Annotated in this window: 42 protein-coding genes; 5 read left to right on the forward strand and 37 right to left on the reverse strand. The window is 48.9% G+C overall.

Annotation, left to right across the window (positions count from 1 at the left end):
- From HP401_RS34030 to HP401_RS34110, 17 genes are all read right to left on the reverse strand, one after another.
- Positions 1-630, reverse strand: a 630-nt coding sequence (locus tag HP401_RS34030; protein WP_254457174.1) for a contractile injection system protein, VgrG/Pvc8 family, incomplete at its 3' end; no start/stop codon positions are given.
- A 13-nt stretch (positions 631-643) separates the two neighbouring features.
- On the reverse strand, positions 644-1,066 hold the full coding sequence (locus HP401_RS34035) for a DUF4280 domain-containing protein (protein WP_015892706.1): 423 nt from the start codon (positions 1,064-1,066) through the stop codon (positions 644-646).
- Entirely contained in the window at positions 1,053-1,604 is a 552-nt protein-coding gene (locus tag HP401_RS34040; protein ID WP_173606924.1) for an imm11 family protein, read from the reverse strand. Before HP401_RS34040 ends, HP401_RS34035 begins: the two co-directional genes overlap by 14 nt.
- A complete protein-coding gene (locus tag HP401_RS34045) occupies positions 1,601-2,746 on the reverse strand; it encodes a pentapeptide repeat-containing protein (RefSeq protein ID WP_173606925.1) in 1,146 nt (381 codons plus the stop codon). The genes HP401_RS34040 and HP401_RS34045 overlap by 4 nt, the downstream gene beginning before the upstream one ends.
- Positions 2,747-2,818: 72 nt before the next feature.
- Complete coding sequence (locus HP401_RS34050) at positions 2,819-4,243, reverse strand: contractile injection system protein, VgrG/Pvc8 family (protein ID WP_173606926.1); 1,425 nt, start codon at positions 4,241-4,243, stop codon at positions 2,819-2,821.
- The gene (locus HP401_RS34055; RefSeq protein ID WP_254457175.1) at positions 4,240-4,902 is read right to left on the reverse strand and encodes a hypothetical protein; all 663 of its coding nucleotides are present in this window, start codon (positions 4,900-4,902) and stop codon (positions 4,240-4,242) included. The genes HP401_RS34050 and HP401_RS34055 overlap by 4 nt, the downstream gene beginning before the upstream one ends.
- Positions 4,903-4,922: 20 nt before the next feature.
- Positions 4,923-5,702 (reverse strand): DNA and RNA helicase, encoded by a 780-nt coding sequence (locus tag HP401_RS34060; RefSeq protein WP_173606928.1) that lies wholly within the window; start codon positions 5,700-5,702, stop codon positions 4,923-4,925.
- Between the two features lie 44 nt (positions 5,703-5,746).
- Positions 5,747-8,422: an acetate and sugar kinases/Hsc70/actin family protein gene (locus HP401_RS34065; RefSeq protein ID WP_173606929.1), complete on the reverse strand. Its 2,676-nt coding sequence runs from the start codon at positions 8,420-8,422 to the stop codon at positions 5,747-5,749.
- Positions 8,423-8,474: 52 nt separating this feature from the next.
- Positions 8,475-9,170: an iron-dependent peroxidase gene (locus HP401_RS34070; protein ID WP_173606930.1), complete on the reverse strand. Its 696-nt coding sequence runs from the start codon at positions 9,168-9,170 to the stop codon at positions 8,475-8,477.
- Positions 9,161-10,438: a hypothetical protein gene (locus HP401_RS34075; RefSeq protein WP_016743186.1), complete on the reverse strand. Its 1,278-nt coding sequence runs from the start codon at positions 10,436-10,438 to the stop codon at positions 9,161-9,163. Before HP401_RS34075 ends, HP401_RS34070 begins: the two co-directional genes overlap by 10 nt.
- Positions 10,435-12,357: a PP2C family protein-serine/threonine phosphatase gene (locus HP401_RS34080; RefSeq protein ID WP_173606931.1), complete on the reverse strand. Its 1,923-nt coding sequence runs from the start codon at positions 12,355-12,357 to the stop codon at positions 10,435-10,437. Before HP401_RS34080 ends, HP401_RS34075 begins: the two co-directional genes overlap by 4 nt.
- 20 nt (positions 12,358-12,377) lie before the next feature.
- The gene (locus tag HP401_RS34085) at positions 12,378-13,217 is read right to left on the reverse strand and encodes a PP2C family protein-serine/threonine phosphatase (protein ID WP_015892716.1); all 840 of its coding nucleotides are present in this window, start codon (positions 13,215-13,217) and stop codon (positions 12,378-12,380) included.
- 5 nt (positions 13,218-13,222) lie between these two features.
- Positions 13,223-13,753: an FHA domain-containing protein gene (locus tag HP401_RS34090; RefSeq protein ID WP_015892717.1), complete on the reverse strand. Its 531-nt coding sequence runs from the start codon at positions 13,751-13,753 to the stop codon at positions 13,223-13,225.
- A 70-nt stretch (positions 13,754-13,823) separates the two neighbouring features.
- Complete coding sequence (locus tag HP401_RS34095; protein ID WP_064202727.1) at positions 13,824-14,378, reverse strand: FHA domain-containing protein; 555 nt, start codon at positions 14,376-14,378, stop codon at positions 13,824-13,826.
- Between the two features lie 331 nt (positions 14,379-14,709).
- Complete coding sequence (locus HP401_RS34100; protein WP_015892719.1) at positions 14,710-15,162, reverse strand: J domain-containing protein; 453 nt, start codon at positions 15,160-15,162, stop codon at positions 14,710-14,712.
- 102 nt (positions 15,163-15,264) lie between these two features.
- A complete protein-coding gene (locus HP401_RS34105; protein WP_015892720.1) occupies positions 15,265-15,690 on the reverse strand; it encodes a hypothetical protein in 426 nt (141 codons plus the stop codon).
- Between the two features lie 150 nt (positions 15,691-15,840).
- Positions 15,841-18,009, reverse strand: a complete 2,169-nt coding sequence (locus HP401_RS34110; protein WP_173606932.1) for a transcriptional regulator — start codon at positions 18,007-18,009, stop codon at positions 15,841-15,843.
- A gap of 550 nt (positions 18,010-18,559) precedes the next feature.
- On the opposite strand from HP401_RS34110, the gene HP401_RS34115 reads away from it, so the two are divergent.
- Positions 18,560-20,593: a VWA domain-containing protein gene (locus HP401_RS34115; RefSeq protein ID WP_173606933.1), complete on the forward strand. Its 2,034-nt coding sequence runs from the start codon at positions 18,560-18,562 to the stop codon at positions 20,591-20,593.
- On the opposite strand, the gene HP401_RS34120 is transcribed toward HP401_RS34115, so the two are convergent.
- Entirely contained in the window at positions 20,574-21,500 is a 927-nt protein-coding gene (locus HP401_RS34120) for a serine/threonine protein kinase (RefSeq protein ID WP_173606934.1), read from the reverse strand. The genes HP401_RS34115 and HP401_RS34120 overlap by 20 nt on opposite strands.
- A 97-nt stretch (positions 21,501-21,597) precedes the next feature.
- Here HP401_RS34120 and HP401_RS34125 point away from each other — a divergent pair, with 97 nt between their 5' ends.
- Positions 21,598-21,969, forward strand: a complete 372-nt coding sequence (locus tag HP401_RS34125) for a VOC family protein (RefSeq protein WP_173606935.1) — start codon at positions 21,598-21,600, stop codon at positions 21,967-21,969.
- 73 nt (positions 21,970-22,042) lie between these two features.
- Here the strand turns inward: HP401_RS34125 and HP401_RS34130 are convergent, their stop codons facing one another.
- Complete coding sequence (locus HP401_RS34130; RefSeq protein ID WP_173606936.1) at positions 22,043-23,263, reverse strand: MDR family MFS transporter; 1,221 nt, start codon at positions 23,261-23,263, stop codon at positions 22,043-22,045.
- A 155-nt stretch (positions 23,264-23,418) separates the two neighbouring features.
- Between HP401_RS34130 and HP401_RS34135 the strand changes: the two genes are divergently transcribed.
- On the forward strand, positions 23,419-25,278 hold the full coding sequence (locus HP401_RS34135; RefSeq protein ID WP_173606937.1) for an SgrR family transcriptional regulator: 1,860 nt from the start codon (positions 23,419-23,421) through the stop codon (positions 25,276-25,278).
- 512 nt (positions 25,279-25,790) lie between these two features.
- Here HP401_RS34135 and nagA read toward each other — a convergent pair.
- From nagA to HP401_RS34170, 7 genes are all read right to left on the reverse strand, one after another.
- Positions 25,791-26,960, reverse strand: a complete 1,170-nt coding sequence (nagA, locus tag HP401_RS34140; RefSeq protein ID WP_173606938.1) for an N-acetylglucosamine-6-phosphate deacetylase — start codon at positions 26,958-26,960, stop codon at positions 25,791-25,793.
- 33 nt (positions 26,961-26,993) lie between these two features.
- Positions 26,994-28,067, reverse strand: coding sequence for an NAD(P)H-dependent flavin oxidoreductase (locus HP401_RS34145; RefSeq protein ID WP_173606939.1), 1,074 nt, complete (start codon positions 28,065-28,067; stop codon positions 26,994-26,996).
- 35 nt (positions 28,068-28,102) lie between these two features.
- Positions 28,103-29,137 carry a VOC family protein gene (locus HP401_RS34150; RefSeq protein WP_173606940.1) on the reverse strand — a complete coding sequence of 345 codons (1,035 nt, stop codon included), beginning with the start codon at positions 29,135-29,137 and terminating at the stop codon, positions 28,103-28,105.
- A gap of 205 nt (positions 29,138-29,342) precedes the next feature.
- Positions 29,343-30,374: a FecCD family ABC transporter permease gene (locus tag HP401_RS34155; protein WP_173606955.1), complete on the reverse strand. Its 1,032-nt coding sequence runs from the start codon at positions 30,372-30,374 to the stop codon at positions 29,343-29,345.
- Positions 30,375-30,377: 3 nt separating this feature from the next.
- Positions 30,378-31,433, reverse strand: a complete 1,056-nt coding sequence (locus HP401_RS34160) for a FecCD family ABC transporter permease (RefSeq protein ID WP_087345904.1) — start codon at positions 31,431-31,433, stop codon at positions 30,378-30,380.
- 128 nt (positions 31,434-31,561) lie between these two features.
- A complete protein-coding gene (locus tag HP401_RS34165; RefSeq protein WP_173606941.1) occupies positions 31,562-33,154 on the reverse strand; it encodes an AraC family transcriptional regulator in 1,593 nt (530 codons plus the stop codon).
- A gap of 129 nt (positions 33,155-33,283) precedes the next feature.
- Positions 33,284-34,258: an ABC transporter substrate-binding protein gene (locus HP401_RS34170; protein WP_173606942.1), complete on the reverse strand. Its 975-nt coding sequence runs from the start codon at positions 34,256-34,258 to the stop codon at positions 33,284-33,286.
- Positions 34,259-34,532: 274 nt separating this feature from the next.
- On the opposite strand from HP401_RS34170, the gene HP401_RS34175 reads away from it, so the two are divergent.
- Both HP401_RS34175 and HP401_RS34180 read left to right on the forward strand, forming a co-directional pair.
- Positions 34,533-35,489, forward strand: coding sequence for an ABC transporter substrate-binding protein (locus tag HP401_RS34175; protein WP_173606943.1), 957 nt, complete (start codon positions 34,533-34,535; stop codon positions 35,487-35,489).
- A gap of 120 nt (positions 35,490-35,609) precedes the next feature.
- Entirely contained in the window at positions 35,610-37,256 is a 1,647-nt protein-coding gene (locus HP401_RS34180; RefSeq protein ID WP_173606944.1) for an AraC family transcriptional regulator, read from the forward strand.
- A gap of 49 nt (positions 37,257-37,305) precedes the next feature.
- Here the strand turns inward: HP401_RS34180 and HP401_RS34185 are convergent, their stop codons facing one another.
- The 11 genes from HP401_RS34185 to HP401_RS34235 form a co-directional block, all read right to left on the reverse strand.
- The gene (locus tag HP401_RS34185) at positions 37,306-38,094 is read right to left on the reverse strand and encodes a DeoR/GlpR family DNA-binding transcription regulator (protein WP_015892734.1); all 789 of its coding nucleotides are present in this window, start codon (positions 38,092-38,094) and stop codon (positions 37,306-37,308) included.
- Positions 38,095-38,117: 23 nt separating this feature from the next.
- Positions 38,118-39,281, reverse strand: a complete 1,164-nt coding sequence (locus tag HP401_RS34190) for a saccharopine dehydrogenase family protein (protein WP_173606945.1) — start codon at positions 39,279-39,281, stop codon at positions 38,118-38,120.
- A gap of 20 nt (positions 39,282-39,301) precedes the next feature.
- Positions 39,302-40,420, reverse strand: a complete 1,119-nt coding sequence (gene phnW / locus HP401_RS34195) for a 2-aminoethylphosphonate--pyruvate transaminase (protein ID WP_173606946.1) — start codon at positions 40,418-40,420, stop codon at positions 39,302-39,304.
- Positions 40,417-41,211, reverse strand: a complete 795-nt coding sequence (gene phnX / locus HP401_RS34200; protein WP_173606947.1) for a phosphonoacetaldehyde hydrolase — start codon at positions 41,209-41,211, stop codon at positions 40,417-40,419. Before phnX ends, phnW begins: the two co-directional genes overlap by 4 nt.
- Positions 41,212-41,214: 3 nt before the next feature.
- Positions 41,215-42,924 (reverse strand): putative 2-aminoethylphosphonate ABC transporter permease subunit, encoded by a 1,710-nt coding sequence (locus tag HP401_RS34205; protein ID WP_173606948.1) that lies wholly within the window; start codon positions 42,922-42,924, stop codon positions 41,215-41,217.
- 5 nt (positions 42,925-42,929) lie between these two features.
- Complete coding sequence (locus HP401_RS34210; RefSeq protein WP_173606949.1) at positions 42,930-43,979, reverse strand: putative 2-aminoethylphosphonate ABC transporter ATP-binding protein; 1,050 nt, start codon at positions 43,977-43,979, stop codon at positions 42,930-42,932.
- A 17-nt stretch (positions 43,980-43,996) separates the two neighbouring features.
- On the reverse strand, positions 43,997-45,073 hold the full coding sequence (locus tag HP401_RS34215) for a putative 2-aminoethylphosphonate ABC transporter substrate-binding protein (protein WP_173606950.1): 1,077 nt from the start codon (positions 45,071-45,073) through the stop codon (positions 43,997-43,999).
- A gap of 222 nt (positions 45,074-45,295) precedes the next feature.
- Positions 45,296-45,988: an aspartate/glutamate racemase family protein gene (locus HP401_RS34220; RefSeq protein WP_173606951.1), complete on the reverse strand. Its 693-nt coding sequence runs from the start codon at positions 45,986-45,988 to the stop codon at positions 45,296-45,298.
- Positions 45,989-45,994: 6 nt separating this feature from the next.
- On the reverse strand, positions 45,995-46,882 hold the full coding sequence (locus HP401_RS34225; protein ID WP_173606952.1) for a sugar nucleotide-binding protein: 888 nt from the start codon (positions 46,880-46,882) through the stop codon (positions 45,995-45,997).
- Positions 46,883-46,935: 53 nt separating this feature from the next.
- Positions 46,936-47,967: a Cfr family 23S rRNA (adenine(2503)-C(8))-methyltransferase gene (locus HP401_RS34230; protein WP_173606953.1), complete on the reverse strand. Its 1,032-nt coding sequence runs from the start codon at positions 47,965-47,967 to the stop codon at positions 46,936-46,938.
- Between the two features lie 545 nt (positions 47,968-48,512).
- Complete coding sequence (locus tag HP401_RS34235; protein WP_173606954.1) at positions 48,513-49,991, reverse strand: PepSY domain-containing protein; 1,479 nt, start codon at positions 49,989-49,991, stop codon at positions 48,513-48,515.
- Positions 49,992-50,169: the final 178 nt, after the last annotated feature.

Consider the following 50,169-nt stretch of genomic DNA (forward strand, 5'->3'; position numbering starts at 1 on the left):
CGACAGCCTTTTGCTGATGGTGTAGCTCGCGTCTGTCAGTTGAGCAGTACGTCCCTCGGGTAAGCCAAACCAGAACTTTGGCTTATCCGCGACAGCCTCGGCGACGAGAATAGAGCCGAAGCGGGAGGCCAGTCGCTTTAAAAACTCCCAATCTGTCTCCTGATACTGGATGGCAATGGTCCCAAGCGGTGCTCCGTTCGAAGCATGATCCAAATAATCCGAGCCAGGATAGTCCTTTGTGATTTCATCCAGCAGACTGGCATACGTCATTTGTTTATGCTGAAAAGAGCGCATCTTGCGCTGTCCGTCCATTCGCTGTGTGTGCGAGACCGCTTCCAGCTCCAAATGATACACGCCGTGAACAAAATTGACACTGACGGAATCCACGAGTCCTTTAAACAGCGTCTTTGTAAGCGAACCGTTTTCCACCAAATTCAGCGCGACTGTATCCTCACTCGTCGCCATCTCAATGTAGCGGTCGCTTTTTTCCTCCGGGATGATACCGGTGACGAACAGTCTGGCGTGCTCATTGACTTTCTTCACGATTCTGACATCTTGTAGGCTTTGGATTTCAAAGGGTGAGACCAACTGAATATTCTCGTATCCAGCCAGCTTCTCTGTCGTATTCATACAATCCCCCTCACTATTGCTCCTGTCCGTCGTCTTCGATGCGAATGCAGCCTCCATATATGCACATGTTCGTGCTGGTGTTTAACAGGGCGGGATGATTTTCGACGAGTACATCTGCCTTGCCATCGATCCAGGGCATGGTGACTACTGGAATGCATGGCATCGGCTTGAGTACGCCGTTGTTGGCAGCAGTTGCAGCTGCAACAGTTGGATTTTTCTCGCATTTGCATTTGCCGAACGGCATGATGTTCACTTGCGGCATATAGTCATTCACGTTCATCTGTGCCTGATTGCGAATGTACACGCCATGACTGAACGGCGTTTTCAGCTTGTTCTTCTGGCTCCCGTAGTCGCACGTGAGAATTGCTCCTGCCACGACGTAGCTTTTCTTCGGAGCCGACGACGGTACAACATCGACATCTTCAATCATGGGCATGACTCATTCTCCTCCCTGCTTGCTCTGCTTTTTTCAAGCGGATACCGAAAAAGTCCCTCCGCAGCAAAGCTTCCGCCAGCCGCAAATCGATGAGGATATACGGTTCGCGAATCCCTTCGATTTGAAAGATCGTATGGCGTCCAATCTTGTCTGGATCGAGAACCAGCCTTTTGAGTGAGCCGTCCCTGTGAAACTCGCTTTGCTCGGACAGGCAGTTCACGCGCGGCAGGATCATCAGCCAGTACAAATCCTGCTTGATCCGCTCCCTGTCTACCAGCACGACGGATTTGACAAACAGCTTCGGTGCGAACTTGTGGATGATTGTCTTTAAGCGGTTGGAATAGAGCGGGATCGGTCTGTCGAGAAAATCCAGATAGTCATTTTCTTTCTTTTGCTTGATGTCGAACTGGATGACGGCCTCGTCCAACTCGTCCTGATATTCTGTGGTGAGCCACTCCTGCCGGATGACGTCAAAAACGCCCGTTGGCTCTACTGCACTCGCGATTCGCTCGTCTTGTGACAAGATGAAATAATTCATACTTTACTCCCCTCTCGCCAAATGACATGTCGCTCCTGAAGCTCATCCAACAGAATAGAATCCCTTGCCTCCTCCGAGAATACGGCTCTCTCCAGAAGCGCGCCGCTAAAATTCGCTCCGGTCAAAATCGCATCTGTAAAGTCTGCTCCGCGCAGATCGGCTCCAGTAAAATCAGTCCCGGTCATGTCCGCCCCGACGAACAAGACACCATCAAAGCCGGGCGTCTCCCACGCATCTGGTTCCAACAAACCCCTTGGCCCGGATGCTTCACGAAAGCTAGCGCCTAGCAGATTCGCTCCGGTAAAATCCGCTCCATGAATGAGACTGTCTCCGAAATCAACCGCTTTTAGCTGGGCACGATGCCATCTCGTCCCGACCAAAACACTTTCGCGAAGGCTTGCTTTCGTTAGCTGACTGTCAGAGAGGTCCGAATAACGAAGATCAAGACCATCGAATTGCCCTTGCCCCAGATCGAGGCCAGCCAAAACCTTGTAGCCGTATTCCAGCTCTTGCTTTTCTTCCAGCCAAGCACGGATCATCCCTGAATCTTTGTGGCGAGTGTCCAGACAATACACGATCTCGCTTTGATCCAGATATTCTCCGACACGCACCTCCAGCTCCGGCTCCTTGTCCACCTGTTGAAAAACTTCCAGCTGAACAGCCTGCACCATGGCATAACGGATCAGGTGAACGACATATTGATGAAACTTCTCTGCCTCCACGAGCTTGATCCGTTCGATATCGGGAAGTCTTACGTGTCCGGCATACGCTCTGGCAGCCTCGTTCCATTCGTCTGCGAGCCGATCCAAAAAGCGGAAAGCCCAGCTCGCATCATAGCTGGTTTGACACTCTACCGGATCGAAAAACCAACTGCTGTCCGTAGCTTCCAGCAAATAATGACTGCTTCCAAGAAGAAGCTCCGTCCGCAGCATGGAATAGGTCAAGTGCGCCAGTTTGCCCTTTGTCCCTTGCTCCTGCTTATCAACCACGCGTCGGCATATGGCTTCAAATGAATGAAGAAATTCTTTTGCGAGCCTCTCTTTATTCGCCTGATAGTAAGCATCCAAGGCATGCAGGCTGGCAATGGTTCTCTTCGGCACCTCGTGCTCCTTGAAATGCTGCAAGGCTTCCTCTCTCTCCATGCCAATCCCCCCTTCTTCTCACCGTTTTTGCATACACCAAACACACGGTTACCCGCGTGGCAACCATGTGTGTCAATTGGTTTTGAGCTCCTGCCCGACGATGCTTGTATTTCCGTCCATCTTGATGTTGCTCTCTTTGCAGGTGAGACTAATCTCCTCTTTCGCCGAGATAATCACCTTCGTGGCAGAGTCCATCAAAATATCCTTTTCGGAGACAACCTTGATATTTTTTTTGCTAAAAATCTGGATGCCGTCCGCGTCGGTCATTCGAATGAGGATTTCCCCGTCCTTTGCGCTAAGCAATACCTCCGACGGGCTGAACATCAGTTCTTTTCCGTTGGCTGTGCGGAAGTATTTGATATCGGGATTCCCGAGCTTGTTCGTTTCGCCCTCGTCTGAATTTTTCCGGACAGAGCTGATCGCAATCCCGTCACTTTCCTTGTTGCTCGGAAAATAGACGCGGACGTAGTCATCGAGCTCCGGCATGCAATACCAACCGCTGTTTCCTTCGGCCGTATAAACGGAAGAGTACGGGAACCAGTGCGCCTCGCTCTTGCTCTGGCTCTCATCGATATCGAGGTGGATTTTGACGTTGTCTTTTGAGACCTCAATGACTTTCCCCTGCACCGATGCCCCTACGATGAGCGAATTGTGGAGCGGCTTTTGGCTCATTCCTTTTTTGGACGCGAGCAAATACTTGTGCTTGAGCAAGCCTTTCTTCATCTCGGTATGGGCTTCATACACATACAGACTCTTCCCTTTGAAATCCACACCGTTGCCCAAATCGAGCACGCGATCCGTCTCTACCTCGTAAAAGATGTAGTCATTTTCATCCACGCCCTTTACCCCGTTTTCCGAGGAATGGCGGAATTCATTCAAATTTTTGCGCACCCGGTAGTGAAAATCGTCGAGCTTACCCTTAGAAGCACCCTCTGGCACACCGAAGCTGAACTTCGGCTTTTCAAAAACGGATGCTGGCATTAGTCCAGTCTGAAAACGCGAAGCAAGCCGCTTGAGAAATTGCCAATCCGTCTCCTGATACTGCATGGTAAAGGAGCCCAGCTTCCCACCATTAGAGGCCATGTCCATAATGTCCATGCCTGGGTATTCTCCTGCGATTGTCTTCAAAAGGGCACCGTAGGTCATGGCTTTGTTTTGAAACGAACGGCTCTTGCGTTTCACGTCGAGATTGTACGTAGGCGAGACAGCTTCGACGTACAAATAATACACGTCTCGTACGGCCTTGATGCCTATCTCCAGAACGATCCCCGCAAAAAGCGGCGTGGTGTTGCCGTCGTTATCTACCTGACTGATTTCGATCGGGGTCTGTGCTTCTGTCATTTCTACATAGCTGTCCTTCAATTCTTCTGGTACGATCCCCGTAAATGTCAGGCGAGCGTGCTCATTAATCTTTTTCGTAATCGTCAGTTCTACCAGATGCGTCAATTGATAAGGAGAGATTTGCAAATTGTTGTAGGCAATGACAGGAAGACTCATATTTTCCCTTCTCCCTTCCCATTTTCATCCGAATTGGTGGATACGAGCGACAAGGAATCCATGATTCCCCAGCCTACTGGCTTCCAATCTGACAGCTCCTGCTCCGTGCAATTGAACGTGCAGAGAAGAGCGCGTCCCTGTAGCGAGACAAAGCTGATCAGGTTGTAAATGTCTGTATCCAATGCTGGTGCAACAAATTCGAAAAATCCGACGCTGGTCCCGGCAATCTCACGTATTCCTTCCTCCTGCCAACGAGCGAGCGGCTGTGTTCTCCGCAAAACCTGCTTCATGACATCCATGAAGGCTTTTAGCTGCGCAGGAGAATCCGTCAGCTTGCTCTCGGTATAGGTAAAAGCCAGGTTAATTGAAGCTGTTTCGTTCGTAAAAATCAGGGAAGGCCTACGTTCCGATGGATACTTCAGAGCTGCTACTTCTGGACTCATGATGGAAAATGTCTTCGGGATTCGAATCTGTACGAGATCGTCGAGGACGCGCTTGTCCTCCATGGGAATTTTCTCTTCACCGACTGTAATAAATGATTTGTTCACCACATCCAGTCGATTTTTTCCCTTGGGACCAAAACGTATTGCTGCTGGCTGTGCATCCTCATCGGAAAGCTCATTTAACATGCCGATAATGCTTTCATCCATGCGCGCCATTTCCATTCACCATCCTTTCGTTAATCAACAATAACTCGCTGACGCCCGCCTGTTTTCCACTCTGTTTTTGAGGACCTTCCGCCGCTCTTGGCGTCATCCAAGATGCGTGCGAGGTATTTGAGGATCTGCAGGTTCGTATACTCGCGGTAACCCGTTCCCATTCTGTTGCCTATATAATGAAGAACGAGCCCCCGCTCTACTCTGTCCGCATTCAAGCACTGCATGGCAAAGGCGAGATCATACGGGTGATTGGTGACCGTTTTTAGCATTTCATTCGCAAAATACCGCAGGATGTAGGGAGCAAGCGTTGGCTCGTTTCTCCCGGCATGTTCGACATGAACGATATTCCACGTGTTGAATTCGGTCGCCATATCGGCTAAGTCCTGATAATCCCCGCGAAGCCTTGCTCCTTGCTTGAGCTTGAAGCGCCCCAACTCCCTTTCATCAGGGCGTGACTCTAGCTCCGTATCGAGAGCATACGACGTCTCGTAAACGTAATAGTCGGTCAGCGAAGTCTCTTCCTGAAAGCGAATCTTGAGCACGGTCTCCATACCTGTGGCCTCATAAGGGATGCGCTCTTCGCGTTCAAACAAGTAAATCCGTCCTTGATGCTTGACGATCCCTCTACCGACAGTGAGGTGCCCTTCGCCAATCGTTACATCCATCCCGGAAATAATGCCGTCTGTATAATCTTGAAAGTATAAATCGACAAAATGTCGCGGGTAATCACGCAGATTCTCAAGCATCTCCCGCTTGAGAATTCGACCTTTATGAAAATTGGGATAGAGATGGGAAAACACCGCTGTTCCCCCTTCCTGTTCATTTAAGCTGCCTGGTTATTTGCTCATTTCATCCCGTCAAAGAAATCAAGCTCGGACAAGTCACTCTCAAAAGCAAAGAAAACCTTTTTCCCCAAAGCGAGCTGTTCATTCAGACGAGCTACTGGCACGACATGGAATCCCCACTCACTGCCGCTCGCAAAAACGAAGTATTTCGACTCCCCATTTTGAATCGAGTCAGTCTCATCCTGCGGGATATGAGTACCGTACTTGCTCGCAATGTCCTCATACAATACGGTTTTGTATTGAGCGGGTTCATCCATGTACAAGTACCGCTGGCGCAGCTGGCCGTCATTTTCCTTGAGATAAAATTCAACCTCGCTCACGCCGTAGGGACGCGAGATAGAGCCATGCACGAGACTCAGCTTTTCCTGACTGTGAATGAGCACTCTCTCTTGCTTGTTATGCGTGAAGGCGGTCACGGAATACGGGACGATCGGTGCATGATTCGTAATCTGCGCTTCGATGAAACCTGCCTTTTTAGCACTTTGATAGCGCAGTGCTCCACGCAAGCAAGACAGCTTCAGGTCTGGCACCTTGCCCGCATCCTCCGACTTTTGCCGGAACTCGATGCTGCGTCCAGGGACAAACTCTTTGAGCGCTTCACGGAAAACATCAATCCGGCACGACTGCCCAGTCAGCTTGATGATCGAGAAGTCAGCCAGCCTTCCCTGTTGGTAAAAATCGTCCAAGAAGACGCGCAAAATCTCGTAAATATCGGCCTTAATCAGGTGATTGATCTCTTTGGCGTTGAAAACGACATCAGGAAAATCAAACACGTCCCGGAAGCGACCATCCTCCCGTATCGACAACACCCATCGCTCGACTGCCGTCAGCTTTAGATCGGGCTCTTGGCGATTTTCTGTATCGGATGTGAAGCGATTGCGCAGAATGCCGGTCTGACGGAAAAACTCTTTTTTCATATGGTCAGCGAGGTCCCACAAAAAGTGAAAATTGTTGCGGACACGCTGATACTCGTCCCTGCTCTTGTTCTCGTACTCCTTGTAGCGAGTCGGTAAAATCGCCTCAGCTTCCCGATATCTCGCCTCGAAGCGTTCATAGATGGAGTCGACGCCGTATTCATCCACGTACCGGAATATTTCCGATCCAGGGATGTCGATGATTTGGTCGATGTCGGTCACTTGCCGCCCTTTTCCGTAATAGTCGGCGAAGACGATTTTCATAAATTGCATGATGCGATACGTAATGTTGTTGCCGCCAAAATTGGTGTCGCCGTTTTCATAGGTCGTATCGATATCGATGCGATAGGAGATATGTCCGTCCTCAATCCGGAAATGGCAGGATGACAGATCCGTCGTGCCTCCGCCGCAATCGATGACGAGCGCTTGATAGGTCTCCCCGTCCATAAAGCTGTTTTTGTCAATTTGATCGGCAATCGTGTTAAACAGGACGGCCATTCCTTCATCGAGAGCGTGCTCTGATTCAATCCGATACTCCGGCAAAATCTCGGTGAACATCTCAAGAAACTGCGTTTTCAGTTTGACCGGACTTGTGATATGCAGATGACGAAAGCGGCATTTGAATTGGTGCTCGGCCATTTGTATGACGTGAAGAAGGTACTGGCGCAGGATGTCGCTTCGTTTCACAGTCGCGGTATTTCCTTGGCTGTCCATGACCTCTTCGATCTTGTGATAGCTGTTCACCCAGCGCTTAATGCCTTGAAACACGGTCGCGTTCGTGCTGTATCCATTCTTTTTCATGTGCCGAAGTGCTTCATAGCCGATGTGAAAGCGAACGTCATGCGGGGAGGAGCAATCCGCCACGCTGACAGCCGTCGGCAGCACCTCGATCCATTCCTCGTTTTTTTGCGTCGTATCAGGGAAGGAGACGTAATTGATCGCATTCAAGCGTATACGTCCATTCAACAAGTCGTTGCTGGAAGGGGAGCTGACATATTGATGGTCGAGAAAAGCACCCGCTGTCGTCGAGGAGGTACCAAAATCAATCGCGAGAATGGCATCTGTTTCTTCCAATTCCCTGATCTCGAGGTCAGTCACAGGTACTTTGTAGTAGTGGAGATTGACAGGCGGTAACGGATGGTCCTGATGATACGCCTTGTACAAATACTCCGAATCCTGCTTGCGGAAAAAGAGCAGGCTGTAGTTTTGATTGACCGTTTTTCTCAGTTGAGCATCTTGGCAAGCGTGCAGCGTAAAATGCCCGGCTCTCCTATCATCTTTTTCCTTACGCAGATGCAGAATACCGCATAGCTCCATATGGTCATTCACCAAAAGCACATTGGATTCGGACAAGCCTTTGGAGGACTCGACGTGATAGTTGTCCAGCCTGCCAATGGCAAGACCCATGTACAAGCACATCTTCGCTGGAATTTTGATCACATCTACACCTGGCATCGGTGTGTTTAAATATTTGTGGAGTACGGCTTCGAGGCGTTCAACACCACCTGGTACAGTACTTTCAATCAGGAGGTTTTCTTCTGCACCGCGGAAACGCAGAATCGTATGCAGCAGTCCCTCCCGATCGAGATTGTTCACGACAGAGCCGACCAGCTTCTCCTTGTAACAAATATTGCGGAGCTGAAAGGTCGTCATCTCCATCAGCTCGTCCCGTGTATAGGTCGCTTCGCCTGGATGATTGCGTTGATTTCCATCCCCGCTGCTGCCCTTTTGGAGATGAAGCTTATATGAATAGGTAGACATCCCAACTCTCCTCTCTCCCGACCTTTTGTTGGGGTCAATCGTTCAAAAACCTCTAGTAAAGTGCAACATTGTCGATTTGCATCGTTTCCTCGACATCCAAAATGCCAAAATGGTTTCGCCAATAAATCTCTGTATGGAACCGAACCGGTAGAAAAATATCCTTGATTAAAGCGAGCTTGGCTTGTGCGGTTTCACTCTCCGACTGCCCGACGTAAATCAGCAGCTCATCTTTTTCTTCGCAATTCGCGTAAATGGTAGAGTGAGAGAATATTTTTCGCATCGTATCCTTGAGCAGGTACACCGCTTCGCCGGTCTCATACAAGCGCAAAATATTGCCCGCGATAATCTCTCGCTCCTCTTTGGTAAAAAGTCGAATATTTTCCTGTACCCGACTACCGAATAGCCCCGCTTCCAAGTCGCGCAAAACAAAACGAATGTGGTATTCACGCTTGTTCATCCCTTGCGACAGATCGATCTCGGCCAGCAGATGGATGATGATATCAAACAAGGTATGCCGAAGCTCTGCATCGTCGGAGTAATTGGCGTCAAAAAGGTCACGGAAAATATCGTCGAAGCGATAGTACGGATTCACCTCTACCGTTTTTTCCACCGCTTTGGCGTTGATGGCCTCATGACTCAGCTCCATGTAGGGCGAATACACTTTGGCCGCTTTGAACTGGATGTCTTTATTGGCGATCCCGGCGCGTTTTGCACGAATAACCAAATCCCAGATGTAATTCAAGCCCATTCTCCTTCACACTTGTATTCCGGAAAATACATCTGCACCTCGGAAACGAGGAAGCTCATCATGTCTTGGAGAATAAAGCTGTTCGCCCCGCGTCTCCGAAAGCCGAGAGCCATGATCTTCTTGTCATTTTCTACGCGGACATTATCGCTAATGAACGGATTCAAACCGTATGTGGCGGGAGGCCGATTGTTTTTATCCCGAATCTCGACATTCACTAGCTCCAGCTGTTCCGCGGCCTCAAAGGAATGGACGATCCGGATAATTTCTCCTTTGGCCCGTACGGTCATCGCCTGCTTCCGCGCATAGCTCCCAATGAAGCTGTTTTTGCGACGATTGGATACCAATTCGTAATCCAGTCTTCCGATGCGGGTCGTGACAGGCTGCGTAATTTTGCATACATTCCAAACACCCGATTTCTCTTGAGGCGAGACGATCGTCAGCTCCTCCGGTGACCGCTTGATATAGCGAATCAGCTCTTCATCTCCATCCACCAAATACCCGTGCTCGCTACCCGTCTTACGTAACGACAGGACATGCTCGAAGTTCACCCGGTCAATGGCAGGTACGGGAAAGCCGATGTTTTTTAAAGCCAAGCGCTCGATGTTCCACAACGGGATGACATCAAGCTTTTTGTAAGGCTCCCACTCATCGAGGGTAATCGACATTTCCAGTATCTCTTCGTCTTCTGTAAACGTGCCCTCACAGGCAACCAGAATGACATCGAAAAACTTGCTAGCGTAAGGATGATTCACCGTTTTCCACGGCATCCCGTTCTTTTGAAACATGTTGTACAGCTTTTCCAGCTCATCCATATACACGCGACTTTGTTGGAGGCGCACCTCGATTGGATAGTGATTGCCTGCCGTGTTCAGACGACCCTTGAAGGTTCGCTTGCTCATCATCAGCTCCTGAACCTTGTCGTACTCACACTCTAAAAAGATCGTCATCATGACCGCTTCTTCCTGGTTGCTGAGCTTGACCGCCAACTCTTTGCGATCACATACCTTCTTTTCCTCATCGCCAGGAATCATCGGGTATAAATACTCGTGGATTGGGTCAAAGTCATCGCGGTGGCAGAGGGTCACATAGATGTCATGCTTATCTTCCTTGTCCTCGATCTCGGAAAAAACACGCTCCTCCAGCTTCTTCTGCATCTCCTCCTGATACTCGACCAGATTGAGGAAGACACCGTTCATGATCTGCTTGAGCAATCTGCGCTGCTCCAGCTCCTCCATTTTGTTTAAACGATCCAGTACGATCTCTTTCATGGCGTTTTCGCTGCCTCCTCCTGTGTCGGGTTGGCTGTAGCTGGTGGATTAGCTTGCGGTGGCTGAACTGGTTGAGTCGCCGGAGCTGTCGCGGCTGGCGGAGCTGCTTGATTGTTCGGCACTACTGGGGGCACCGGAACTAGCTGGTACGTTGGAGCCACCGGATTGACTGGGACTACCTGATTGATCGGAGCTGTTTGGTTCGTCGGTGCCGTCTGATTCACCGGAGCTGTTTGATTTACCGGTGCGGTCTGATTTGCAGGAGCTGTCTGATTAACTGGTGCCCCTTGATTCAACTGAACTGCCGGAGGTTGACTCCCAGCACCCGTCCCTTGCACAGGAGGCTGACCTGCTGGCGCACCTGCCGAAGGCGGAGCAGCAGGAGGATTCAGCTTCTCCTCTGCTTTTGTCACCTTGCGCTCCATCGCCAAAACCTTCTCCAGCACACCAATCTCCTGATAAATTTCCTGCGCCATCGTATATGATTGGATCGCTCCCTCGAAGTCTTGCGCTGCATAGCTCTCGTCGCCTTGCTTCTCCAGCTTGTCGCCGTCGAGCGTCTTCTTTTCCTTATCGATACCCGTCTTTTTGGAAGCTACCTCGTCCAGCTTGGTACGCAGCTCCTTTTCTCCTGTTACAAAGGAAGTTTCCAACGCCAGCTTGCGCGCCTTTTGGTAATAGGCTTCCGCACCAGCGTAATCCTGCCCCTCAAACAAGAGATCGCCTTCCTTTTTCCACTGCATGACGAGCACATACGATTGCGTCTTTTCTTTTTTCTCCAAAATCTCCGATTCGTTAAAATCATCGCGCCCTTTCATTTCCTTGAGCGCCTTGTCGTACTTATCCAATGCTTTGGTATACTGCTCATCCTTTACAGCCGTATCTCCATCCACGATCAACTGTGTGATGCGGATCTTTTTGGCCAAGAGAGTAGCCTGAATTTTGTTTTTCACGATATTTGCAGCATTTCGGGCATCGCTGTATGCCTTGAGTGCCTTCGGATAATCGCCCTCCGCAATGAAAGCGTCTCCGGCTGTTTCATGCTCGAACATCCCTGTCGCAGCATCAGCGATGCGCTCCGCTTCCTTCATCTTGAACAGCAGAGCTCCGCCTCCAGCCAAGGCAAGTACGAGAAGGATGAGTGCCACCCTTTTGATGATCCGCCACTTTTTTTGCGGGTCTGTCTTGAAAATTTTGTTCGCAAAAATAGCAGCCACCGTGTAGTTTTGAACGACATGCTCCTGCTTGCTCAAAAGCACGTCCTCCAGCGTATCGATCCAGGCTTCAGGATCTTTCGCCTCTTGTAGCCCGTCCTGCATTTCGGCCGGATTCACCTTTTCCCACAGACCAGGGGTAGCAAGCAGAAAGACATCACCGTCATAGAGCGGGAGCTTCTTGGAGACAAACGGTCGAAATTCATTGGGTGTCCCCAAATAACTCAAGAGATTATGGCGCTCCTCGTGCTGATCAAGCGCGTCCTCTGCAATCTCCTCCCCATCCACCATCTGTTGGGCAAGACTCTGATCCTTGCTCTGCCATTGCAGTCTGCCATTGCGAAACTGATACATCCGGGTGTTACCAGCGATCCCGTACCTCACTCTGGCATAGTCCGTTACGATTACGGTCAGGCTCGCTTTTAGTCTGACGCGATGGCTCTCAGCTTGCAGGACACGATGCGCCTCCTGCAAATAGCGGCGAATGCGATAACGCGAAATGGACGGCTTCTGCAAAAAGTAGCCCAGAACGCTTTTGGCCGCCAACTCTGCACTCTCTACTTCCTGATCGTTATCCAATCCACGGGCGATTACCCAGCACGCGATATCATCCAGCTGTGCGTAGGCAAAGTAATCCTTGTTGCGAACGAAGCTGCCTGATTCGGATAGAAACCCGGTAATGAATTCACTGTTGTCCTTTCTCATTCGTACTACCCGCTCCCCCGTTACCAGCCTTTTTCCAGGATGAGAATGGTTGCGTTGTCCTGATTGGCTTTTTGCTTGCTTTCCACCGCTTCAATAATTTGGTCAGCCGCGTCATGGGCAGCGATATTTTGGAACAAAATCTGCTCCAGCTCCATCTCGGTTAACGTATCGTAAACACCGTCACTACAGAGAATGACCTTGTCTCCCTTTTCAAGCGGAAACGGCTCACGACCAATTTCGATATTTTGAAAGTTATCATAGCCCAAGTAGTTGATTAGCTGTTTTTTCTGCGGATGCTCTAACGCCTCGTCCTTCGTAATCTCACCGGACAGAAAACGCGCCTCCAGCACCGACTCATAAATGTCTTTTTGATTGATCGGAATGAATTCTCCATTCCGGAAAACGGTAATGATACTGTCTCCAACCGCTCCCCAATACAGCTTGTCCTCAACGATTACGCCAGCAACCAGTGTTGTCCCACCCCGACTTCCTCTTAAGGCCTGCAAAATCTCCGAATTGGCAAGAAAAGCAGCCCGGGAGAAGAAGAGGGAGATATGCTTCGGGTTATCCAGCTTAGTAAATTCACGGATAAACGTAGTCACGGCAAGGGTTGAAGCAAGTCTGCCGTTAGCTAGTCCACTGATTCCATCAGCTAAGACCGCAATCGTCCCATGAGACGATGTTGCTGTCGAAAAGTAATCATCCTGTTCTTCTCGTCTGCCGATCGTCTGTCCATTTCCGATCTGGATGACGGGATTCATTTCTTCCCGGATCAAAGCTGCACGCAGACGAAACAAAAGAGTAATGGCAATGATCACGCCAAGGACGACCAGATACGGGATTGCGCCCTGTTGAAACATGCTCATCATTCCTTGCCTTTGTTGGAGTTGTCCCACTCGAAGTGAACACCGCACAGCGGGATGAAAATAAAGGTACTCTTTCCGAGCTGGAGCACATCGTACGCAGTAAGCTCGACTGGTGTATACACCGCTTCATTGTTATGATAGGCAAGCCCCGACGCATCACCTGGGAGCAAGTAAAAGTTGCGTTTTTTCGGATCGTAAACAATCACCGCATGATTGCGGCGAGAGATCGCGTTGTCTCCGACGATTCGGATATGCATATCCTCTGCGCGACCGATGAAGTTCTTTTCCGCCATAATGCGGTAATCTTGACCTTGTTGTGGCCCCTCAATACATACCAGCCATCCGGTAACAGGTTCGATCCCTTCTGTTTCCCCCAGATATGGCATCGTCTTATCGTCGTCCGCCACTCTCGCCAGTGCTTTGTTGTCCGGTTTCGCCCCAGGCTCGACGACCATACTGCAATAAGGGCAGGTGCTTCCGTGTTTTCTGGTGCTAAACATGTGACCATTCGCGCATCTTGTCAAACTCATTCTTCTGCTCCCCCGTTTCGTTCCGTGCAAGGACGATATGTATGTGTAAAAGCGATGTTTCCCCCCGTTGTTATTTCAGCAACAAGCGGGTATTGGCTATGTAAATGATGTCGCCAGCCTTCACTTTATGCGGCTGTTCAATCTCTAGCTTGCTCTTGTCGCGTTTGTTCGGCTGCTTGATGCCCGTGCCGTTTTTGGAATGAATATCCTCGATGAACCAGTCCCCGGACGCTTGATTCAGAACCGCATGCTGCTTGCTGATCAAGGCTGCGTATTCCGCGTCCGCCAAGTCGATGTCAACCTCGTTTTGCGCGGAGCTTTTGCCGATCAAAAGGGAGGTCTCCCCTTGGATCAACCACTCCTTCACGCTCTCTCCCTCTTCATCTAATAGAACCAGTTTGGTGACGCCATCCTCTTTCTTTGGCTCCGGTTCGTCGGGGCTTCCGAATCTGACGATAATGACCCCGAACAAAAAGAGTCCGAAGGCGATTCCTGTAAAAATTTTCAGAGCGTTGCTGTCCGTATAACCAAAGACATAAATGAGTGCACTAATCACAAGAATGGAAATCAACAGCTCTATGAGCTTCACTCTGATGGACTTTTGGTACCCTTTTTTCTTCGCCACGTCTTAACCCCCAATCAACTACCTCAAAATGCTCTTGTTCAAAAATTTGTCTTTTCAGCACCGAGAAAGTTACGTGAACCTGAAGAAGGAGGAGCGCAGTGTAGGGGACCTACATGAGCACCGGACTTCAAAGGTGAACGTAAATTTCGATGCCGAATGAACTTCGAGAATGACTTCGTGATCAAAAGACGAATTTTTGACTTCCTCTTAAGAAAAATGCTCCGAGCTTTGGGAGAATGGTGTATGTATGGACATCCATCCAAAGACAGGAGCAGGTTGCTACTACCTCTATGTCATGAAAGAGCTGTCATCCAAGCCCGATTTTTCCCTCTTATTTTTTCTTCATGCGAAAAAACTGTTCAAACATATCTGTCGTATCCAGTGGATTTTTCTTTTCGGATTTCATGGTGTTTGGGTTAACCTCACCTGTCTTCGGATGAAAACCAAAAAATCGTTCAAAGGTGCTCCCCAAATCTTCGAAGTTCACACCCGGTGCAGACTGCGCTTGCTGTTTGCTTTGTCCTTGTTTTGTGCTGCTGGTATGACTGGTCTGCTGTTGCTTCTTCTGCTGAAAAGCTTCGTAACGCGCGTCGTACGCCTCGCGCAAGGCCGGGTCCTGCAATGTCTGATAGGCCTCGGTAATTTCTTTAAAGATTCGCTCTGACTCCATGCTCCCGGCATTGACATCCGGATGATGCTGCTTTGCCAGTTGACGGTATGCTTTTTTGATGTCATTCGTGGAAGCCTGTTTGGTTAGCCCCAGAATCTCGTAATAATTTTTCATGTGCGCACCCTCTGTCTGGCAATGATTTTCGTTATTTTGTAGAGCCGTACCTCGAACACGGCTTTCGAGGTACGGCTCTTCCTACCTTACTTCTCTCAAAACCTAAACAGCGTAGCCGCCTTCGATTTTGGTGAATTCGGTTTTGTCTTTCTTTTGCTTGATGAAGATGCTGAATGTTCCTACACCCTCGGTATCGCCGAAGCTCTCGTTGTAATCTACTACGAATGCGTTCGGGAAGTAGATTTTGCGGATCACTTGATCAGCAGCGATTACTTCCAGTGTTACTTTGCGGTAGCAATCCGCTTTTTCTGCTGGTACCAAAGACCAGAGAGCCAGCTTCATGGTGTCATCCGCACTGTCACCATCTGTTGCAGTGATGATTTTGCCAGTCAGTCTCAGTGTTGCACCCACATCTGTGGAGCGCGCGTTGGAATCGTCTGGCGTGTCAGTGTCGTACTTTACTGTCTGAATGTTGTCCATGCCCAGCTCAATTGTTTCAGAACCTTCTACTTTAAGTCGAAAACCCATGGATAAAACCTCCTTGAAATGAGATCTTGCTCTCGAAATACCTGATTGGCTTCGAGGCTTATGTGTAAGGGTGCGTTTTGGGAAACACACCTCTAACCACCTGCGTAATGTGTCAAAAAGTTTCATAAACAGCTCTCCAGGGGATCAATGCTATGCTTTGACCGGAGTCGTTCCTTTGGTGATGGTGACCTCCAGGTTTTTCACATTGCCGTTGAACACCAGATCGATATGGCACAGATTGCTCTTGTCATCGATGATGTAGCTCATGTCATCGCCGTCGTGAATAATGGAGTTCACGAAGCCTCGTGTGCCCAGCCATTTGCTTTTTTGGCTGCTCGGATTGTTACTGAAGAACTTCACGATGTTATCGTGTTTGAAATCACCTGTCTGGAAGCGGAGAATCCGCTCGATATAGGTGCTGACAAGTGTCTTGTAGATGGAATCAAAGCCGTCCTCTGCCATAGCGAGGCTGCGTGCCTTGTACACCGTAATGCGCTTGATATCTTTGCCTTGAATTTGTGCATTTTCCGAAGAGAAGACGAATCCAAAGTTTTTGCGGTTGATGGAATCTTTGATGTTGTTGGTGAAGCCGGAGATTTCTTTGGCCATTGTGGTAACGGCACGCAATCCATTTTCACCTGCTTCGATGTCAAAGCGCACACCCGGATATTCGCGGCTAACCACTTTGAAGGCTTCGCGCAAGTATTCTGGACACTGATACGCTGCCACGATACCAGCAGCTACATAGCTGGCACCAACATAAACACCCTCGATCCACAGCTTCAGGATGTCTTCTTTTTCCTGGGACAGCTTCACGCCGTCTTCGGTTTGCAGCATTCTGCTGTCGATGACAACTCCTGATTTATCTTTGGGAATAATCGTGAAGTTCGGAATGCACGGGATTGCGAATTCACTGAATTCCTTGCGCACCAGAATTCCGCACTTGTCGATGTATTTATCAATGCCCGCTGTCGCCATGCTGTTGAAGGTGGTTTCTTCACCTGTACTGAAGCTGAAGAACACTTGTACCTTGAAGTCCTTGACGACCTGGAGCAGCATGGTGAGCGATTCCATCGTATTGCCGTCCTGCTTGACGACTTTTTCATTGCCACGGAAACGCTCGCGAGTCACTTGTGCTTTTCCGGCGGAATCCATATCAACGGATGGAACGATTCCGAACCAGATCGTATCTGTGAAGTCGTTTTTCGCGTTGACCGTGTTCAGATAGGTCTCCAGACGTGGAATGTTGCTGCTTTTCACGAGCATGTCGAGCTTCGTATTCGTGATCAGCATAGCTGGCTGCATGCCTTTGTTCTTGGTCACGTACTGATCGAAGAACATCTTCACACCCAAAATTTTCTCCACCAAAGGCTTCACCGTTTTTACGAAATCGTCCTTGGCGTTTTTATAGAACTCGAGATACGTATTGTAGTTCTGTACTTCTGTCTCAATGTTGACTTCGGTATGTACCGTCGGCAGTGGGCAGAAGGTGCGCACCACGAGATCTTTTACATAGGAGGATGGTGTCTCAGTGATCGACTCGTAATCCTCTTCGAAAACGTTCATCAGTCCGTTTCCGCTGTTTTCATCGAGAACCATCAGCTCGCGGCTGTCACTCTTTGGTGCCTCGATGATCTTCAGTTCTCCGTCTTCCCCAATCGTCAGCATCCCGATCTGAATCGCTTCGGATTGGTTCTCCTCTTGTGCGCCGCCCAAGAGCAGTCGTGTCTTGATATCTTCAATCGCCAGCGGCAGCATCGCCATGACGTTGTTGTAGTTTTTGCTGGCATCCTCGAACATCGTGTTCAGCTTGTCACCGAGATCGAGCTTCTTCGGATCGCCATCATCGAGCTTTTCGTAATGGCCGTACAAGTAGTGGATCTCTTTGCGCACCTGACGGATGTCATCCATCACTTTTTTCGGGGAAATCATATCGAGCAAATTCTCGAATTTGAAATCCACGTTGGTGATCCCTTGGCTGCGCTTCGTATCAATCAGGGTAAACAGCATTTTCAAGAAGTCGTTGCTCTGATCAATCTTGATCTCGGAAATTGCATCCTCTGCAATTCCGTCAGGCTTCTTCAAGGTGTACATCACTTTTTGGTTCGCTGCATTGTAGAACGAATACACGCTCGGGGAGAACTTGTCCAAAAACTCATCGAAGCTGCGCACGAGAAGATGCTCGTTGATCTCCTTGATCTTGTCGTCGCTGAGACTATCAATGCCTTTTACATCTCCAACAATGGTGATCAGGTCCAATTTTTCCGGGTTGATCTCTTCGAACAGCATGGTTCGGTTGGTCTGGTTAATAATGTCCATAAATGGCCCCTTTCTGTTGTCTGCATAACCACTTAGTCCTACTTGATAAATGATGAGTCCTACTTCACGAACAAAGATACAAAACGTGACATTTATACCAAAAACAAACAAAAAATCTTGCCTCTAAATTAAACTTTGCCCGCATTATTTGTCAACATTCCGTGGATTGTGACAAATTTCCTATACCAATACGACCATTCTCAGTATTTAGACCCATTTTATTCCACAAATCTTCCTTTTCTTGGATTCCCGTTTTATGCTGAAGACACAGAGTCTCCTTTCCTAGGTCTTCGGAAAAATAGGGATAAGCCTCGCCTTGTCCCCTCTCTTACTAGGAAAGTAGCACAAGGACTGATAGATAATTCTCCCTAGTTGCCGCTGGGGAGCATTATGCATTCACCTCATATTTACAAAAATGGGTGCAATTAACTTTTATATACATCGGCAATAGGAAACCGATTTTTTATACGAACAACCATTTATAGGTAAATCGTCCCATTTTAGTAAGTCATGAACTTTTTAAAATTTTTTTCAGAAAAAAGGTGAATGTATGTACAAAAGTCGTCAGTCAACCCTCTCTCTGCCGCCACTTTTTCGAGTGGTGGTCATCGGACTGCTCCTCCCCATGCTCTTCTTGTCCGCCCCTCTAACTGCTGGGGCAAATGGAACAGCAGAGGCGGGAGTAGACGCGGTCTTTGTCGTTGATACGAGTAATTCCATGAACAAAACGGACCCTGGCAAAACAGCCGCAGAGGTCATGAGTATGTTCATTGATATGAGCGAAGCCACCCGTACCCGCATTGGCTTTGTCGCCTATAACGATCGAATCGTACAAGCTCAGTCCCCGGCGAGCATGGCCGAAGCAAGAAGTCGGGAACAGCTCAAGCGAACCATTCAAGGGTTACGTTACTCTGGGTATTCCGATTTGGGACTCGGTTTGCGCAGAGGGGCAGAGATGATTGAAAAAGCAAAGGACCCGGCTCGCAAGCCATTTTTGATCCTTCTGTCAGACGGGGGAACAGATTTGCGGCAAAATTCGGGTGGCAGGAGTGTGGCAGCATCCAACAAGGACGTGGAGACAGTTATCTCGAAGGCAAAAGCGCAAGGCTATCCGATCTATACGATTGGTCTCAATAACGATGGCTCCGTCCAGAAGGAACAATTGAAAAAAATCGCAGAAGCAACAGGCGGAACTTCCTTTGTCACACAAAGTACTGATGATCTGCCTGAAATCTTCAATCAGATTTTTGCCAAGCATATTCAATCCCAGCTCGTATCCGTGGCGGCCATGACAGCTACCGGTGGCTTGCAGGAAGTGACCGTGACCATACCTAATTCCAGCATGCAGGAAGCGAACATCATCTTGTTGTCCAACAATCCGCTGCTGGAATCGCAAGTGTACTATCAATCGCAGAATGTCCATTTTATGAAATCCCAAAAATACTCGCTGATGAAAATAGAAAAGCCGAAGAAGGGTAACTATCTCGTTAAATTTAGGGGTAAACCTGGGGATTTGGTGAAGATCAATTTACTGGGGAATTACAGCTTGATGGCTGGTGTAGAGGTCAAGCCTGAACCGGTTATCAAAGGGAATCCGGCCACGTTTACTACCTATCTCCAGCATCAGGAGGGACGACTGGATGACAAGGATGTGTACGCATCCATGCAAGCAGAACTGATCGTAAACGATCTCGTGGGGAAAAAAGAAGAGAAGGTCCCGATGAAGAATCTTGGCGATAGCTTTACAGTCGACTACGTCTTCCCTCACACGGGCAAGTACGAGTGGAAAATCTTCATGAATGGCCCGGACTTTTATCGCGAAACGGCGACGAGCGTTTATGACATGACGAATATCGCGCCAGTTGCTGCCTCGGTCAATACCTTGACGATTGAGAAGGAAAACGGCGAGCAGGCTATCGATTTGGGTTCGTTCTTCATAGATGCCAATAACGACAAGCTCACCTATACCATCGTCACCGCTGATCCGGAAGAACGATTTGTCGCTACGATTCAAGACACGGTTCTAAAGCTGTCACCAGAGAAAAGCGGTACATCTGAAATCACCATCACCGCCACGGATGCAGAAGGAGCAAGCGTCACAGGCCCGCTCGTCATTACCGTGCACTCGGTATGGGATCGTTACATCACCATCGGCATGATTGTGTTGCTCGTAGCTGCGATCGGCTACGGTGTTTACCTGCTTACACGTCCCAAGCCTGCGTTTGTAGGTCGTCTGGAGGGGTATTTCCTGCACACAGCAAGCGGCAACGACATCCCTGTCAAGTTTTGGCCTCTCGCCTCCTTTGGCAAGAAGCAGCGGATCACCTTGCAGGAGCTGTTCACCAGTTTGGATGTGAATGAGCATTTGCCCGAAGCGCAAAAGATTTACCTCCAGCCGGGAAAAAATCAGACGCTGCTCTTGGTCAATCATAGTCACTGCACAGTTGAGCGGGGCAAGGAAACCATGCCTCGACATAAAAAGCTCGTCCTCCAATACAACGACAAGGTATATGTCACCTTCGAGGATCGGATGACCGAGATCGAAATTCGCTTTAAGAAATCGTCTAGTGAGGAAGCTTCTTAAGAGAGAAGCGTGCCTTTCCCTTCCAAATCAGATGCTCTGCACGAATCGCTGTCGCAAACAGTTTGAGTGTGGGGCATCTTTTTTTCGAGTCGACGGCCAATCCCCACATAATGACATTCGCCAGCAGCAGCGGAACATCAGGGTTCCGTGTTCGAATCGCCGGCAAGGTATCCTCAATGACTCTTGCCGCCACATCAACGGGACGCTCTTTGGTCAGACAGTAATACAGCGTGGCAGCCAGACTGTAAATATCCGAGACTACTCCTTGCTTGGATTGACCCGAGTAAAACTCAAGCGGTGAATATCCTTCAGTCGTGACAATCGGCTTGGGTTCATCACTCACGAAGTAGATCGCGGAGCCAAAATCAATCAGCATAGGTTGTCCAGCTTCTGTGACCAAGATATTTTTGGGCTTAATATCGCGATGTATGATGCCTTTTTTGTGCAAATAGTCTAATCCGTCAAAGATCGGAAGTACCGTCTGATGCAAAAATTCTCCCAGATCAAGCTCGGTTTGGGCCAATACATACGCATCCAGCGTCTTCCCTTTGCAGTAGTCCACGACGAGATAACCTGTGCCATTTTCGGCAAAATGGTCGATGTATCCGATGATATTTGCATGATTCAGTTCCTTGTGCAGGGACGCCTCATGCCAAAAGCTGTCTAGCAGCCTGTCGAATTTGGTTTTTAACGATGGTCTGCGACAAATGACCTTCACGTGATCCAAATCCCGCATTGCCAATGCTTGAGGGAAAAACTCTTTGAGAATGAGTGTCCGCTTGCTTTTCAAATGGTAGACCACATACACATTCGACAGCTCACTTGTGGAAATGATCTTTTTGATCCGATAAGCTTTTTGCAGGATCGTGCCTTTTTTCAGACCTCTTTCCCGTTCTACCTGTCCCATGTCACGGCCTCCCCTATCTTTCCTCTCAAAAAATGATAACGAAAGATGGGGGATTATGGCAATATAAAGAAAAGTATGGGGAGGGGAAGAATTGATCATGGCACATTTGGAATCGTTGCTTCACGTACAAATTCCTGTGAAAAATTTGGAAGAGGGCATTGACTGGTACTGCAATCACCTTGGTTTTTCCTTGCAAGCGCGGTATCGTACTTCCGCTTTTCTCGCCCTGTCTGCGGGACCCACCTTGATGATATGGGAAACGGATGGGCAGACGTCCACAACCTTTACCGTTGATCAGCAACCCATGCCTGTCTTTTTGTATACCACTTCAGATGTGCATGCACTCCATGATTATTTGCAGGCACATGAAGTCTCGATTACCCACTACCAAAACGATGGCTTCGGTTGGGTGCTCAAGTTTTTTGACCCGAGCGGAAACATGTGGGGAGTCATTCAGAAGAATAACTAGTCAGTTGGATATGGCAAAAATAAAAAGAAGCATGCCTCGACAGCGTGCTTCTTTTCGATGTTACGTACCCTATTCAAATCATAACTTGTGAGGATTTTTCACAGCTGTTTCTTTGCTGTTGCCGCTGCTCCCATAAATACTGGCCTCGTTGATAAAACGGAAGCGCGATAAAGGTCAACAGCATAAGGATCGCGAAAATGAGAGGCCCTTGTCCAAAGCCGAGTACCTGGAGCAGCACGCCACCAATCCACGCACAAACACTCTGTCCAAGGAAGGCAAAACCACTGGCGCCGTAATATGCTCCACGCAAATGCTGAGGAGCAATCTCCCCGATCAGAATATCCCCAACGACAAAGCACAAGATTTCGCCGATCGTAAACACCACCATCGACACAGAGAGCCAAAACAAATTCGTAAATAGACCGAAACCGAACAGCCCTAATCCAAACAATAGACAACCCAGCTTCAATGCAGTCATCGATGAGTAGCGCTTCATAAACTTGGCGAGCGGATATTGAAGTGCTAAAACCGAGATGGTATTCACTACAAATAAAAAGGAATACGCCTCTATCCGATCATGCCCAATGTACAGGGAGAGTGTCGTGTCCAGATGGGAGTAGGCACCAGCAACGAACAAATTCCCGAGCAACAAGTAAAGAAATACTTTGTCTGTAAAAACAATGCGTGCCATCTGATTCATGGTGACCGGATCAGCAGCCACGTCCTTCTTCAGCTGTTCCTTGAACATGACCATAAATACCACCAACACAGCTGCATACACAGCAAAAATGATGGCGGTAACGAGGAACGGTAACAAGGAAGTGCTTCCTGCTCCCAGTTGCAAGCCGATGAACGGACCGATTGCTCCACCCAGGTTGATCGCGAAATACCTAGCGTTGAAAACAGCTGCCCGCTGATCATCCGACGTGACATCCGCCAGCAGGGCACGGGCTGTCGGCTCAAATACATTTCGAAAAAGGCCGTTGCAAGCACTTAAAACAAAGAACATCCACGTCTCCGTCGCAAAAACGTATCCAATCAATACGATGCTCCAAGCTCCCATCGCAGTGATCATCACTGGATATCTCCCCAATCGGTCTGACAGGGCTCCCCCAGCAAAGCTGCTAATCGTTCCAACAAGCAAGCTGAGCGCGAGGATCGAACCTACGATCGCCGGATCAATTCCTTTTACCTTTCCTAAATAAATCCCTAAGAACGGAAGTGTCATAAAAAAGCCTGTACGTGACAAAAATGTACCGATAATGACACCCCATGCCACCGGATGAAATCTCATTCTCCCCATCTCTCTTTCCCATTCCCGTTTGTTATCTCTCGTGTTATCTTCAGTATATAGAACTAGAAAAAGGGGAAAAAGGGTTCGATTTGCGTGAATCCGATCACCTTTTTTAAGCATGCATTTTTATTTTCATCAGAGAAATGGGGGCCAGCATGGTTACCGTTCTGCATTTTTTAGAGCTTCGTTCGGTTTTTCATCAAGAAGAAATCGGGAAACCGTTCCCTGTCACCATCGAAAAGCTGGCTGGGATTTGGCACTGTACACCTCGCCACGCCAAGCTGATTGTCCGTAAGCTAGTCGAGCTGGATTGGATCCAATGGAAGGCTGGGCGTGGGCGCGGGAATGTTTCGGTCATGACGCTTTATGCTGATTCCGATGAGATCCTCCTCGCCGAGGTCAAGCTGCAAATAAACAAGGGCGACGTCCAAGAAGCGATGGAGCTCATGAATCGCTACGGCAAAGCTGCCGCCAAAGATCAGATCATGGATTGGCTCTCGGAAGGAATGGGGTTCTCCAGCCAACTCGCAAGCCAATCGGTATCGCCCCAAGATATCTTGCGCTTTCCGGTGTACCGCAGGATTGTGACGCTGGACCCTGGTCTGGTTTACTACCACTTTGATGCACATCTGGCAGGACAAATTTTCAATACACTCGTCCAATATGATCTGAATAGTCGTTCGATTTTACCTTCCATCGCCCACTCATGGGAAAGCAGTCCAGATGCAAGAGAATGGACCTTTTATTTGAAAAAGAACGTGCTGTTTCATCACGGACGGGAACTGACTGCTCATGATGTTGTTTTTTCCCTGAATCGGCTTCGCTTGTATCCAGACACATATGAATCAAGCTGGATGTTTCGTGACATAGATCAGCTCATCGCCATTGACGACAGAACCGTGCGTATCCTGCTTAAAGAACCGAATTACTTACTTCTGAGGATGTTGGCGACGATACCCGCAAGCATTGTTCCAGAAGAAATCGTTCGCCAGGATGAGAAAGGCTTTGGAGAAAAACCAATCGGAACAGGCCCCTTTCAACTGGTCCGCCTTACCGAGGGGATCTGTATTCTCGAGGCATTTCCTGCTCATTTTCTGGGGAGACCGCAGTTGGATCGTGTGGAAATTTTGATCTTCCCCGAGTTGGACACGGGTCGCCTAAAAGAACCAAATTGGGCGTCTGTGATGGTGTCGCACGGGGTCCAGTCGAAAGCACTAGCATTGAAAGAAGCGGTCATTCAGGACGGACAGGACTGGTGCGATACGGAGGCGTTTTTTTCCTGCTGTAATTTGCTTGTTTTTAACCAGTGGAAGAGCGGTCCACACAATCATTTCAAGTTCCGTCAGGCGCTTGATCTGCTGATTGATCGGGATCAAATGATTGCCGATTTGGGCGGTGATCGCATCTACCCGGCAAAAGGCTTCCGCACGTATCACCCTGTTTTAAGGGAGGTAAGAGCGAGAGAGAACGAGCAGCCCTGTCATGCCCAAATCATGTCCCTGCTACAAGAAAGCGACTATCAGGGAGAAACATTGCGTCTCGTAACCACAGCCTACCATGAAGAAGATGCGCTATGGATTCAACAGCGTTGTGGCGAATATGGCATTCATCTGGCAGTCGATGTGAGAGAACCATGGGAATTTTCGAATCGCGATTGTTTGCCTGAACATGACTGCCAGCTATACGGCAATGTGTTTAGCAGCGATCAAATCAGCGAGCTGGAGATGTATTTGCAAAGAAATTACTTTCTCCCCGCATTTGATGAATCATTGACTTTGGCCATCAACAAGGAGATTGGCTTGACGTTTCAGGAGCCGGATCGACTTGCGCGGGAACGCCATCTCGCCAGAATCGAAGCTATGATCAAGGAAAACTATGCTGTCTTGTATCTGGTTCAGAAAAAGACACTTACGTCGTTCCATAAATCTTTACGAGGCGTGTCGATCAATTCGTCGGGGTGGCTGGACTTTCATAAAATCTGGTTTCAACCGGATGCGTTGCAACAGCAGTTTTGAAAAGGGGGTGTAGTGAAGGAAGAAGTGCATTTCCAGTCTATGCTTCGGCCTCCGCCCCGCAAGGGGTATCACTGTCCGCTTCGGAAAAAATGGCAGGAGCGCTTCAAACGTAGAAGTTTCGGGGAAGTAATCCATAAGTGAAGCTGAAATTCCCCGCCATTTTTTCCTTCGCTGGGGCGGGCTCCAGAGGCGCTTGGACTGGAAATGCACTTCTTCCTACGCTGCTTTTTCAACACCATTTTGAAAGTTTACTCTGGAGGGAATGCGTTATGAAAGTTCACCCTGATTTGACCTTCGAAAACGGTGTTAACCAGGTAGAAGACAATAGCTGTACGAAAGCCCTGTCACATGTTTGGAAGGAGACCGCCCGAACGAAGTGAGGATATAGGCGACTGGAAAACATGTGGCAGGGCTTCGCCCCGACCACAACTGACGGGGGACCATCTTTTTATTCTTTCATACTAAAAAAAGCAACCCAAGAGCGAACTTGGACTGCTTTTTTCTATAAGAAACTATTTTGACTGGTGATAAACTTCTTTACCCGCAACAAAAGTCATGGTCACGTCAAATTGTGTATTCAATACCGTAATATCCGCATCATACCCTGCCGCCAATCGTCCTTTTCGCTCGCCAAAGCCAAGGATGCTTGCTGGTGTCAAGGAAGCCATTTCTACTGCATCTGGCAAAGAGACACCGCTCAGCGTCACCATATTGCCGACCGCTCGATTCAGCGTCAGGATGCTCCCTGCAAGGGTTCCATCTGCGAGCTTTGCCTGATTGTCATGGACGTGAACCTCTTGTCCACCAAGGTCGTAAGTCCCCTCGCCCATCGCGGCTGCCCGCATGGAATCGCTGACGAGCGCGAGCCGTTCTGCCGTTTTGACCCGATACAAAATCTTCATAACTGCGGGATGCACATGGATGCCATCTGCGATCAGCTCTGTGCTCAACTGCTCATGATACATCGCCGCGCCCACTACGCCTGGCTCCCGATGATGTAGCCCTGTCATGGCATTGAAGCAATGTGTAAAATGGCGCACGCCCGCATCCACCGCTTCCGTCGCCTGGGCGAACGTAGCGCCTGTATGTCCAGCAGACACGATGACATCGCGCTCTTTTAACCAAGCAATCGCTTCAAGTGCTTCCGGTTGTTCTGGCGCAATCGTCACGACCTTGATCAAGCCTTCTGACAGCCCGTAAAGCTTTTGCACGGCATCGAGCTTGGGTATCGCGATGTTTTCTTCTTTTTGCGCCCCCTTGTAACGGGGATTGATCCACGGTCCTTCCAGATGGATGCCGATCGCTTGTGCACCCAAAAGCCCTTCCTTGCTGTTCTGCGCGATGTTTACCAGCACCTGCTCCAACTGAGGATAAGGAGCCGTCATCGTCGTCGCCAAAAAAGACGTCACCCCATGCCGTGCGAGTGCAGTCGAGATGGCCTGAAGGGATTCCGGCGTCCCGTCCATCGTGTCGTATCCGTCAATCCCATGCATGTGCATATCGACGAATCCAGGGCAAATCCAGCCATCCTCTACTGTCACCACATGATCTGGTAAAGCTTTTCCATACTCATCAGCCTTGCCAGCATAGGTGATCGTTCCATTTCCCACGACTACGAGACCATTATGCAATTCCTGTCCATCTGCGACAAGGTTCCCCTTGAGAGCATATTCCTGATTCACTTTGATTTCCTCCGTTTGTAGCGTGGCGTGGCTTCATTGCCCCAGATTGCTGCAAATTTTCGTCGTCTCCGCTGCCAGCTTTTCAACGAGCTCACTCGCGCTGATTTCCTGGCTGAGTGGAGCTGCCTGCCCCGCCCACATCGACATGTACGCACGTTGCTGCTGCTTGCCCGCTGCTGCTCGAATGTCTTTCGTCAGGGCATTTTGTACCGGATAGGTCGGGAGCTCGTGATCAAGGGGGGCGAGCGTTGTCATAAACTCATTTTGAATGCCTCTTGCCCATTTTCCTGAGAAAGCACGTGTCATCACGATGGACTCTTCTCTCGTCTCCAAAATGGCTTTCTTGTGCAGGGCATGTGCTCCGCTCTCCTTGCACGTCAGAAAAGCCGTTCCAAGCTGTGCAGCCTGTGCCCCGAGCGCAAGTGCTGCTGCGATCCCTCGCCCATCCATAATCCCTCCAGCTGCGATTACGGGTATCTTGACTCGGTCTACGATTTGCGGGACGAGTGCCATTGTTCCAATCATATTGCTTGGTGAATCCGGCAAAAAGGACCCACGGTGCCCGCCTGCTTCGCTGCCTTGCGCGGAGATCATATCGACACCGCTCGCTTCCAATGCAATTGCTTCACGAACGGTTGTCGCTGTTCCGATGACAGTGATTCCCCGCTGCTTCAATTCTGCCATCAAGTGATGATCCAAAACACCAAAGGTAAAGCTGAAAACGGCAGGCTGTTCCTCCAGGACGACAGCCATCTGCTCAGCAAACGGCTCTGTAAATTGCGTCACCTGCGGATTATGCGGGATGCCCAATCGATCGCGCACATCATTCATTGCCTGATCAACGCCTTCTGCGATCTGCTGGTCAGCATCGAAATCTTCCGGGATAAACAGATTTACGCCAAACGGTTTATCCGTTAACGCTCGAATGGACTTGATTGCCTCACGAATCTGCTCAGGAGACATATAGGCTGCACCAAGCGTTCCGAGTCCCCCTGCTTCTGAGACAGCGGCTACCAAGGCAGGTGTGGTCGCTCCCCCTGCCATTGGCGCCTGAATAATCGGCCATTTCAAATGGAAACGCGAAGTGATCGAATTGTTTGTCCACATGGTTTTCCACTCCTCAACTTTTTGAACAAGCGCTTTTATTGTTTATCAGTTGATTGGTTGTCGATGTGAATCCATTCAAGAAACTGAGCCAACACCCGGGCAGTTAACCCCCAGATGACACGCCCGTCCACCTCGTAAAACAAATGCTCGACTGTGCCTATTTTCCACGGATATCGCTTGCCACCCGGGATCAGATGATAAGGAAAATCCTCTTCGGGCTCGGACATGACAGTGGAAAGATACTTCGCTGGCTGTGTTGCCAACAGACGATCGAGTGGAAGGATAAAGACCTCTCCGACCTCGTCTGGATTCGGCTTCATCTCTGGTATTCCTTCCACGTATCCAATAAAGGGCGTAATAATAGAGGAGCCTGGCCCAATCACCTGATCGAGCTCGCCTATATAGTGAATACGATCAAGTGGAATCCCCAACTCCTCGCTTGTTTCCCGAGCAGCCGTCGCCCAACGAGATTCGTCGCTCTCCTCAGCTCGCCCTCCCGGAAAACAAACCTCGTTCGCCTGTCGCCGCATCGTACTGGCTCTTTTTTCAAATAAAATGCCTAGCTGGTTGTCAGCCATTTTGACGAGTGGAAGCAAGACACTGTATGCGGCGCTCGTCCCACGTTCACGTTCTTGCAATCTCTTGGAAATCTCCTTGATGGCAGGAGCAAGGGAACCCTCCCCTGATTCCTGTGGCAAGTACTGAGAGACCTCGATTAAATTTTGATCCGGATCACGAAAATAGACCGAACGAATTGGCCCGATGGCCCCTGTTTTTTCAACAGGACCTTCCACCAATTGGACGCCGCATGTATGAATATGCTGGATGACTTGTTCAAGTGGTAGCGATGTGATAAGACACAAATCAGCGGAGCCTGCGACTGGATGCAGCGCTTTTGGCTCCCATTCTTGTCCGATTTGATGCAAATTGATTTTTTGCTGGCCGAAGTGCAGAGCCCTCCTGCCGTCGCCAAAGGTAACTACCTTCATACCCAGGACCTTTTCGTAAAAGTGACAGGTTGCCTCGATGTCTTTTACCGTCAAAACCAAGTGGTCTAATCGATCGATCATATGCCTTTACTCCTTTTTGTCCCGATACATGCTCATGCTGTTATTATAACAAACACAAGGCGGTTGCTTCTTCTCCCCCATTGTCCTCCAACCTTTCCCTCTTTTCAATTCCCAAATTGCCTCATTCCCACTTCGCTATATAAAAAATGAGCGTCTCCCCCGTAACTTGTCGGGAAAACGCTCGCTATATCCACCATATGCGAAACTAAGCTTTTGAACGTGCCAGCAAGTACAAGAAATACGGAGCACCGATAACGGCTACAACGATCCCAGTCGGAATCTCTGACGGCTGCATGATCCAGCGTCCGATCGTATCTGCCACGATGACCAGTAGCGCACCCGCCAGCGCAGATGTAGGCAAAAGCATCTCATGCTTTGGCCCCACTAGTCTTCGAGCCAAATGCGGACCGATCAGCCCGACAAAACCGATGCCTCCACTCACTGCCACGCAGGAAGCGGCAAGCCCGACAGCGGCAGCCAGCAGCTTCAATTGCTCTTTGGCAACCGGTGCACCCAAGCCTTTCGCCAACTCTTCTCCCAAATTGAGCACGTTCATGACGCGTGCTTTGTAAAAAACATAGGGGATTAAAATGGCGATCCAGGGCAAGAGCGAAAGAACGAACTTCCAGTTAGTCCCCCAGATACTACCTGCGAGCCAAGTCGCCACGAACTGGTACTTGTCCGGGCTCAGCTTCAGCGTCAAGACGATCATCGCGGCACTCATCCCAGCCGCCACGGCAATCCCCGTCAATATGATACGGGTCGGAGACAAACCCTTGTGTCTTTTATAAGACAATACGAAGATCAGTGTTGCTGTCACGCTGGCCCCAAGCAACGCCAACACTGGCAACAAAAAAACAGGTGCCGCAGACGTTGAAGGATAAAACGAAATGAACAGCATCACCATCAAGCCAGCACCAGCGTTGATCCCTAAAATACCAGGTTCAGCCAATGCGTTGCGGGAAATTCCTTGAATAATACACCCGGATACGGCAAGTCCTGCCCCAATCAGGAGGGAAATGACAATCCGGGGCAAGCGGAATTCAAACAAGATCAGACTTTGTTTGTCTGTTCCAGAACCGATTAGCGTCATCAGCAGATCGCTTGGTGACAACCGGATGTAGCCTGTGTTCATACTGATAATAAACGCGATGAAAATGAGGATAGCGAGTATCGTCATAACCGCAAAGGCTTTATTTCTTTTGCGGGTTTGGTAATGGGAAACCATTTGCTGCATCATTTACATCTCCCTTCTTTCTTTACGCGCCAAGTAAAGGAAGAACGGTACACCGATTAGTGCAATAAGTGCCCCTAACGGCGTCTCATACGGGGGATTTACCATTCTTGCGGCCAAATCGGCGAATACGACGAGCAAGCTGCCCAAAATGGCTGAGCAAGGAATGATCCAACGGTAATCGACCCCCACCAAAAAGCGGGTCATATGTGGAACGATCAATCCAACAAAGCCTACAGCGCCAACAACGGCGACCGCAGATCCTGCCAAAATCAGGACGATGATCATGCCTGCCAGTTTGACTAGTGCCGTGCGCTGCCCCAATCCTTTTGCCACATCTTCTCCAAGACTGAGCATCGTGATGGAACGCGACAACATCATCGCCCCAATAAGAGCTGCGACAATCCACGGAAACATGACTTCAAGCTGAAACCATTTGGTTCCCGCCACACCGCCTGCATACCAGAAGGCCAAGTCCTGTCCGATTTTAAAGTAAAGCGCAATCCCTTCGCTTAACGCAGACAATAGGGCGGTCAATGCGGCACCCGCCAAAACGAGGCGCACCGGAGTCAAGCCGCCTTTTGCCAATGAACCGATCCCGTAGACCATACCTGCCCCTACGCCAGCACCCAAAAAGCTGTAGAGAATCAGATACATGAACGGCAGACCCGGGAAAAAAGCGAAGCAAAGTGCCAAAACAAATCCGGCACCTGCGTTCAGACCGAGCAATCCCGAATCTGCCAACGGATTGCGTGTCATCCCTTGCATGATGGCACCTGCAACAGCGAGGCTAGCCCCAACCATTGCACCGCCGAGTAATCGCGGCAATCGAATCTCCTGAATAATTTGATGTTGCGTAATAGCAGGATTAAATTGAAAAATAGCTTCCCATACGACAGCAAAGTGAATGTCGGCTGCTCCAAATGACACAGACAAAAACATCCCCAGTATTAAAGCGAAAACCCCACCAGTCAAAATAAGCGTCGCTGCCCAAGGGCGAGAGCGAAACGCAACCGGCTTTTCGTTATTCCCCTCATTTAGGGAATGTGCGTGTTGACTCATACGTGCCACCTTTTTTCGTTAGTTTGGAGCTGAGTTGTTGGTGATATTGATTCTTATTATCATATATGAATTTTAGGCGAAGCATGAAAAAAGTGTCAATGGACAATTGCGTGCTTTTCTTTGTAGATTTACGCTAATACTTTTCGGACATCTTCGACCTTTTTTCCGTTGGCGATTATACCGTGATTCATCCAAGTCATGAAATCCACCTGGTACGCCCGCTTGCTTTGGACAGCAGGAAGCTCCTGCCACACGGGATGGTTGAGCTGTAGCTGTTCGGCACCTGTTTCTCCCTGATGCCATCTGTCAAAGGCGAAAAAAATATGATCGGCATCCAGCGTAGAAAGTTCTTCCCACGATACCCCTTCTCTCACCTGCTTGGCGAACTGTTTTTTAACCAATAGGGCCGGCTCCATTTCCAAATCTTGAAACAACACCTGCGATGTGTAGCTTTTCTCCACGAGGATTTGATCGGCCGAGATGCGCAAGAAGGCTACCTTCTGCCCTTTGAGACTGCGTGCCATTATATTTTTGGCAGCTCTTACTTTTTGTTCATACTGCTCGATTGACCGCTCCGCCAATTCACTTCGGCCCAACCGATCACCGAGGGTGCGCAATGTTTTTCGCCAATCCGGTCCAAACTGCTGAATCACGCATGTCAGGGCAATCCGGGCACATTGGGCATACACATCCGCCTTCCAGCCTGTACACTCCCGAAGCATAATGACATCTGGGGCACGACTGGACAAAATCTGCACATCATCTGTCAGCACATCGTACGTCGGTACATCATGCAGGCCCAAGTAGTCCTGCTGTCCCCAATATGTATGCGCCCATTGAACAACGGGTCGAATGCCAAGAGCCAGCAAATAATCCTCCATATAAAGAGAGACGACTCGTAAATCATCCCGATGAATGTTGCGATATTTTCCTGGCGCGAGCCCTACCCGCTGTTTAAAACGACGACTGAAATAATACTCGCTGTTGAATCCGACGTTTTGGGCAATCTCGTTGATCCGATCACCTGTCATGAGCAGAAGTTGCTTCGCCCGATTGATCCGCAGCTGATTCATGTAATCGAGTGGTATTTCTCCCGTCATTTCCTTGAAGAGCTGCGTATATCGCCAACGTGGAACATTCGCTTCCTGTGCTAGCTGGTCTACGGTCAGCGGCTCTTGATAGTGTTTCTCTACATATTCAATCGAACGTTCAACCGCTCTCCTCGGGTCCAACCTTGTTTTGCCTGGCACATTTTGCTGGGCCAAAACACATAGCAATTCCTCAAACCGCACGTGATTATAAAATCGTTGCAGCGCCTCCGTGGCTTCGCGATGCTTGTAAATCTCCGCAATCAATTCAACGACACGTGAAAAAGGCGTGCAGGTCAACTCCTCCAGACAAAAAAATGCCTCGCAAGCTTGTTGTTTTGTCGGAGCTTCCGTGTGGACGACACGAAAAGTAAGAGAATAGTAGTCGAGAACGTGACTCGTGCAACTGATCCGAACGTTCTGACGCGGTGCTGCAATCCAGCACCTCTCCCGAGTGAACCGATATGTCGACGATTCGATTTCCAAGAGCCCTTCTCCATCTATTGCTACAATCATCATGTAGTCTTCCGGCTCTAGATAGTCCTGCCATCTTTCCACATTGAACTTTTGGATGGCCGTCATGGCAAAGAATGATGGTGGAGATAGTTTGGCCCCGGATGCTTCGTTATTCATCTCCCTCATCCTTATCGTGAGAATGATTATCATTTTTATTATAATGAGTTAACACCCCGACGACAAGCTCCACCTATAAAAAAAGAAAGCGCATCAACCGATATGACGCGCTTTCTCTAGTAAACTCGATTACTTTACAAACGCTTTGACCAAATCGTCTGCCTTCTTCATATTGGCCAGAATGGCACCAGATTGCCAATGTGTCCGCTCCATTGGGTAGACATGACCTTTTTTCACAGCAGGAACAGATTTCCAGATGGGGCTCTCCAAAATCTTGAGCGCATCCTTGTTTTCTTCGGAAGTCCACGTACCGTTCGACGGGAACACAATGATATGGTCTGCATCGATAGCCGGGATGGCTTCTTCTGATAATACCACGTGGGTTTCCTGATTTTTGGCAGGCGCATACGGTGTAAGGCCCAACTCCTTATAGAGCATTCCTGTGTAAACATTGCCATCTCCAAAGAGGGCTAAATTCGGCTTATTTCCCACGTTCAAACGAATGACAGCCACTGTTTCATTGCCAATTGCCTTTTCCAGCTTTGCCTTCGTATCCGCAATTTTCTCATTGTACTTTTGGATCGCTTCGTCTGCTTTTTCTGGAACGCCTAACACCTCGGCGATTTTCTTGAGTCTGCCAATCGTATCGTTACGGAGCTCATCCGGCAGCTTGTACGTAGGGGCTACCTTGCTGAATTCCTCGTATTTCTTGGGATCAGCGTAGCCATCCACAATGATGATATCCGGATTGGCTGCAAGTAACGCTTCCATACTTCCTGTAATATCAAAAAGCGGCACGTCCAAATCGAGGTAATCCTGTTTGCCCCACGCCGGGTGATACCACTGGATAACCGGGGTCACACCCAGTGCTGTCAAAAAGTCCTCCTGATAAATTGCCGCTACCCGCTCTGGCTTTACCGGAATTTCCACATCACCATAGGCGTCCTTCACCACTTTGGTTTTCGCAGCGGTGTTCTCTGTCGATGCTTTCTGCTCAGTGGATGTTGGCTCCGCTGCTTTTTCTGCACACGCAGTTAATACGAGCATCATGATCAATAATAATGCCATCCATGCCAATCCTGCTTTCCGAACCGTTCTGACCATCTTTCTACCCTCTCTCACAACTGTTGATGATTATCCAATTGATTCTCATTCTCACCTTTTCGCATCCTGATCATAGGTGTTTCCTCTCTATTTGACAATGCATTTTCTCCAGTATTTTTTGTCCAAACTCCACAACTGTCCGTGTGAAATCCTTCCCTTTGTACAAAAGCAATGATCCTTATCTGACGTTTGTCCATTGAGCTGGTAAGATATATCTGATAATGATTATCATTGATAGTAAACAGAATCAAACGACTACTGGAGGAAAATGGAAATGAAACACATGCGCAACATAAGCCGAACGCTAGGAATCTTCGTACTGGCTGGCAGCTTGCTCATCGGATGCAGTCCATCTGCTTCGCAAGCAACGACCACAACGAGCAACGAGGCAAGTCAGAAAAGCCAGACACGTCCATATACGGATTATCTCGGGCATGCAGGTAACATCCCGGTCTCCCCTGCACGAATCATCTATTCCGGTGAGACCTTTGGCGATATGCTCGCGTTGGGCGTGAAGCCAATTGGGGGATTCGGGTACACCAATCAAATCTTTGAAGACCAACTGCACGATGTCGAGAATGTCGGTTTTCCCATTAATCTCGAAAAGGTCCTGGAATTACAGCCCGACCTGATCATCTATGCAAATACCGAAGAAAAAGAATATGAACAGCTAGCCAAAATCGCCCCTACCGTCATTTTTGATACATTCGCGCCGTTGGAAGAGCGGATGACCCAGCTCGGTGATATTCTTGGGAAGCCGGAGGAAGCTACCAAATGGCTTGCCGATTACAAGCGCAAATCGGAGGAGATGTGGAAGAAGCTGAAGAAGTCTGGCAGCATGAAAGAAGGGGAAACCGCCTCTGTCTTTACCTATTATCCGGGGGATCGGCTGTTTGTCATGGCAAGAACAGGGCTTTCCCAAGTCCTTTACGATACAAACGGATTCAAGCCCACCGCGCCCATTCAGAAAATACTCGATGCACAAAAAGGATTTGAGCTCATTTCCGTGGAACGTTTGCCCGAAATAGCGGGAGATCGTATCTTTATTCTGAATACGCCGAGCGAGGAAGCTGAGAAATCTACGCAGGAGTTGCTAAAATCACGCGTCTGGAAAGACCTCCCTGCTGTGAAAAACGGGTATGTCTACTTTATCGACATCGAAAAATCTAGCAGTGATGCAACAACACGAGAGTGGCTCCTGCAAAAGATTCCTGAAATCCTAGCCAAATAATCTATCATGTCCGCCTGAATCGAACACAAGAAGCTTTTCAATCATTGTTGAAAAGCTTCTTTCTTTTGTAGACGAATGATAGAATGATAATGATTCTCACAAAAAAGGAGGAAAAAACCGATGCTTCACTCTATATCACCTCATCCTCCGCTCGGTTCCCTTCATTTTCAGTTGTGTAAAGTAGAGCGGTCGGCTAATCCTTCACCCACTCCCTTCCATACCCTACTCTTTTTCAAAAAAGGGTACGGTAGCCTCCGTATTCACGACCAAACGTTTACACCTTTGGCAGGAAAGTGTTTCTTGCTTTCACCGTCTACTCCTTTTGCTATCGAATCCTTGTACGACAGCGCAATTGAGTGCTATCAAATCTCATTTACCGTCATCTTGTTCGATGCAGACAATAAGCCCCTACCGTACCCATTCGAACTGCTTGATGGCCGTATCGAGCTGTCCGCTCACCCTTCTGCTCAGCTCTTGCGCTTATGTGATGCTTTGCTCTTGAGCAGTTCCACTTCTTCTGAATTGGACAGCTTTTGGCAGCAATTGCGGTTCCAGAAGCTGCTCGGATTTTTGCTAGAGCAAAATTTATCTTCTACCCATATGCCCAACAAGAGCAAAGAGGTGGAGAACAGCATTCGTTATATCCAGCAAAATTATCAAGAGAACATGACGGTCAAGCAGTTGGCACAACTGGCCAATGTGCCGTCGTGGCAGTACACGCTGCTCTTTCGCCAGTTGACGGGTAAAAAGCCTTTGGAATATTTGACAGCGCTGCGTATTTATCAAGCGAAAAAGCTCCTGAAAAGCTCAACCGATTCATTGCGGGACATCGCCTCGCAGGTCGGCTTCACGGATGAGTATTATTTCAATCGTCGCTTTCGAAAAACGACCGGTTACACGCCAAGGCAATATTCCAGGCTGACTCAACGCATGGAGCTCGTGCGGGACTGGACAGGGCATGAGGTAGAGATCCCCCTTCAGCCACAACGCATTATTTATATAGGGGAGACGTTTAATGATTTGCTCGCGCTCCATGTGGAAAACATCGTCGGCGGGAATTTTACCTGGATGGAACGAACAATCTATCGAGACAGAGTAAAACGCGTGCAGGATATCGCCTTTCCCGTTGACTATGACCATTTGACGACATTGAAGCCAGATCTGATCATTTTCGCGAACGCAGAAGAAGACAAATACAAGCAGATGAGCCGGATTGCCCCCACGCTCACGTTTAATTCATTTGCTTCGCTGGAGGAACGATTGCATACACTCGGAGAATGGCTGGGGAAAAAGGACGAGGCGCAAGAATGGCTCAGGAAATACCACATGAACGCTGCCACTATGTGGAATCAGCTCCGCTCCGAGCTTGTGCCTGGTGAGACTGCCTCCGTCTTTATCCATGAGCATGGCGGGCGTCTGTTCGTAATGGGCACTTCAGGACTTTCCTCCGCCCTCTACCATCCGAGCGGTTTTACTCCTGTGGATAAAATTCAAGAAGTACTGCAAGCGGGCTACGGCTTTATCGAAATTCAAGAGAAGGACATCCACCTGTACGCAGGCGATCGAATCTTTATGCTGCTGTCCGAAGACCCCGAATCGCGTCAGGCTACTGCCGCATTCATGCAAAGTGATAGGTGGCACAGTCTGCCTGCCGTTCAACACGGCTTTGTCTATTTTGTAGAAGCGCAAAAATGGAATGGCGGCGCTGCCCTTACCAGAGAGAGATTGCTGCATATGCTGCCTTTTTGGTTACAGCATTCTTCTTAAAGCAAACAGGCCAGCTTCCCTGTCGTGGGGAACACTGGCCTGTTTGCTACTACTCCTCTGCTACCATCCATGCTACATTTTTTGCTTGGAGTTCTTTATTCCACTCTGCTGGTGCTGCCATATCGCTGATCACGATATCGACTTCTCCCAAGTCTGCGATCTTGCACAATGTGCTGACCCCTATCTTGGAGTGGTCCGCTAGCACAATGCTTTCATTAGCATTTTCGATGAAACAACGGGCGAGTTCCGTTCGATCCGGCTCATAGCAAGTCAAGCCTTTATGGAGCAGGATGCCGTCTGCCGCGATAAACGCCTTGTCTACATAAAATTGTTTCATCATCTTCTCTGCATAGGTCCCGCTGACCCGATGATGCTTGGCACTCACTTTCCCACCCAGGAAGTAAATGTCTGCCGCAAGCATTCCATTGTTTTGGTACTCGATTAGTCGATTCAGCGCCGTGATCGAGCTAGTGAGGATCGTCAAATCTTTTTTCGTCACGAGAAAGTTGATCATTTTCAGAGTCGTTGTTCCTTCATCGATGACAATGGTATCGCTGTCTTGTACCAAATCTGCTGCCAACCGTCCAATCCGTTTCTTTTCTTCCGCTCGTAAGACTTCACGAGCAATATGAGAAGGCTCAAAGCGCTCCACTGTCAGCTTTACTGCCCCGCCATAAACCCGCTTCAGCTTTTTCTCCGCTTCCAGCTCTTCCAAATACCTGCGGATCGACTCAGACGAGACCTGCAGCTTTTTTACCAGTTCATTGGTCCGCACCTTGCCATTGGAATTGATCAACTGCAAAATGATTTGCTTACGCTCTTCCCCGAACAACGACACGACGAATGTCCCCCTATCGTACTTTACGTCATTTCGATTTTCTCTCCATGGATGTAAATCTGACGTTTTGCCAGCTCGTGAAAAATCACAGCCGGATCAAATGCTTCTTCTGGTGTGATGACGCCAGTAGCTTTTACGTTTCCTTTTGCGATCTGCTCAGTCGCAATCGCCAGCGGGATTCCTACGTTGCGGGTATAGGCGCGCAGCCCAGCCCAATCGACTACAGAGCCGTCAGATGCCGGATGTGTATGGTACAGGACGTGTCCTACTTTGCGACCGTCCTTGGTACCTGTTACCTCGACATGAAGCGAATACCCGTATAATTCCGTCTCTTTTCCCTCCCTAGAATTGTAGAGGTATTGGGAGATACAATCAAGGATTCCCACCTTTGTTTCCCCTACTGTGATGAGGTCGTTGCGTAAAAAGCCATAATCATAGAGGGCTTTGACTAGCTCCATGTTTTGCTTCGGCCATGTTCCGCGCACCTCGATCAGCTTTACCCCTTTTGGGGACAAAGCCTTTGCCAGCGTCTTCGTTTCTGCATGAGGAATGATGTACTGAATTGTTTTTCCATACGGCTCGGGAAGCTTTATTTCGCGTGGGCGAGCAAATGGCGGGACTTGAATAAATTCCCCATTTTCATAGACGACGCGCCCTGGCAAGTCTGGATCATACTCGTAGGTCGTCGTCTCTGTGATTGATTTGGAAAAGGCAATCGGGCGAAAGGAACCGTGGCTGACGCGGACTTCGTCGACTTCATCGAGCTGGTTTGCTGCATGCATCGCCATCATTTGGGTCAGTCCAGGTGTCATGCCAAAGCCTGGCAGGCAGGTCTTCCCATGATCGCGGAAGATCGCGTCTGATGCGTTTTCTTCCCCAAAACCGTTCAAATTGATGCCATGGCAGCCAGCCTCCGCAATCGCAGCAGTAGACAAACCGTTCAGTGTGATCGTGGTTCCGTCCATAACGATGTCGTAGCCGCGCATTTTTTGGACCGTATCCGCATGATCGCGTACATTTACCGGAACAAAATCTACGCGTGGATCGTTCAACCACTCGACTACTTTGCGACCTTCCTCTTCATGAAAATCTCCGATCGTGATCTGCTCAAAATCTGAATGCATCACGAGATCGAGCACGGCTTCTCGACAAATATTTCCCGCTCCACCCAAACAAAACACCTTCATCACGATAGCCTCCTCATTCTTTACTCCAGCCAGAAACGATTGTTTTCCATTGCGGTGATTAATCTCTCGATATCCTCTGGGTAAACCTCTCCGATATTGCCAATCCGAAACGTGTCCGCTTGCGAGATTTTACCCGGATAGATGACGAAGCCTGCCTGCTTTAGCCGCTCATACAGCTGTGCGAAGGTGAATGCCTCGCTTTCGGGATAATAAAAGGAAGTGATGAAGGGCGATTGCGATTCTTTTGGCAACAGGATGCGAAAACCGATGCGCTCCATGCCTTCTGCGAGTAACTGCTGATTGCGCTGATAACGCTCGTACCGTTTTTCCACTCCGCCCTCTGCCTCAAGCTCTATCAGTGCTTGATAAAAAGCTCGCACGACATGAGTCGGAGAAGTATAGCGCCACTTTCCGTTTTGCTCCTCCATCGTCTTCCACTGGCTGTACAAATCGAGGGACAACGTACGGGCGATCCCTTTGCAGTTGATGAGCGCAGACGTTTTGGCAATGACAAAGCCGAAGCCAGGCACGCCTTGGATGCATTTGTTCGCGCTTGAGATCAAGAAGTCAATCGAGAGCTCTGCTGCATCCATTGGAATGCCACCGAAGCTGCTCATCGCATCTACGATATAGACTTTTCCGTATTTCTTGACGACTTCACTGATTTCTTTGATGGGATTGAGCATGCCCGTAGTCGTTTCTGAATGCACGACAGCCACATGCGTGATCGTTGCATCCGCCGCTAGTTTCTGCTCCAATACCTCTGCATCGGCTTTTGTCACTTCGCCAAAATCAATGACCTCCGTCGGGATTCCATGAATTTGTGCCATTTCCACGATCCGATCCCCGTATGCACCATTCGTCATGACGAGCAGCTTGCCGTCTGCGGGAATCGCACTGCTCACCACTGCTTCCACACAAAAGGAACCGCTACCTTGTATCAAAACGCTCGTATAATCCTCTACCTGCGTAGTTGCCAATCGGACGAGCTTTTGGCGGATTGCCTGTACCAGTTCATTGTAATCACGATCCCACGTGCACCAGTCCCGCAGCATCGCCTCGCGGACGGTTGGGGAAGTGGTCAATGGCCCGGGGGTGAGCAACAAGTACGGATTATCGGTTGGTCTTGTCTGATTCATGGTCTCTCTCCTTCTGCCTGACGCATCTCGATCTTTTTGAGCACCTCATCCAAGCATCCGATCTCCTCGATCACGTAGTGCGCACCCGCTGCCATCAGTCGTTCTGTTGCGATAGCCAGTTTTTTATCCAGCTCTTCCTGTAGCATGCTCGTCACTTCCTCCAAGGACAGACCGAGCTCGCTTCCACCCTTCAGAACGCCAACGGTCCACATTCCGGCGTTTCTGCCTTCTTTCATATCGCTCGTCGTATCACCGACCTTGACTATCTCGTTCATTGGATATACGTCCAGCAGGATCGCATTTTGATAGCACATCCATGGATACGGACGTCCTGCAGGCACTTCACTTGGGGTGATCAGTACGTCCGGCTCGTAGCCCTGTTGTTTAGCCGATGCTGCTACCACATTCATCATTTCTCTTGTGTAGCCTGTGGTCGAGCCGATTTTGAAGCCCTGCTCACGCAGACGTCCTACCAATTCAATTGCTCCCGGAACAGGAGTGGCATACTCGTGCAGCGTAGCCATCAGCATCGGTTCGAAGTCAGCGTACAATTCGTCCACATCCGCTTCATTCGGAAGTCGACCGTAACGCTCTTGCCATAGCGCTGCTACCCGCTCCATTTTGCAAAGCGCCTGGATATGATCGCGCTTGAGCATCCCCATCGGTTCGCGCGCTTCTGCTGCTGTCAGCTCGATCCCCCGTTTTTTGAACACCTGTAAAAAGACAGCCAAAGGAGCGAAACATCCGTAATCTACCATCGTTCCTGCCCAATCAAATACTACTGCTTTCATGCTTTATGCCACCTGACCTTTCTCTTGGTAGGACCCTGTTGTCCGCTTGCGAAGTTTGGATGCGATCCATTCTGCACCAGCACGTGCGAGGATGTTGAGGAAGACAATCAATACAGACATCGCTGCTGCCGGAGCCACATCCCCGGCGTCATCCATGTTCACGATGGAGACAGATGCCAACTTGAAATCGGCTGCGTACAGAAAAACAACCGCCGAGATCGTCACCATCGAGTTGATGAAAAAGTACACCGCCATCTCGACAATTGCCGGCATACAGACGGGAATCGTGACGCGCCACAGTAGCTTTGTCTGCGGGATCCCCATGGATTCTGCCGCCTGCTCGAACTCGGGATCGAGCTTTTTCAATGCGCTCGTTGCTGTAATAAAACCAACTGCGAAAAAATGAATGACGTTCGCCAAAATCAAAATCCAGATCGTTCCGTACATCCCGTGAAATGGATTCGACGGATTATTGAAGAAGAAAATGTACGCTAGCCCAATGACCATCCCCGGCAATGCCAGCGGGAGAATCGACAGGAAGTATCCAGCTTGGCGAAGCCCCTTCCACACTTGGGACTTTTCTATAGTGTAGGCCGTAATAAACGTCACCGCCGTCCCGATCACTGCCGTCAGCAAGGCGACGAGAATGCTGTTCCACAGTGGCTCGATCCCTTCTCCAGCTACGTTGGAAAAATCGTAATGATCCAAGCCGAAAGTCAGATTGTACGGCCATACTTTAATGAAAGAAGCTAGTACCACCGCAGCCATGAGAAGCAGCAAAAATCCGCTGACGCTCAAACAAAGAATGAAGTAAAACGTGTCGCGCAAACGATTTTCCTTGATTCGATACGGTTTGGACTTGGCTGTTACAGCCGCATGCTGCTTTCGCTCAACAATCCGGTCCACGACAAACGCTACGAGCGCAGGAATGATCAATAGCAGCCCAACCGTTGCGCCCATCGTCATATTTTGCTGACCGATGACCTGCTTGTAGACGTCTGTTGCCAGTACGGAAAACTGTCCGCCGACAACCTTTGGTGCTCCGAAGTCAGTAAACGAGAGAGTAAAACAGACAAAGCAGGCGCTGACGATCCCGTATTTCACACTGGGAATCGTCACTACAAAAAACTTGCGCAAATGGTTCGCTCCGAGCGTATCCGCCGCTTCGTACAATTGATAGTCGGCAAAAGCAAGGGAAACTGCGAGAATCAAATACGCTTGTGGGAAAACATAGACGATCTCCGCCAAAACAATCCCAACTGGGCCGTACAAATCGATGTCCCATTGAAACGGAAGCAATCCGAAGATCCCTGTCGTCACCAGCCCTTGATTCCCAAAAAGGTAGGTCAGGGCGATTCCGTGCATCATTGTGGGCGCAAACAGCGGCAGCAGCGCGATCGCCCGAAAGACTCGTTTTCCGCGAATCCCGCTGCGCGTCAAGGCATACGCGAACAAAAAAGCGAGTGTGACTGCAATCAGCGTGGTCATCCCAGAAATATACAAGGTGTTATTCAGCGACCCTGCCAGTGCTGGGGTGGAAAAGTACGTAACGAAATTGTCCAGGCCGATGAACTGACCGTTCTTGTTATAGAATGCTTTGGAAAACAGCTGGCCAAGTGGCAACAGGACACTCGCTGACAATCCAAGAACGACAAGGCCGATGAGCCACTTTTGCAGGGCTTTTCCATCGAAGATCGATGTCATTTCCTTCATGCTGCTCACTCCTGTTCCTCTATGGTTGGCGCATGCTCAAATGTCAGCAAATTCTCTAGCGGAAACTCCAGCCACATCTTTTTGCCTCGGGCAATTCCAAGTCTTTGTGCCTCGGCCGCTATTAAATCGATTGTCAGAAGCTCTTTTTTTCTCTGCCCTTCCTCTTGCCACTCCAGAAAGATTCGGTAAAAAGCACCGCGAAACTCTATTTCGGAAATAGTCGCAGGCATGGTGCATTCGGATTCTTGCTGCAAAAGCCGCACATGCTCTGGTCTGATCGCAAGTAAGCGATTCGGATCAGATTGCGCATTCTCAAAGCGACTGTACTCAAAAAAGTTGATCGCTCCGATAAAATCAGCAACAAACGGAGTCGCTGGTCTGTTATAGATCTCCTCGGGTGTACCTACCTGAACGACCTCGCCGTGATCCATGACGACGATCTTGTCTGCCATGGTCAATGCCTCATCCTGGTCATGGGTGACCATCACTGTTGTCATGCCGTACTGCTCATGCAAACGCCGAATCTCCCGGCGCAGCTTTTGTCTTACCTTTGCATCCAATGCGGATAGTGGTTCATCTAAAAGCAAGATATCCGGCGATAGTGCAATCGCTCGCGCCAAGGCAATTCGCTGCTGTTGACCGCCTGAGAGCTGGCTGGGATATTTGGCGGCGGCATGAGACAAATCAACCATGTCTAGCGCCTCTTCTACTTTGGCTGCGATCTCTTTTTTCCCTAGCTTCTTTTCTTGCAGGCCAAAGGCAATGTTTTCGGCAGCCGTCAAATTAGGAAACAAGGCGTACGACTGGAACATCATCGCAATGTTTCGTTTTGCAGGAGGCAGAGAAGTAATCTCCCTGCCTCCCAGAATCATCTTGCCTGTTGTCGGCTGTTCCAATCCAGCCAGCATTCTCAGTAATGTTGTTTTACCGCAGCCACTGGGACCGAGCAGACAAACAAATTCATTCTTGTCAATTTCGATGGAAATGTGCTCCAATGCGGCAAACAAACCAAAGCGTTTACTGACCCCTTGAATGGATAGATAGGATTGTGTCATGCTGTTCTCCTCGCTGCTTACTTGGGTTCACTCTTGGTCGCGTATCGTTTTTCCCACTCCGCCAAGACGTTGTCGCGATTTTTTGCGGCTTGATTCAGGTCGAGCTTGATTAATTGCTTGATCGGATCTACTGCGTAGCCTTCCGGAAGTGTCGCGCCTTCTTGCTTGACACTGACGATGGCGAAGTTCTGGTTATAAGCTTTCATGACTTCATCCGAGATTGCCCAGTCCAAGAACAGCTTGGATTCTGGCTTGATTTGACTCTTTTTCATCAAAGCATTCGCCTCTACGTCCCAGCCTGAGCCTTCTGTTGGAAAGACGACTTCCACTGGTGCGCCTTTTTTCTTCTCAGTAATCGAACGGTAGCCAAAGGAAATACCGATTGGATACTCGCCCGATGCGGCCATTTTCGCTGGCTTCGAGCCGGAATGCGTGTAGATCGCCATGTTTTCATGCAGCTTGTCGAGGTACGCCCAGCCTTCTTTCTCCCCTTTTAATTGCATGATTCCGTTGACGGTGAGAAGCCCAGTTCCAGAAGACGCTGGATTCGGCATCACGATCAGCCCTTTGTACTCCGGCTTGATCAGGTCTTCGTATGAACGCGGGATTGGCAAATTACGTTTTTCCAATTCCTTCGTATTGACTGCAATCGCAGTCTCCCATGCATCGATTCCTACCCAGCTTGCCGGTTCCTTGGAATCCTTAAACTCCGGAGATACCTTCTCGATCCCTTTCGGCGAATAGCTTTCGAGCATGCCCTGCTGTTCGAGTACAAGCAGGCTTGTCGCTGCTGTTCCCCATACGACGTCTGCTTGTGGATTATCTTTTTCCGCCAGCAGCTTTGCTGTGATGATCCCTGTAGAATCGCGGACGATATTGACCTTTACATCTGGATATTTTGCTTTGAAGGATTCCAAATACGTTTTGATCTGGTCATCCTCCAGCGCCGTATACACTGTAATCTCACCTGAGGCGTTTGTACTTTCCTTTGTGGAGGTTTGTGTGTTTGGTTGTGACCCTGGTGCTTGTCCACATCCTGCTAAAAACGCAATTGATAGAATGGAAGCAAGTAAAGGATAATGCCATTTCTTCATGAGAACCTCTCCTCTTTGCGGAATGTTCATTTCTTGGTTCCTACGACACCAATCTTACGGGGAAAATATTAAGCGAATATGAACGCAACGTAAATTGATTGTTTTTATGTGTTTTTGGTTGTGATTTTTTGGTTTCATAAAATACATTTGCACAAAAAAGACTGAGTCATCCATTCTAGTAGCAAATGGAATGAACTCAGTCTTTTATTTCTTGCCTTTGATCTACCGCAAAGCAGCCTCCACAGCTGCCTCTGCATGAATCGCAGTAGTATCAAAGACCGGGACCATGCAATCTTGGGCTGTGATCAATAGACCGATTTCCGTGCAACCGAGGATGACTGCCTCGGCGCCTTCCTTGACCAGTCGCTCAATAATCGCCTGGTATGTACGCTTAGATTCTTCGCGAATGATCCCGACACACAGCTCCTTGTAAATAATCTCATGGACGAGTGCTCGCTCTTGTTCATCCGGTAGCAATACCTCTAATCCATGAACATCACGCAGACGCCCTGTATAGAAATCCTGCTCCATCGTAAATCGCGTCGCAAGCAGTGCCACTCGTTTATGCCCGTGGTTTGTGATCGCTTGCGCTGTCGCATCCGCGATATGAAGAAAAGGCAAACTGGTCGCTTCCTCGATAGCATACGCCAGCTTGTGCATCGTATTTGTGCAGAGAACAATCAGGTCGGCTCCTGCCGCTTCGAGGCTTTTCGCCGCAAGCGCCAGCCGCTCGCCTGCTTCTTCCCATCGTCCTTCTCGTTGCATTTCTTCGATCTCGGCAAAATCAACAGAATACAGGATGCTTTTTGCCGAATGCAAACCGCCCAGCCGCTCCTTGACGGTTTCATTGATCAAACGGTAGTAGACCAAGGAGGACTCCCAGCTCATGCCGCCAATTAATCCGATTGTTTTCATTGTTCTCTACTCTCCTTTGTCGTTATCGTTTCCATGCGTGTTTTTCCATCCCGCCTGACGAAAACGGGTTTTTAGTAGTTCATGCGCCTTTTTCGTACACAACGAAGTGTCCAACGGAATCCCTCGTTCCAGCGCCTCCGCTTCTGTTAACAAGGTTTCTTTTACACCATCAGCATTCAACCCTAATGCCAGAGCCATCTTTTTGTAAAAAGAATAATAACTCTCTTTCTCTGCTGGGCCTAGATGTAGCGTTCCAAGGTAAGGACCATGCAGCAATTCGTGGATGGCATTCCCCACGTCTTCCACATGGACAAACGACTTGTACAAATTACCTGACCGGCTTATTTCTCTCCCAGCTTCCAGATCTACACTCATCGAAGCGACGCGTTTATCCCATTGCCCAACCGCATTGCGACCATAGATCGGGCCCACTCGCACGATGACATGATTGGGATGCCGCTGGCGAATGGTAGCTTCCCCACGTATTTTGGCATTTGAATAAGCAGCTAACGGATTTCTCTCATCTAACGGCTCGGACTGATCTTCTTCCCGATAAGAGCCAGTACCTCTTCCGAAGACTCCGTCTGTGGAGATGAAGATCAATTTGCTCTCTTCCGGTAACTGAGAAAGCAGAACATCCAAGCCTTTTTCTATTAGCTCTCGTTCATCTGTTGCACTCATCAACGCCCAAATGACAACATGCGGTGAAAACTCTTGCAGTATCGCTGAAAAAGAAGGGGTGTCAGTCACGTCGACCCGAAGTAATTGATGGTCAACTTGTGCAGAAAAGCAAGTACCTATCAGATCAATGGCATTATCCGGCAATAGCTCCTGATAGATTTGACTTCCCAAGTAGCCGCTAGCCCCCATTAACAATACGCAGCGTTTCTCCATGGCATGTCCCCCCTTCACCACTTACCATTTCCATTATGATCCAATATACCACATTATTCAGAACGGTATAACTGGCCGCATGCCGCGTTTATGTCCGATCCGAATTGAGTTCGGACCGTGACGCTTATCCCCCTTGACTTCAAGATCCGAACAAACGCTTTAATCCGCGAAGGATCGGATTGCCGATAGCTGTCTGGCGTAACTTCGGTCGAATTGAATGGAATCAGGTTAACGTGGTAGAGATGTTCCCAAGGTCCTCTTTCTCTTAGCAACTCGGCAACTGCTTCCGCATGCGCTGTCGAGTCGTTTACTTCACGAAGAAGAATATACGCAATATATACCTTTCTCCCTGTTTCCCTGATGTGGCGATCCAATGCCATCAGTACGTCGCGGACTGGGAATCGGTCGTTGATCGGCATCAGCTCGCTTCGCTGATCGTCGAACGGCGAATGCAGCGAGAAGGTTAGGTTAACCTGGGGAAACTCCCGAGTCAGCTTGTCGATCCCCGGCAACAAGCCGATCGTGGAAATCGTAATTCGTCGATGTCCTAAACCGAAGAGATACGGGTCGGTCAATATCGTCATGGCCTCAAAAATATGCGGGTTGGCGAGCGCCTCCCCCATGCCCATGAATGAGATGCTGTCCAAAGAGTGGCCGTTCAAACGAAAGTACAGCAATTGGTCGGTAATTTCGTCGGCGGTCAGATTTCGTTTCAGGCCAATGGTACCGGTAGCACAAAACTTGCACCTGAATCCGCAGCCGCACTGTGTGGAAATACAATACGATTTCCACCCCCGCTCATAAGTAAGTCGTACGGCCTCCACCTGTTCGTCGCCCGGAATCGCAAACAGCACCTTGCTAACCTGTTTCGACGTGAGTTCCTTTACCGGAGCGATATTGCAAACGTTCGGACCTAGTACCCGGTTCAACTCGTCGCGCAAAAATTTGGGTAGGATGGTCATCCGTTCGTATTCACCGATGTTTTGCTTGAAAATGGCGTCCATAATCTGAGCATACCGATACTCGGGCTGCTTGCATTCGGACAGTATTTGCCGAATCGTTTCATATTTCGAGGTTAGTTTCATGTCTTCTCCTTACCGCCGGAGAAACCATATAAAGCAACCGTCAATGGGCTGACACGTTATTCATCTATATAGAAAAAGCGCATACGTTTGCAGACGGATTACTACGTGCATCTGTCGATAAATAGGTTATTCTCCGGCAACCGATTTGTTTTTTTGTGAACCGCTTCGCACAATAGGAACCGATTCACATAATCATCTACAACCTCAATCTCCATCGCTTTCATCCTCCTTGAAATGGTTTATCTCTTCTCAGAATAAAAAAGAGCTACAAGAAAGTTACCTTTCTTGTAGCTCAAAAAATACAACACATCCAACCCATGCAGGGTATAAAAAGGATATATTTTCTGAGAGAAAAGAATAAGGTAACGATCTTGCCAATAAAGAATAAGACAAATTCTGCTTTATTCTTTAAAAAAGCGGCAAGAATGATTACATTATCCTCTTCATCTCCTATCGTTAATTGTCAGCACGATTTTAACATACCAGTTTCTGCATGACAACATCCTCTACATGACGAAACAATAATCTAACTGACCATTTACTACCTACTCTTTGAACTTACCTGTCAGGGCATTGATATCGATATCGTTAAGATCAATTGAATAGGCAAGGACCGGTTTGGCCAACCTCTTTCCATTAATAAATGGGTAGATGTATAACAGTTCGGTGGGTTTCGCCAGCAAGGCCTTGGCTGCTGCATCTATGGAGACAGCCTTCCTCTTATCCGGGAGCTTGGCAGGCTTTTGGTCGAGTTGTTGATAGTACTCGGTGATTTTCCCTGTGACTCCATTCACACCAATACCAATGCTTCGTCCATATTCCAGCGGAAGTCCCTCAACAGATGGCACAAGCTCTACTACATACTGATGTGGATTCCCCCTATCAGGATTCTTCCAATCAGGAGTCACCCTGTAGTAGAACTCCTTTTCTTCCTGTTTGAGATATGGCTGCAGGAACTGAACAGCTTTCGCAAGAAGCTGCTTTTCCGATAATATTGTCTTTCCTTTTTCGGTTTGGGTGTTCGAATAGCTTTTAAATCCGATCACAACGTCATCCTTCGTATACAAATACTCACTAAAATCAGGCGAAAAATAGACCCTTTCCATCTCGCTATTGCCGCCATTGCTATTGAAGATACTACCCTTCAGGCTGATACCAAACTCGCTTTCGTAAATCCGCGTTGCCTCCTGCTCATTCTTCACCTTTACTACCTTTCCACCAGGCGTGAGGGAGGTTGGTTTCCACCTCCAGGTTCTGTATTGCCGATTAGTGATCAGCTCAGCTCCTGTTACTGCGTCCACATAACCGGAGAATACAGCGGAGTAGACGAGATCGGTCTGATTTTCACCAGTCTTGTACATGAGTTGCAGTAGGGGTGGGATACAGCGGCTGAGCTGATCTTTCTTCATCGCCTGGGCTGGGGGGAGGAAGTCAGCTGGATTGATGTTTGTCAGCGTGTTTTCTCCTTCCGAAACGTGGGTTACCTGTCCCGCACTGTTTACTGACAACCGAAACTCATCGCCAACTACCTCAATGCCATTTACATAGCGGCTATAGATGACATCGCCTACAGGAGCTCGCGTTACCTTGTACAGGCTGCGCATTTCACCGATCCACCCCTTCATGAAGGTATCGGCGCTCTTATAGGCCAGCTTGTCATCAGGAATTTCAAGATCCTTGTCATCCAATAAATACGTGAGCAGTTTCCCGGTTTCTGCATGGATATAGGCTCTGGCAAAGAATTCATTATTTTTTTCATAACGGATCTCGTACACAGGCTGGTCTTTCGTTTCCAAGGTAATATATCTTGATGTGTCATTGAGCGTTGGGATGAGCTTTTGCAGCTTTTGCTCCGTTCGTTTTACCTTTTCGCTTAACTGATTTTCCTGAAGGGGAGCTTCTGCTTGTTGGTTCCCTGTCTGATTCGCCATGACTGTGCCCGAGGCTGGTGACAGGAGCAGTGTGGCTGTTAGGAGTGCGCTACTTGCCAGTACAGGATAACGCCTTTGAGAGGTCGAGGTCATATGTGTCTCCTCCATCTTTTCTTGACGTTGAAGCTCACACAATAAGACGATATTTGGAAATGATTGTCACATGATAAGAAAACATATCTCACAAAAAAATTTGGTTTGAGTCAACATAGCGGAGGAGAAGAAAAAGCACAGTTCTCTTCGACTCTGACACGCCAGCTGGGGGATTGAG

This window comes from Brevibacillus sp. HB2.2 (genome assembly GCF_013284275.1).
GTDB classification, from domain to species: Bacteria; Bacillota; Bacilli; order Brevibacillales; family Brevibacillaceae; genus Brevibacillus; species Brevibacillus brevis_D.

Excerpts from the sequence above, each read along its gene's own strand:
- HP401_RS34190 (WP_173606945.1), bottom strand. The coding sequence starts at position 39,281 with ATGAAGGTGTTTTGTTTGGGTGGAGCGGGAAATATTTGTCGAGAAGCC.
- HP401_RS34220 (WP_173606951.1), bottom strand. The coding sequence starts at position 45,988 with ATGAAAACAATCGGATTAATTGGCGGCATGAGCTGGGAGTCCTCCTTG.
- HP401_RS34210 (WP_173606949.1), bottom strand. The coding sequence starts at position 43,979 with ATGACACAATCCTATCTATCCATTCAAGGGGTCAGTAAACGCTTTGGT.
- HP401_RS34045 (WP_173606925.1), bottom strand. The coding sequence starts at position 2,746 with ATGGAGAGAGAGGAAGCCTTGCAGCATTTCAAGGAGCACGAGGTGCCG.
- HP401_RS34075 (WP_016743186.1), bottom strand. The coding sequence starts at position 10,438 with ATGAAAGAGATCGTACTGGATCGTTTAAACAAAATGGAGGAGCTGGAG.
- HP401_RS34125 (WP_173606935.1), top strand. The coding sequence starts at position 21,598 with ATGGCACATTTGGAATCGTTGCTTCACGTACAAATTCCTGTGAAAAAT.
- HP401_RS34090 (WP_015892717.1), bottom strand. The coding sequence starts at position 13,753 with ATGAGTTTGACAAGATGCGCGAATGGTCACATGTTTAGCACCAGAAAA.
- HP401_RS34110 (WP_173606932.1), bottom strand. The coding sequence starts at position 18,009 with ATGGACATTATTAACCAGACCAACCGAACCATGCTGTTCGAAGAGATC.
- HP401_RS34035 (WP_015892706.1), bottom strand. The coding sequence starts at position 1,066 with ATGCCCATGATTGAAGATGTCGATGTTGTACCGTCGTCGGCTCCGAAG.
- HP401_RS34160 (WP_087345904.1), bottom strand. The coding sequence starts at position 31,433 with ATGAGTCAACACGCACATTCCCTAAATGAGGGGAATAACGAAAAGCCG.
- HP401_RS34235 (WP_173606954.1), bottom strand. The coding sequence starts at position 49,991 with ATGACCTCGACCTCTCAAAGGCGTTATCCTGTACTGGCAAGTAGCGCA.
- HP401_RS34145 (WP_173606939.1), bottom strand. The coding sequence starts at position 28,067 with ATGTGGACAAACAATTCGATCACTTCGCGTTTCCATTTGAAATGGCCG.
- HP401_RS34055 (WP_254457175.1), bottom strand. The coding sequence starts at position 4,902 with ATGGCGCGCATGGATGAAAGCATTATCGGCATGTTAAATGAGCTTTCC.
- HP401_RS34120 (WP_173606934.1), bottom strand. The coding sequence starts at position 21,500 with ATGGGACAGGTAGAACGGGAAAGAGGTCTGAAAAAAGGCACGATCCTG.
- HP401_RS34080 (WP_173606931.1), bottom strand. The coding sequence starts at position 12,357 with ATGAGAAAGGACAACAGTGAATTCATTACCGGGTTTCTATCCGAATCA.
- HP401_RS34230 (WP_173606953.1), bottom strand. The coding sequence starts at position 47,967 with ATGAAACTAACCTCGAAATATGAAACGATTCGGCAAATACTGTCCGAA.
- HP401_RS34205 (WP_173606948.1), bottom strand. The coding sequence starts at position 42,924 with ATGAAGGAAATGACATCGATCTTCGATGGAAAAGCCCTGCAAAAGTGG.
- HP401_RS34165 (WP_173606941.1), bottom strand. The coding sequence starts at position 33,154 with ATGAATAACGAAGCATCCGGGGCCAAACTATCTCCACCATCATTCTTT.
- phnW (WP_173606946.1), bottom strand. The coding sequence starts at position 40,420 with ATGAATCAGACAAGACCAACCGATAATCCGTACTTGTTGCTCACCCCC.
- HP401_RS34150 (WP_173606940.1), bottom strand. The coding sequence starts at position 29,137 with ATGATCGATCGATTAGACCACTTGGTTTTGACGGTAAAAGACATCGAG.
- HP401_RS34105 (WP_015892720.1), bottom strand. The coding sequence starts at position 15,690 with ATGGGTTTTCGACTTAAAGTAGAAGGTTCTGAAACAATTGAGCTGGGC.
- HP401_RS34175 (WP_173606943.1), top strand. The coding sequence starts at position 34,533 with ATGAAACACATGCGCAACATAAGCCGAACGCTAGGAATCTTCGTACTG.
- HP401_RS34085 (WP_015892716.1), bottom strand. The coding sequence starts at position 13,217 with ATGTTTCAACAGGGCGCAATCCCGTATCTGGTCGTCCTTGGCGTGATC.
- HP401_RS34225 (WP_173606952.1), bottom strand. The coding sequence starts at position 46,882 with ATGGAGAAACGCTGCGTATTGTTAATGGGGGCTAGCGGCTACTTGGGA.
- HP401_RS34215 (WP_173606950.1), bottom strand. The coding sequence starts at position 45,073 with ATGAAGAAATGGCATTATCCTTTACTTGCTTCCATTCTATCAATTGCG.
- HP401_RS34100 (WP_015892719.1), bottom strand. The coding sequence starts at position 15,162 with ATGAAAAATTATTACGAGATTCTGGGGCTAACCAAACAGGCTTCCACG.
- HP401_RS34065 (WP_173606929.1), bottom strand. The coding sequence starts at position 8,422 with ATGTCTACCTATTCATATAAGCTTCATCTCCAAAAGGGCAGCAGCGGG.
- HP401_RS34070 (WP_173606930.1), bottom strand. The coding sequence starts at position 9,170 with ATGGGCTTGAATTACATCTGGGATTTGGTTATTCGTGCAAAACGCGCC.
- HP401_RS34170 (WP_173606942.1), bottom strand. The coding sequence starts at position 34,258 with ATGGTCAGAACGGTTCGGAAAGCAGGATTGGCATGGATGGCATTATTA.
- HP401_RS34115 (WP_173606933.1), top strand. The coding sequence starts at position 18,560 with ATGTACAAAAGTCGTCAGTCAACCCTCTCTCTGCCGCCACTTTTTCGA.
- HP401_RS34180 (WP_173606944.1), top strand. The coding sequence starts at position 35,610 with ATGCTTCACTCTATATCACCTCATCCTCCGCTCGGTTCCCTTCATTTT.
- phnX (WP_173606947.1), bottom strand. The coding sequence starts at position 41,211 with ATGAAAGCAGTAGTATTTGATTGGGCAGGAACGATGGTAGATTACGGA.
- HP401_RS34135 (WP_173606937.1), top strand. The coding sequence starts at position 23,419 with ATGGTTACCGTTCTGCATTTTTTAGAGCTTCGTTCGGTTTTTCATCAA.
- HP401_RS34040 (WP_173606924.1), bottom strand. The coding sequence starts at position 1,604 with ATGAATTATTTCATCTTGTCACAAGACGAGCGAATCGCGAGTGCAGTA.
- HP401_RS34050 (WP_173606926.1), bottom strand. The coding sequence starts at position 4,243 with ATGAGTCTTCCTGTCATTGCCTACAACAATTTGCAAATCTCTCCTTAT.
- HP401_RS34155 (WP_173606955.1), bottom strand. The coding sequence starts at position 30,374 with ATGCAGCAAATGGTTTCCCATTACCAAACCCGCAAAAGAAATAAAGCC.
- HP401_RS34130 (WP_173606936.1), bottom strand. The coding sequence starts at position 23,263 with ATGAGATTTCATCCGGTGGCATGGGGTGTCATTATCGGTACATTTTTG.